The sequence below is a fragment of the Micromonospora marina genome, from assembly GCF_900091565.1.
Taxonomy (GTDB): Bacteria; Actinomycetota; Actinomycetes; order Mycobacteriales; family Micromonosporaceae; genus Micromonospora; species Micromonospora marina.
Map to the genome: position 1 here is coordinate 54,680 of NZ_FMCV01000013.1, position 56,629 is coordinate 111,308.

The following is a 56,629-nucleotide window of genomic DNA, read 5'->3' on the forward strand; positions in this document are numbered from 1 at the left end:
GTACCGTGATGACCATGCCGACCGGTCCGCCGCCCGCCCCCGTACCGCCGCCACGCGGGACCGGTCCGTGGCCGGTGGTCGCGGCGGTGGCGACCGGGGTGTGGATCGTGCAGGTCACCGTGCCGGGCCAGCTCACCGGCTGGCTGGTCGACCAGGTGGCGCTGGTCGTCGGCGCGGACCGGCCGGTGGCGGGCTGGCCCGTGGTCGCGGTGGTCACCGTGCTGCTGGCCGGCGCTCCGGCGCTGGCGTTGGCGCTCGCGCCCCGCTCCCCCGCGTTGCGGGCGAGCGGCCGGGCCTGGACCGCCGCCGTGGTCGCGCTCGGCGTGACCACGCTGCTACGGACGGTGCCGCCGGTGCACCACGAGGCGTACCTGGCCGCGCTCGCGGTGACCGCCGCGGTGCTCGCGCTCGTCGCCGTCCGTCTCGGCCGCGTCCGGCCACCGGTCGTGGCGGGCGCGGTCGCAGCGGGCCGGTTCGGGCCGGTGTCGCTGCTGGCGATCGCGGCCGGCCTGGCCGTGCTGCTGCCCTGGGTCTGGGTGGGCGCGCTGGGCGGGGCGCTGGAGACGCTGCTCGCCGGCCTGGCCGCCGCCGCGCTGGGCGCGCTCGCCGGGGCGCTGCTCGGCGCCGGTTTCTGGGCCGCGTTCGGGCCGGATCCGGCCCGGCTGGTGCTCGTCGGCGGTCTGGTCGCGGGGGTGGCGTTGACGCCGCTCGCGGCCGGCGCCGGGCAGTCGGGCGTGCAGTTGCCGGCGCTGTTCCTGCTGCCGCCGCTCGGCTTCGTGCTGGCCGCGCTGGAGGCGGCGGCCCGCCACGCGGGCCGCCCGGCCGGGCCCGCGTCGGCGCGCCTGCTGGTCGGGCTCGCCCTGCTGGGGCCGCTCGCCTTCACCGACCCGGAGGAGATCAGCCTTCTGCTGTCCGCCACCCGCGACGTGCCGTTCTGGGTCGCGGTGGGCACCGGCGTGGCGTTCGCCGTCGCGGTCCTGCTGGCTGTCGGGTACGGCGTACTGCTCGCCCGGTCCCGCGCCCGCGCGCCCCGGCGCGGTCCGGCCGCGCTGTTCGCCGTCGCGCTGCTCGCCGCCGTCGCCGTGGTGTACGTCGTACCCGGCCGTCCGGGACTGCACGGCGAGCGGCTACTCGTGGTGCTGCGCGAGCAGGCCGACCTGACCGGCCTGCCGGCCGGGACGCCGGGCCGGGCCGGGCGGGACGCCCGGGCGACGGAGGTCTACCGGCGGCTGGTGGCGACCGCCGGCCGCACGCAGGGCGACCTGCGCCGCACGCTGACCGGGATGCGGCTGAATCCGACGCCGTACTACCTGGTGAACGCCATCGAGACGGACGGCGGGCCGGCGGTGCGGGCCTGGCTGTCCCGTCGTCCCGAGGTGGCCCGGGTGCTGGTCAGCCAGCGGGTGCGCCCGCTGCCCGCGCCCGCCCCGCAGGCGCGCGGCGACGCGCCGGCGCCGGCCGGGCCGGCCTGGAACGTCTCGCTGATCGGCGCGGACCGGGTCTGGTCCGAGCTGGGCGTCACCGGGTCCGGCGTGGTGGTGGGCAGCTCCGACTCCGGGGTGGACGGCCGGCACCCGGCGCTCACGGGCGGCTTCCGGGGCGGCGAGGACTCCTGGTACGACCCGTGGGAGGGCCGCCGCGCCCCGGCCGACCGGGGTGGACACGGCACGCACACGCTGGGCAGCGCGGTGGGCCGGGACGGGATCGGCGTGGCACCGGGTGCGAGCTGGGTCGGCTGCGTCAACCTGGACCGCAACATGGGCAACCCGGCCCGCTACCTCGACTGCCTCCAGTTCATGCTGGCCCCGTTCCCCGAGGGCGGGAACCCGCTCACCGACGGCCGTCCCTCGCGCGCCCCGGACGTGCTCACCAACTCGTGGGGCTGCCCGCCGGTGGAGGGATGCGACCCGGGGGCGCTGCGGCCGGCGACCGCCGCGCTGACCGCGGCCGGCATCCTGGTGGTGGCCGCGGCCGGGAACACCGGTCCGTCGTGCGGCTCGATCGCGGACCCGCCCGCGCCGTACCCGGACGTGCTTACCGTCGGGGCGGTGGACCGGCAGCGGCGGGTCACCCGGTTCTCCAGCCGCGGCCCGGCGCCGGACGGCCGGGCCAAGCCGGACCTGGTCGCCCCGGGCGCCGCGGTGCGGTCCGCGATGCCGGGCGGCGGGTACGCCACCCTGGACGGCACCTCGATGGCGACACCGCAGGTCGCGGGCGTGGTGGCGCTGATGTGGTCGGCGAATCCGGCGCTGGTCGGGGAGCTGGAGCGGACCCGGTCGATCCTGCGTGAGACGGCGCAGCCGGTCACGCCACCCGGCGGGGCGGACGCCTGCGGTGGACCGCAGGACGTCTCCGGCGCCGGGCTGGTGGACGCGTACGCGGCGGTGCGCGCGGCCCGGGCGGCGGCGACCGGTTAACAACCCTGTCCATTGGTCCGCCGATGCCCTAGGGTCGGCGTCCATGGACGTGGAGATCATCGAGCTGGGCCGGGACCGGCTACCCGAGGTGGTCGAGCTGTGCCGGCTGTCGTTCGACCTGCCGGAGGACGCGGCCGAGGCGTCGGATGTGGTGGTCACCGTGTCGGAGCGGGCCGCAGCGGACCGTCCGGTGCTGCGCCTCGGCGCGGTACGCGACGGCGCGCTGGTGGGCGTACTCGTCGGGTCGCTGTCGGCGGCCGATCCGCGGCTCGGCCACGTCGACCTGGTCGCGGTGGCGCCGACGGAACGCCGCCAGGGCGTTGGCGGGGCGCTGCTGACCGAGGCGGAGAGCCGGCTCGGCGCGCTCGGCGCGGCCGAGGTGCTGCTCGCCGGCAACCCGCCGCACTACGCCTGGCCGGGTATCGACGTGCGCTACACCCCGGCGGTCTGCGCCGCGCAGCGGCTCGGCTACCGGCAGGACCGTACCGCCTGGAACATGACCGCCGAGCTGACCGAGGGGTCGTCGGCGCTGCGCTCCACCGGGTCCGCCGAGCAGCGGCTGGCCGGGCGGGGCGTGACGGTACGCCGGGCCGACTCCGACGACCTGCCGGCGCTCGCCGCGTTCGCCCGGTCCACGTTCGGCGGCACCTGGGACGGTGAGCTGGCCGGTTCGGTGGGGCGGCCGGACGCGGGTGTGCACCTCGCCGAGCGGGACGGCGAGATCCTCGGGTTCGCCGCGTACGGGTCGGCGCGGCCGAGCTGGTTCGGGCCGATGGGCACCGCTCCGGCGGCGGAGGGCTCCGGGATCGGTGGCGTGCTGCTGCGCCGCTGCCTGCGCGACCAGGCGGCCGCCGGGATCGCCGCGGCGCAGATCGGCTGGGTGGGGCCGGTGCCGTTCTACTCGAACGCGGCCGGCGCCCGGATCGAACGGGTGTTCTTCCTCTACCGGAAAGCCATCAAAGGGTCATAGGCGTCAATAGCGCCATTCGACCTCCTTCGCCATCGACCGGGCTCTACGGTCGATGGCGAAGGAGGCGGTGCATGACCACGAATGACGAACGGGCCGAGGATCCGGCGGCAGCCCGGCGCCCGGCCGACGAGCTTCCCGGCCAGCTCCCGTTCGACCGGCTCGACGTCGGCGACGCCGAGCAGCTCGCCGAGCTGGCCGATGGCGACGGGCCACCGGTCGAGGAGCCACGGCAGCCCGTGGACGAGCCGAGGCGGCTGCCACCGCCGTACGACCGGGCACACAAGCGGCGCAACCAGCGCCCGCTGCCCACCTGAGCCGGACACACGGAAAGGGGGCGGACCGCTGACGCGGCCCGCCCCCTTCGGCGTACTGGGTGGAGCTGGACTCAGAAGTCCATCTCCCCGCCACCCGGACCGGCCGGGGCGGCCGGGGTCTTCTCCGGCTTGTCCGCCACGACGGCCTCGGTGGTGAGGAACAGCGCGGCGATCGAGGCGGCGTTCTGCAGCGCGGAACGGGTCACCTTGGCCGGGTCGATGATGCCCGCGGCCAGCAGGTCCACGTACTCGCCGGTCGCGGCGTTGAGGCCGTGACCCGGGTCGAGGTTGCGGACCCGCTCGACGACGACGCCACCCTCCATGCCGGCGTTGACGGCGATCTGCCGCAGCGGGGCGTCCAGCGCGATCTTGACGATCTGCGCGCCGGTCGCCTCGTCGCCGGCCAGGTCCAGCTTGTCGAAGGCGGTCTTGCCGGCCTGCACCAGCGCGACGCCACCACCCGGGACGATGCCCTCCTCGACGGCGGCCTTCGCGTTGCGGACGGCGTCCTCGATGCGGTGCTTGCGCTCCTTCAGCTCGACCTCGGTGGCCGCGCCGACCTTGATCACCGCAACACCGCCGGCCAGCTTGGCCAGACGCTCCTGCAGCTTCTCCCGGTCGTAGTCGGAGTCGCTCTTGTCGATCTCGGCCCGGATCTGGTTCACCCGGCCCTGGATCTGCTCGGCGTCGCCGGCACCGTCGACGATGGTGGTCTCGTCCTTGGTCACCACGACCTTGCGGGCGCGGCCCAGCATCTCGAGGCCGGTCGCGTCCAGCTTGAGACCGACCTCCTCGCTGATGACCTGGCCACCGGTGAGGATGGCGATGTCGGTCAGCATGGCCTTGCGGCGGTCACCGAAGCCCGGAGCCTTGACGGCGACCGACTTGAAGGTGCCACGGACCTTGTTGACCACCAGGGTGGCCAGGGCCTCGCCCTCCAGGTCCTCGGCGATGATCAGCAGCGGCTTGCCCGACTGCATGACCTTCTCCAGGATCGGGAGCAGGTCCTTCACCGACGAGATCTTGCTGTTGACGATCAGGATGTACGGGTCGTCGAAGACGGCCTCCATACGCTCCGGGTCGGTCATGAAGTAGGCGGAGATGTAGCCCTTGTCGAAGCGCATGCCCTCGGTGAGCTCGAGCTCCAGACCGAAGGTGTTGCTCTCCTCGACGGTGATGACACCTTCCTTGCCCACCTTGTCCATCGCCTCGGCGATGATCTCGCCGACGCTGGGGTCGGCGGCGGAGATGGAGGCGGTGGAGGCGATCTGCTCCTTGGTCTCCACGTCCTTGGCGAGCTTGAGCAGCTCCTCCGAGACGTTGGCGACGGCGGCCTCGATGCCCCGCTTCAGGGCCATCGGGTTGGCGCCGGCGGCCACGTTGCGCAGACCCTCACGAACCAGGGCCTGGGCCAGGACGGTCGCCGTCGTCGTGCCGTCACCGGCGACGTCGTCGGTCTTCTTCGCGACCTCCTTGACCAGCTCGGCGCCGATCTTCTCGTACGGGTCCTCGAGCTCGATCTCCTTGGCGATGCTCACACCATCGTTGGTGATGGTGGGGGCACCCCACTTCTTCTCGAGCACGACGTTGCGGCCCTTGGGGCCGAGGGTCACCTTCACGGCGTCGGCGAGCTGGTTCATGCCCCGCTCGAGGCCGCGGCGCGCCTCTTCGTCGAACGCGATCATCTTGGCCATACGGCGTTGTCCTCCTGGACACTCACGGGCCACCCGGATGCCCGGATGGGCCGTCTGGTGTACGCACCTTGGGGACGTCGCCACCTGGCGACGACGACGTCTCCTCGGTCGGGCCGGACAGCCCGCGACGACCGGCCTCGTACCGCCCCGACGTCCCTTCGGACACCGGCGCGACCGTGGCCCTACCGCCCCGACCTTCTGGCACTCACCGTACGCGAGTGCCAATGACTTGTTTAGCACTCTCCCTAGCCGAGTGCAAGCACGACAGCCCCGCTCAGCCGAGTTCCGCCGCCAGCCGGGCCGCGTTCACCGGGCCTTCCTGAGCCCGCTGCTCGGCGTACGTGACGACCAGCCCGACCTGCTGCGCCAGGTAGGCCGGGGCGGCCAGCAGGGCGCCGAACACGGCGAACGCCACGGCGCCGATCGCGGTACCGACGGCCTTCATCGGCTCGACGCCGAACACCGCCCCGCTGATGCCGCCCACTACCGCGTCCAGCACCGTCGCCGCGAACAGGACCGCCATCACCAGCGCGACCCGGCCCAGCACCATGCCGAACCGGCTGTGGAACATCCGCCACGCCCGCCCGACCGGCTCCCGACGCTCGAACAGGTAGACCGGACCGAACAGGGCCAGCGCGAACGCGGCGTAGAGGCCGGGCAGCAGGCAGAAACAGGCGCCGAGCATGACCAGCAGCGAGACCAGCAGCGTCCAACCCCACAGGCCGAGGGCACGGCGCAGCCCGTACCGGAAGGCGGCGCCGAGCCCGGTCGGCTCGCCGGCCGCCTGGCGGGTGACCACCCAGGTGCCGGCGGCCCAGCCCACCGCCTGGAGCAGGCCGAAGATCAGCCCGGCGGACAGCAGCACGCCGTAGAAGGCGAACATCTGCCCCCAGAAGCCGTCCGGCAGCACCGGCGCGCCGTCCGGGGCGGTCGCCAGCTCGCCCTCGGGGCTGAAGACGAGCGTGAGGACGCCGATCACCACCCCCGGGACGACCTGCGTGAGCAGCACGATCGGCAGCAGTTGCCGCCAGCCGCGCCGCAGCGCGGCGGTGCAGCGGGCGAACCAGGGACCGATGCCCGCGTGCGGCGGGTTGACGAGCGGATCCTGCGGGTCGATGCCGGGGAACCAGCCCGCGTACGCCCCGGGCCCGGCCGGCACCGGGTAGCCCGCGCCGGGCATCGGGTAGGCCGCGCCGGGCATCGGATGGCCCGGGTACGCGGGACCGTTCCAGCCCTGCGGCGGAGTGCCGGGCGCGTCCCAACCCTGCGGCGGAGTGCCCGGCGCGCTCCAACCCTGTGAGGTGGGTCCGGGTGGCGCGTCACCCGGAGCGGTCCATCCGGGCGGGGTGGCCGGGTTCGGGGCGCCGGGCTGCGGGTTGTCGTACTCCGGAACGATCGGCACGGGGCCGGTATGACCGGCCCACGGGTCGGCGCCGGACGCGCCGGCGGCGGGCGTGACTCCTCCGGTGGTCCCCGACTGTCCCGGTGCCGGCCCGGCGGCGGGCGGCGGGGGTGCGGTCGGGTCGGCCGGAGGGCCGGACGCCGCCGGCTCGGTGGAACCCGACGGGGGCAGATCGGACATGGGCCCTCCTCAGCGACGACGGCTGGAACGGCTCATGATCTTCCATGGTGGTCGACCGCGACGCAGCCCCGGTCCGGGGTCCGGTCACGGGAGCGCCGCCCGCCGCGGATCAGGCGATGAGGCGGACCCGCTCGGCCTGCGGGCCCTTCTGCCCCTGCGCGATCTCGAACTCGACGCGCTGGCCGTCGTCGAGCGCCTTGTAGCCGTCCATCTCGATCGCGGAGAAGTGGACGAAGACGTCCTGCCCGCCGTCGACGGCGATGAAGCCGTAGCCCTTTTCGGCGTTGAACCACTTCACGGTGCCCTGTGCCACGGTGCACTTCCTCACTCTGCGCGGCGTTCCAACACCCGGGAACCGGCGGACCGGCACCGGCGGCGCACCGGTCCAGCGATCGGTGATGCTGAATTCGGTGACCGAAATCGCACGCTACACGAGGCGTGACGACGGCGCACGACCCCAAATCGGGCATATTTCGGGCCGTGGCCGGGCCTGTCGCACACCCGCGCCGGGCCGTCCGGTATGCATGCGGCATGACCAGCGTGAGCACCACGACCAACGTCCGCCGGGTCCGGCCCGAGGACGCCGCCCGGATGCGGGCGCTCCGGCTGGAGATGCTGGCCGACTCCCCGCTGGCGTTCCTGGAGACAGTGGCCGAGGCCGCCGCCCGGCCCCACACGGAGGTCGCGGCCCGGGTCGCGGCCGTCTCCCGGGGCGACCACACCGCGCAGTTCGTGGCCGATCCGGGCGGGCGCCTGGTCGGCCACGCCGGCGGCGTCGCCGCGCCGGACGAGCCGGGCCTGACGCTCGTCTACGCGGTCTACGTGACGCCGGCCCGGCGGGGCAGCGGCCTGCTGGCGGCGCTCGTCGACGAGGTGGCGGCCTGGTCGCGCGCCTGTGGACGGCCCGAGCTGATGATGGAGGTGGTGGTCGGCAACGACCGCGCCTACCGGGCCTATCAGAAGTTGGGCTTCGTGGACACCGGGGTACGGGTGCCGCACCCCCGGATCACCGGCCTGCACGAACTCCAGATGCGCCGGCCGGCCTGAGCGCGCGCGTTAACAAGGGGCCCCTCCTCTACCGGAGGCGTTAAGAAGGGGCCCCTCCTTCTCAGACGTGCCGGCGGCTCTGCACGATGCGGAACCGGTTGGCCACGTACGCGCCGTCGGTCAGCGCCGAGTTGGCCGCCGCGTTCGCGCCCGAGCCGTGGAAGTCGGAGAACGCCGCCGACTGGTTGACGAACACCCCGCCGGTCAGGTTGCAGGACAGGTGCACCCCGGCATCGATCGCCGCCGCCTCGGCCGCGTCCAGCACCGCCTCGTCGGTGGAGTAGACGCCCGCGGTCAGCGCGCCCTTCTCCCCCACCGTCTCGCGCAGGATGCGCAGGCTGTGCTCGGTGGAGTCGGTGGCGATGGCGAACGAGATCGGCCCGAACCACTCCCGCGAGTAGGTGGCGGTGTCGGAGGCGTCCAGCTTCACCACGGTCGGCGTTCGCACCACCGCGCCGGGGAAGGACGGGTGCTCGACGGTGCGCGACTCCAGCACCGGCTCGCCGACCTTGGTGACCTCCGCCAGCCGCTCCAGCACGCCGTCGTTGACGATCGCGCCGGTCAGCTCGACCCCCCGGGCCGGGTCGGCGGTCAGCTTGGCGACCGCGGCGGCGATCCCGGCCGCGACGTCGTCGAAGCTCTTGTGACCCTGGTCGGTATCGATCCCGTCGCGCGGGATAAGCAGGTTCTGCGAGGTGGTGCACATCTGGCCGCTGTACAGCGTCAGCGTGAAGCCGAGGTTGCGGCAGAGCCCGGCGAAGTCGTCGGTGGAGTCGATCACCACCGTGTTCAGGCCGGCCTTCTCGGTGTAGACGGCGGCCTGCCGGGCGTTCGCCTCCAGCCAGTCGCCGTACTCGGTGGAACCGGTGAAGTCGACGATCTTCACGGCCGGGTGCAGGGCCAGCGTGGTGGCGAGCTTCTCGCCGTCCGTCTCGGGGGCGAGCTGCACCAGGTTCGGGTCGAAGCCGGCCTCGGCGAGCACCTGGCGGGCGTACCTGACGGTGATCGCCAGCGGCAGCACGGCGCGCGGGTGCGGCTTCACGACCACCGGGTTGCCGGTGGCCAGCGAGGCGAACAGACCGGGGTACGAGTTCCAGGTCGGGAACGTGTTGCAGCCGATGACAAGCGCGACCCCGCGCGGCACCACGTGGAACGTCTTGACCATCCGCAGCGGGTCGCCCTTGCCGGCGGCCTTCTCCCAGCCGGCGGTCCCCGGGTGGCGGGTCATCTCGGCGTACGCGTAGGCGACCGCCTCCAGCGCCCGGTCCAGCGCGTGCGCGCCACCGGCCTGGAACGCCATCACGAACGCCTGGCCGCTGGTGAACTGCACCGCGTTCGCCAGCTCGAAGATGTTCTTGTGCAGCCGGTCCAGGATCTCCAGGCAGACACCGGCCCGGGCCGGTGGGCCCGCGTCGCGCCAGGCGGGCAGCGCGGCGCTCGCGGCGGACACCAGCTGGTCGGCGCCGGCGTGCGGGTAGCGCACGTCCAGCGCCACCCCGAACGGGCTGACCTCGGTGGCCACGCCGGTGCCGTCACCGGCCTGGTCGAGCGGGAAGTCCCCGCCCAGGTACGCCTCGAAGGCGGCCTTGCCGTCGGCGGCGGCGGTCTCGCCGTACACCCGGGGGCTGGGCGACTCGGGGTAGGCCGACCAGTACCCGCGCTCCGCGATGGCGGTCAGCGCCCGGTCGAGGGTCTCGCGGTGCCTGTCGTACAGGGGGTGCGGGGTCTCCGTCATGCCCGCCATCATGCAACAGAAAGGCACCAGATCAGTAGGGGCGTGTCACAACTCGGATGGTCGACTGCCAGTCGATCGAGCCGGCGGCCGGGCGGAAGCCGAGCCGTTCGTTGATCGCGATCATGTGCCGGTTCACGGCTGCGTTCCAGGTGTCGACGGCCCGCAACGCCGGTTCGTGCGCCAACGCGTACGCCAGGTTCCCGGCCTTGCAGAGCAGGCCGAGCCGGTGGCCGCGGTGGGCGGGGTCGACGAGGGTGATCTCCTGCCAGGCATGGTCGGTGCTGCTCGCGTCCAGGCCGAGCTGGGTCCATCCGACCAGCCGGCCGGTCGCCTCGTGCACCACCCCGGTGTTGTAGCGGCGTACGCCCCGGGCATCGAGCGCCCGCTCCGCGTCCCGCACCCGCGCCGCGTCCATCTGCTCCGGCTCCCAGCCCAGCTCGCCCATCGGCGCGTCGAGCAGCAGCCGGCCCTCCAGGTAGGCGACGTCCGCGACGTACTCCTCGGGCGTGTGGTCGCGCCACCGCACCGGCCGGTAGCCGGTCGCCGCGGCGCGGGCCCCGGCGAGTAACGCGGCGAGCCGGTCGCGGTCGAGCCCGGCCACGTCGAGGCGGCGGCGGACGTCGGCAAGCGCCGGCCTGGCGCCCATGGCGGCGGCGAACGCGGCACCGGGGAAGATCCGCCCCTCCTCGCCGGGCAGCGCGGCGACGGTGGCGCCGACGAGGCGTTCGCCGCCGTGCTCCCGCAGCAGCCGGACGCCGTGTTCGTGCAGCGTGCGCCCGATGCCCTGCCGCCGGTACGCCGGGTCGACAGTGAGTTCGACGCTGGCGTTCTCGGTGTTGTCGATCGTGTGCAGGTAGAGCCGGAGCCACCCGGCGGGCGTCCCGGCGAGGCGGGCCACCAGCCAGCGCGTGTCGATGCCGGGCATCGGGTGCCACAGCGGCGCCTCGAACCGCCGCCGGCAGGGGTCGGGCAGGTCCGGCTCGTCGACGGCTCGTGCCGCACAGGCGATCCGGTACACCGCGTCGAGCGTCTGCCGGTCGGCGGGATCCAGCGGCGTCACGGTGAGCGTCATGTCACCGAGGGTGCGCCGGACACAGCGAAGAGGCCAGCGGATTTCCGCTGGCCTCTTCGGACGTTGGTCGGGAGGGACGTCCGCACAACGCCTCCGGCGTTGGGTCGCAAGAACTTGAAAAGTCTCCGGCGGATGCCCTCCCGCACGAAGCATCTTGCGCCGTCCGGTTCCTGCCGTCAAGTCCTTGAGGGCGGTTTTCTGGCACTCACCGCACATCACCGGCTACCCACCGATAGCTGCGGAGTTCGTCTTGCCGACTCTTGAGCTGGCCAGCTTGACGGTCAGGTCGTTGAGGCGGATGAAGTCGATCAGCGCTTCGGCGACCCCGTCATCGAGCAGATCGGCGTCAATACGGGCCGCGCAGCATCCGGCCGGTCCGTAGCGGGCGCGGATGAAGCAGGTGTAGTAGCGGTAACGGCGAAGCTTGCCGGTGGCGGAGGTGACGACGTACTTGCAGCCGCACCTGGGGCACGTGATCGGGTCTGCTGCACCGATCCGGCGGGTCGGGTCGTAGTCGGAGGCGGCGCGTTGCGAGTGGGCCTCGCCGCGGGCTTCCAGGACCACCCTGGCATCGGGCGACAGTTCCTCGTCGACCAGGGCGGGTGGGCCTGTTCAGCGGTGACGTCGCGGAAGCCGACTTCGCCGAGGTAGAGCCGGTTGGCCAGCATCCGGCCGATGGTGTGTCCCCACATCCCCCGGGGAAGGGGGAAGGGCGTGGCTTCTGACCTCGCCTGTCAGGTCCGGTCGGATCGTGTCAGGCCATGGTGCTGCTTCAGAGCTGAAGGACGAGTACATCCATCGGTGGGACGCCGGGTGGGTAGGCGGTGGCGACGGGTTGCCAGCCCCAGTGTTGATAGATGTGGCGCGCTGGCGCGGCGGGGTTGGAGCACAGTGTCGCCAGGTGTTCCGGCCGGTCGTCGAGCAGGGTCGTCATGAGCTGTGTGCCGATTCCCTGGCCGCGATGTGGCTTGCGTACGGCGAGTTCGATGACGGCGAACTTGGTCCGTCCCTTGGTCTCGATGGGTTCGTGGTCGGTTTCTGGCCACCATTCGTCGGCGGAGAAGGCGTGCCCGTAGGCGTAGCCGACCACTTCGGTGTCGGTCTCCGCGATGACGAGGGTGAAGCCGGGCTGGGAGGACTCCTCGGCGAACCGTTGTACGTAGGCGGCGACGTGTTCGTCGGTTTCCAGGTATGGCGGTTCGGCATAGACCTCCCGGTAGAGGTCTATGAAATGCGGCCGATAGCGTGGCAGGGCGATTGCGTCGAGGCGGTGGATGTGAGGTTGGCTGGTCACGCAGGCTGCCCGGTGATCTGGAGTGCGTGGACCTGTCCAAGAAGATCACGGGCGGCTGGCGAGGTGGATGCTTGAAGCTGGTGGCAGAACTCGCGCAACCGGGCGTGTGCCCGGCCGGAGCGGACGTCTTTGAACAGTGGCAGCACTGGGGCGACGACATGGCAGGCGCGGGTCTGGTCGCCTTCGGCGAGCAGCGACAGGCCGAGGCGGATGCTGTAGTAGGCGCGGTTGCGCTGGAACTTGGCTCCCAGACCGTCGACAGCCGCCTGCATTGCGGTGGCGGCGTGGTCGGGTCGGCCGAGGTAGTCGCTGGCGGTGGCGCCGCGGGCGGCGAGTTCCGCGGTGTCGAAGAATGCGAGCCAGTGTGGGTCTTCCTCGCCGATGTCGGGGTGGAAGACGTGGTAGGCGCGGTGCATCGCGTTGCGTGAGGCGGTGGCGTCGCCGAGTTGTGCCCAGCAGACGGCCTCGCGCGCCGCAAGCAGTGCGGCCAGGCGTGGCGGTGCCCAGCCGGCGGCTCGGCGTTGCGCGAGTTGGATGAGCTGGATGGCCTCGCGGGGGCGTGCCTGGTAGCGCGACAGCGTGTTCATGCTCGCGAGGGTGAGGACTTCCAGGTTGAGGTCGTCGGCGAGTTGGGCGGCGCGAAGCGCTTCTCCGTAGTAGAACCTGGCGTCTTCGTAGCGGCCGGCGTCGAAGTGGAGCCAGCCGGCCATCTCAGCCATCTCGCCGTACGCGGATTGAAGCTCGCGGCCGGTCGGCTCGTTGTAGTCGGCCTGGTTGAGCAGGCTGTCGACCTTACTCAGGCACCACTGGGCGGCCTGGCAGACGGCCTCGCCGCCGATCTGATCGTCGAGGGTGTACAGCTCGGGCACCATGAGTCGGATCTGGCGTGCCCCGTCGGCGGTGACGTAGGTCTGGACCTCGCCGAGTACCGCCGCGAACGGCGCGGCCAACGAGGCGCTGACCAGCGTGCGGCGCTTCATCGGCTCGACCTCCTCGTCTCCCTGCGCGCCCAGATTATCCCCAGACCAAGCCGCGACGGGAGCGAGCCCGGCGAGCAGGCGCGGCGCGCCGAGACCGTCCACGATCTGGCTGATGGTGCGGATGTCGAAGCACCTACTCATGCCGCTCATCAACCGGGAGACATGCGCCTGGGACAGGCCGGTCAGCTCGGCCAACTGCGTCTGCGACGCGCCGGTCTCGTTGGCCACGGCGGTCAGCACGGTCTGCCAGTTCCACTGGCTCAACGCCCGACGCATGTCCGCGGTGAACCACACCTGCGGAGGCACCTGCATCGTCAGCGCGGGTGTCCCACGGCGGCTTGAGATGCACGGAGAGCATTGCGCTGCGGTGTTGTAGCGGCTCAGCGGCGTGCCGCAGTCCTGACAGCGGCGGTCGTGCTCGGACACGCGCATCCTCCCGTGACCATCGGCTATACGGCGACGCATAGCTGCCTCCCACATCGATGTGTAGCGCAGCGTGAGGCCGTAGACGACTGTACGCATTGTGTCGCGAACCTGGTCGATGCGCGACCGGGGACGCACACAGCGAACGTGACCTTGCCGCCGGACGCCGACAGGGCTGCGACGGTAAGCGTCGGGCGGACGCGCTGCGGCTGATGCTGCTGGCGCGTCCGCCATCCAACAACATCATGCCCCTGGCGGGGCTGCGCTCGATGGCCGGAAAGGGGCCGTGATCATGACGACTGTCGTGGACGAGCCGATCACCGTACGCACCGAGGCACGTGGCGCATTGGCTGTTCATCGCACGGCCGACGACGGTCTGTGCGTCGGCTGCCTTGATCTTGCCCGTCTGGCGATGTGGCCGTGCCCCCGCGCCGCCGACGCGGCGAGCTTTCTCGCCCGCCGGGCGCGCGGCATGGCGAAGGTCCACATCGGGCGCCGCAGCGGGCTGGAGATCCCGGACGGTCCCCGTGTGCAGCCGTCGCTGACGGTCGAGCAGCTTGAGCAGGTTCTGGTCGGGCTGCGGGAGCTGCGATGAGATCGCATCCTGCCTCACCGCAAAGCATGATCGCGGTCATCGGGCCGCCCGGCTCGGGAAAGACCACCGTTGTCACGGCGCTCGCAGCGCACGAGCGAGTGTCGGTGTTCCGGCTGCGTGAGGCGGTGCGCCGCTGTCCGGATCTGCTGGCCGGCCTGCCTCCCAGCACCGTTCCGCTTGGCTGGGTCAGCGACGAAGCCGTCGTCAAGGTGCTTCGGGGGATGTTCCTGGAACACCGCTTCCCGACGGGCGACGAGCCGATCCTGCTGGACAACTTCCCCGGCACCGCAAGCCAGCTGCGCCATCTCGCCTCCATCGCTACCTCGCTCGGCCGGCGTCTGAGCATCCTGGAGTTACGGGCCACTGCGGCCACCCTGGCCGTGCGCGTAGCGGCCAGACGGGTGTGCCGACGTTGCGGGCCGGATCGCCACGCCCCTGCTCGGCCAGCCGCTTCCGATCCGGCGCGATGCGCCCGGTGCGGCGGTGAACTGAAGCGCCGCGACACCGACAACCCTCATATCCACGCGCTTCGCCTGGCCCGCTACCAGCGCAACCGGCCGAAGATCGCCGCAGCGGCGACCCGACTGCACATCCCGCACCTGGTCCTGCACGCCGGCCACTGCGCGCCCGTGGTGTCTCGTCTGGCGAGGCACCTGGTAGCCGTCCTGACCGATCCCGCCCCGGCCTACCGAGCCGCGTCTCATCCAGGGAGCCCAAAGTGACCACTGTCCTGCCCATACCCGCCCTGCGCCGCGACCGCGCGGCGGTGACCGACGCCTACGGCAACGCCCGCCTGCCCGCCTCAGCCCTCGGCACCCACCCCAACCGGATCGACAAGATCCCCTACGGCCGATTCCGCAACGTCTACCTCTACATCACCGAGGCCTGCCAACTGCGCTGCGAGCACTGCTACATGGGTGACCGCCTGGAGCGAGCGCTGAAGATGCCCTACGAGGCGGTGATGAAGACGCTGACCACCTGGCGGCAGATGGGCGGCTCGAAGCTGACCATCCTGGGCGGCGAGCCCACCCTGCACCCGGACTACATCCCGATCATCCGCAACGCCAAGGCACTCGGCTACGAGCACGTCATCACCACCAGCAACGGCCTCGGCCCGGCCGCGAAGAAGTTCGCCCACATGGAGCCCGAGGACTTCTCGTACGTGCAGATCAGCCTCGACGGCGGTAGCTCGGAAAGCCACGACCAGGTCCGCGGCGCAGGCACGTTCGAGCAGGCCCTCGCCACGGTCGCCGAACTGTGCCGGCGCGGTTTCGACACCCGCATCATCTGCACCGTGAACAAGGCCAACCTCGGCGACTGCCTGAACCTGCTGGACATCGCCGACGAGCTGGGCGCGTCGCTGGTCAAGTACCACGTCTTCTCGGTGATCGGGTCCGGGCACGGAGCCGCCGAGTGGGGCATCCAGCCCGCCGAATGGATCGACTTCTACGAGCAGCTCGAACGGGTCGGCCCACGTCACAAGACCCGTATCTGGTACCAGCCCACCTACGCCCGCCGCGAGCGCATGCCACAGTACGCCGCCGATGGCTACCGAGGCTGCATCGGACGCACCCTCGACCGGATCTCGATCTTCCCGGACGGGCGGGCCTACGTGTGCTCGTTCCTGTTCGACACCGACCTGCACTTCGCCAACATGATCGATGGACAGGTCGTCCTCAACAAAGATGCCAACGAGTTCGACCTGTTCACCCAGGTGCTCACCAGGGCGAGCTGCGGATCGTGCAAGGTCAGCGGCTCGTGCATGGGTGGCTGCCCCGCCGAGGAACTGGTCATGGGCGCGGCCTCCTGCGCCGTCGAGCCGGACATCGTGCCTGTTTGCCGCCTCTGGAAAGCCGATGTGCCCACCGGCCCGGCAACCTGACCAGTCCATCTGCCCAGCGAAAAATGCAACCTGCGTCACCACCGTGAGGCAGCCCTCATTCACGATCGACAAGGAATCATTCATGGGCCGCTACCAGGCATGCATCGACCTGCACCTCATCCTGCGCGACGAGCACGGCCGCGTTCTGCTCGGCGAGCGCCAGAACACCGGCTGGGCAGACGGACAGTTCGGCTTGCCCTCCGGTCACCTTGAAGACGGTGAGTCCGCCCGCGAGGGCGCTGCACGGGAAGCCGAAGAAGAGATCGGCGTTCTCATCAAAGCCGACGAACTGCGGCTGGTGCACCTCATGCACCATCACACCAACTCCGGCCGTGTCGCCCTGTTCTTCGAGGTCCGCTCCTGGACCGGCGAGATCACCAACACCGAGCCGGACAAGTGCGCAGGCTGGGACTTCCACGACCTGACCGACCTGCCCGCCAACGTGGTGCCCTATGTCGCCGAAGCGCTGCGCCACGTGGCCGCCGGGCAACGGTACTCAGAGCAGGGCTGGTAGCCATGCCGCCAGCGACGGGACCAGATCTGGCGTGCTTCGGCTACCTCGCCTACGCCCAGGTCTTCAGCGTCACCGCCTACCCGGCCGCCAACAGCGGAACTTGCGTCACCCAGATCATCCCGTCGCTGGCCGGAGACGCACCCATCGCCGCGCTCACCGCACGGCAACTCGGAACCCACGTCAGTCTCGTCAGCAACCCGGTCAGCCTCGACCCCGCCGGCCTGACCGTGCTGCACACCCTCGACACGATCGGCGTGGCTCATCAAGCCGTACCCGCCGCGATGTCCGGGCCGGGCACCCCGCAGTTGACCATCGTGACCGACGAGGCTGGCACCCGCACCTGGTACGCCTGGCTCGGCACCGCCACCAACCACCTCAACACCGCCGATCCGACACCGCTGGCCACGGCACGCCTGGCCTACATCGACTGCTATCGCGTCATCGACCTCGCGGCAGCCGCCGCGATCACCGCCAGCCGGGCACCACTGCTGCTCAATCTCGGCGGCGACCCGTTATCCGAAGCCGTGGCATCAGCCGCGAGCAATCGCCGCGTCGCATTCGTGCAGACCAACCTCGACGAAGCCGACGCCGACCAAGCCGAAAGCCTTGCCACCGCGCTCCACGAGCGGATCGCCGCCGACACCATCGTCATCACGCTCACCGCTGAGCGGTTTCCCGGGCAGCCCGGCCCTTTGGTCGCACGTAAAGGGCCGGGCCCCGAGTGACCGAAGGCCCGAGCAGACCGGATGACCGCACCACACCGCAGAAGGCGGGTTCGCCGGCAGTCCTTGGCCACCGGCAGCAAAGGGGGTGTCAGGCGAGGAGGCCGGCGTCGCGGGCGGCGCGGAGGCTGGGCTTGATGCGGTGCGTGGGACCGACCTGGGCGGCCACCGCGTCGAGCGTCTTCAGACCCTCGCCGGTGTTGAACACCACCGTCTCGGCGGTCGGGTCGAGTCGACCCGACTCGATCAGCTTGCGCAGCACCGCGACCGTCACGCCGCCCGCCGTCTCGGCGAACACCCCTGTGGTACGGGCGAGCAGCCGGATGCCCGCGCGGATCTCGTCGTCGTCGGCGTAGTCCATCCAGCCGCCGGTACGCCGCACGGCCTCCAGCGCGTACAGCCCGGCCGCCGGGTCGCCGATGTTCAGCGACTTGGCGATGCCGCCCGGCTTGACCGGCACGATCGTGTCGGTGTCGCCGTGCAGCGCGGTGGCGATCGGGTTGCAGCCGGCCGACTGCGCGCCGAACACCTTCCAGCCGCCGGCCGGCGCCTCGACCAGCCCGATCTCGACCAGCTCGGCGAACGCCTTGTCGATCTTGGTGAGCAGCTCGCCGCTGGCCATCGGGATGACCACCTGGGCCGGGATCCGCCAGCCCAGTTGCTCGGCCACCTCGTAGCCGAGCGTCTTGGAGCCCTCCGCGTAGTAGGGCCGCACGTTCACGTTGACGAACGCGGTGTCCTCGAACTCGTCGGTCTCCACCAGTTCGCCGCAGAGCCGGTTCACGTCGTCGTACGAGCCGTCGATGGCGACCAGGTCGCCGCCGTAGACCGCGGTGGTGACGACCTTGCCCTGCTCCAGGTCGCCGGGGATGAAGACGACCGACGGCACGCCCGCCCGGGCCGCGTGCGCCGCGACCGAGTTGGCGAGGTTGCCGGTGGAGGCGCAGGCGTAGCGGGTGAAGCCGAGCGCGCGGGCCGCGGTGAGTGCCACCGACACGACCCGGTCCTTGAACGAGTGGGTGGGGTTCGCGCTGTCGTCCTTGACCCAGAGCGGCGCGGTGAGCCCCAGCTCGGCCGCGAGGTGCGGGGCGGCGACCAGCGGCGTCAGCCCCGGGTCGAGCGTGACCCGGGCGGCCGGGTCCTGACCGGCCGGCAGCAGCGCCGCGTACCGCCAGATGTTGCCCGGGCCGGCCTCGATCTGCTCGCGGGTGACGGTGGCCAGGGCGGCGGTGTCGTAGTCGACCTCCAGCGGCCCGAAACACTCGTGACAGGCGTGCTGCGCGGCGAGCGGGTACCGCGCCGAACAGGCACGGCAGACCAGGGCGCGGGCCGGGCTGAGGGTGGTGTCGATACCGGTGGCGACGGGAAGCGTCGACGTCATGTCGAGGAGTTTCCTCTCATCTTTCCCCGCATCGCCGGGTGCGGCGGGGACGGAATTGGCACCTGCCCGCCGTCGCTCGTCGTCGAGCGTGCGGGTGGTTGCCGGGGCGTCGTCGGGCCGTATCCCTCAGCCCCTCTGGATGAGGTATTCAGTTGTGCCGCCGAGTCTAGGCGCTGCGCACGGCCGCGCCACCCGGGGATCCCACGCTGTGGGCCGCCGCCGGCGCGACGAGGTGGGATGATCGCCGGATGCGGAGCACGGCGCGCCTGGTCGGTGCCCTCACCAGCGTGACGCTGATGGCCGCCTGCGCCCCGGCTCAGGGGCCCGGCTGCCCGACCGGCCGCTCACTGGAGTCGACCCGCTGACCACGGTTCCGCCGCGTCCGGGCGCCCCCACGGCCGAGCCGGTGCCCGCCGCCACCTGCTCCCCGGAGGGCATCGCGATCACCGAGCTGGGGGTGAGCGCCGCGATGGGGCTGCGGGCGATGGGCCTGGACCTGCTCAACTGCGGCGACCGGCCGCACGAGCTGCGCGGCTGTCCGACGGTCACGCTCCGGGACGCCGACGGCGACCCGGAGCGAGGTGCGGATCATCCCGGGCGCCCCCGTCCGGTCAGCTCAGCTCGTGACGTCCTTGCGGGTGAAGCGCCAGAAGGCAAGGCCCCAGAACAACGTGGCGTAGACGACCGCCGAGAACGCGCCCTTGACCACGTCGTCGGTCTGCATCGGCGTGGACAGCAACCCCAGCCAGGCGCTGCTGTAGTGGGTCGGCAGCAGGTTCCGCAGCCCGCCCAGCGCGGTGATCTGGTCCAGGATGCTGGACAGGATCCACAGCAGCACCGCACCGCCGACCGCACCGAGCGCGGCATCGGTGGTCACCGACAGCAGGAACGCCAGCCCGGCCACCACCAGCAGCACGACCGCCAGGTAGCCGAGCACGCCGAGCAGCCGCAGCAACCCGTCGGCCGGGGCCAGCTCGGCCGAGACCTGGCTGCTCAGCGGCTTCCAGCCGTACCGGAGCGTGCCGGCGAGCAGCGCGGTGCCGGCCAGCAACAACAGGGCCAGCCCGGAGTACGCGAGCGCGACGACCAGCTTCACCGCGAGCAGCCGGGCCCGGGGCACCGGCACGGCCAGCAGGTAACGCAGGCTGCCCCAGCTCGCCTCGCTCGCCACCGTGTCGCCGCAGAACAGCGCCACCACCACGACCAGCAGGAACGACGCCGACACCAGGATCGAGAACAGGGTGAAGTTGAGCCCGCCCGACGTGGCCAGGTCGGCCAGGCTGGAGAACTCGCCCCGCCCGCCGCCGTCGTCGTCCCCGGCGTCGAACTGGAACGCCACCAGGATGATCAGCGGCAGCAGCACCATGAACCCCAGTGCGAGCTGGGTACGCCGGCGCGACGCCTGCCGCCGGAACTCCGCGCCGAACGGGAGCGTGGCCGGGGGCCGGTAACCGGCCGCCGCGCCGCCCGCGCCCGGCGCCGCCGTACCGGACGTGCCGCCACCAGGCGACGATGCCACAGACGAACCCGCCATCACCGGTCCCCGCTTCCCCGAGAGTTCTCGCCCACCAGGGCGAGGAACGCGTCCTCCAGGCGGCGCCGGGGCACCACCCGGTCCACCCCGATGCCGGCGCGGACCAGTTCGGCCACCACCTCGCTGCGGGCGGTGCCGTTGGTGTCGACCACCAGCCCGCCGTCCACGTCGGGCAGCACCCGTACGCCGCCGAGCCGGTCGAGCACCGTACGCGCCGCCTCCGGGTCACTCACCTCGAACAGCACGCTCGGCGACTCGCCGACGATCTCCTCCACCGGGCCGGACGCCACGATCCGCCCCTTGTTCACCACCACCGCGTGCGTGCAGGTCTGCTCCACCTCGGCGAGCAGGTGGCTGGAGACCAGCACCGCACGGCCGTCGGTGGCGTAGCGCTGGAGCACCCGGCGCATCTCGGCGATCTGCGGCGGGTCCAGCCCGTCCGTCGGCTCGTCCAGCACCAGCAGCTCGGGCAGGCCGAGCATGGCCTGGGCGATGGCCAGCCGCTGCCGCATGCCGTGGCTGTACTTCCTCGTCCGCCGGTGCACCGAGTCGCCCAGCCCGGCGATCTCCAGCGCCTCGTCGAAGTGCGCGTCCTCCCACGGCCGGCCGGTGGCCCGCCAGTACGCCTTGAGGTTGTCCAGACCGGACAGGTGCGGCAGGAAGCCCGGCCCCTCGACCAGTGCGCCGATCCGGGACAGCACCGGCGAGCCCGGCACCAGCCGGTGACCGAAGACGTAGATCTCACCGGCGGTGGGCTGGGTCAGTCCCATCAGCACCCGCAGCGTGGTGGTCTTGCCCGCGCCGTTGGGCCCGAGCAGGCCGACCACCTGACCGGGGTGCACCTCGAAGTCCACGTCGGAGACCGCGACGAAGCCGTCCGCGTACTCCTTGCGCAGGTTGCGCACCGCCAGCGGGACACCTGCGTACTCCGGGTGCACGGAGTCGTCCTGGCGGCGGTGCCGGCGGCGGGTGAGCAGCACGACCACGACGAGCCCGAGCACGATCGCGGCGACCAGCCCGGCCAGCGCCCAGCGCCAGATCGTGGCGGTGGTGGGAATCGGCGTGGCGTCGACGGTGGGCAGCGTCAGCGGCCCGTCCGCGAGCGCCACTGTGTGCACGGCCGGTTCGGCCGGCGAGGCGTACGCCTGGTCCGACGTCGCCACCACGAGCCGCAGCCGGTGTCCGGCCTCGACCCGCCGGACGATCCCCGGCAGCGTCACGGTGACCGGGGTGGCCGCGTCGACGGTGGCCGGCAGGCCGGTGAGGCGCACCGGTGCGACCAGGCCGGACGGCAGCGTGGCCGCGCCCCGCGGGTCGACGTCGTAGAGCTTCACGAACAGCACCGCCTCGCCGGTCGGGGAGGCGGCCCGGATCCGCACCGTGGGGGCGCCCACCACGTCGACCGGCTCGTCCAGCGGTGCCGACTCGAAGCGCGCGTGCTGGCCCGGGATGTCACCGGCGACGCCGTCCAGCAGTGAGCCGAGCGCGCCCGCGAACGGCACCGAGGAGATCGCCGCCGGGTTGCCGTTCGGCGGTACGGCGACCGGCTGGGGCGGACCGGCGAGCGTCACCTCGCGCCGGTCCTGCCCCGCCAGCCCCGGGTAGTCGGCGGTCCGGAACCCGGTCGCCACCAGACCCCGGTCGAGCGCGTCGAACCCGGCGATCCGGGAGAACGTGAACGTGTCGCCGGGTGCCGCGCCGTCCCCCTTGACGTAGTGGTCGAGCCACTGCGCGGTCAGGAACTTCACCCGGTCGGAGTCGGAGGTGGGTCCGGAGCCGCCGTCGTGGCCGCCGGTGAACCAGGCGACCCGGACCGGCGTGCCGGCGGCGGCGATGCCGCGGGCGTTGGCGTCCGCCTCGGCCAGCGGGAACAGCGTGTCCGCCTCGCCCTGCACCAGCAGCGTCGGCGACTTGATCCGGTCGAGCACGCCGGCCGGCGACGACCGGCGCAGCAGCTCGACCGCCGCCGCGTCGGCCCGGCCCGTGGTGGCGATGCGCAGGTACGCGGCGCAGACGTCGGCCGCGAAGCGACCGCAGGACGGGTCGGCGGCACCGGCCGGCGTGCGACCGGAACCGGTGCCCGGCCCGGCGCCCGGCCGCGGGCTCGGCGGGCCGGCGGACTCGGGCGCGCCCTCCGGTGCGGCGGCGGTGGCCCCGGAGAGCCCGGCCGGGCCGCTTCCGGCGTTCCCGCCGCCGCCGAAGAAGATGCCCGCCCAGCCCTTCTTGAACACGCCGTCGGTGGGCTGCCGGCCGCTGCTCTCGGGCAGGAACGCCCGGGACAGGTCGTTCCAGGTGATCATCGGGACGATCGCGTCGACCCGCTGGTCCTGCGCGGCCAGCAGCAGGGCCAGGCCGCCGCCGTACGAGCCGCCGACCACACCGACCCGGGGGTCGCCGGCCGCGTCGAGGCGGATGTCCGGCCGCTGCGCCAGCCGGTCGAGCAGCCGCTGCGCGTCACGCACCTCGTAGTCGGGGTCGTCCAGGTGGATCTGACCGCCGCTGCGACCGAACCCGCGGGCGGTCCAGGTGAGCACCGCGTACCCGCGGGCGACCAGGTCCTCGGCGTCGGAGCGGACCGAGTCCTTGGTCCCGCCGAAGCCGTGCGCCAGCAGCACCGCCGGTACCCGGTTCGACGACGAGGCGCCCTCCGGCAGGTAGAGCGTGGTGTCCAGGTCGACCGGCTCGTCGCCGGAGGGCCCGGAACGCACTGTCACCAGCGCCGGTTCGGTCCGGAAGTCCGCGCCCTGCGGCCGGGCCACCCAGACCAGCGCGGCGGCGACGAGGACGACCACCACCACGGCGGCGACGGTGCGGCGCGGACGGCCGGCCAGTGCGCGCCGGAGCCGCGCGGCGGTTGATCTCATGCGCCACACGGTACGGGCCGACAGCTGAGCGTTCGCTGAGATCCGCCGTACGTCTGTCCGGTTGCACCGATCGTCGAGTAGCGTCCGTCATCCGCCAAAGGTCCAGAGCGTCCCAGCGGGACGTATTCGGATCATGTGAATTCACATCTACGGGCGCAAAACGTCATCGATGTCACGTCTCGGCAACACGATCACACGCTACGTACCACTCCCCTTGACGCAGAGTCACCCAGAGTGGACTGACGTGAAGCCGACTCATTGGCCGAGGTCCCACCCGCGTCCGGTTCGGCTACTTTTCCGGTCCGGTGCACGGGACTGCGTACGGCGACCCCCCGGGGCACCGATCGCCCCGCCGTCGCCGGAGGAGACACACACCATGACAGTCCCCGCGTCGCGGGTCCGTCGGCGGCCCGCCGTACCGGGCCGCACGCTCGCCCTGGTCCTGGCGCTGGCGCTGCTGGCCCCACTCGGGCTGATCTTCGTCCAGGCCGAACGCGACTTCGCCGACGACCACGACCTGGTGAGCCGGGAACGGCTCGGCGTCCGCTACCTGCGCGCCCTCGGGCCGCTCACCGACGCGGTGGTGGAGGCCCAGGCCATCGCCGTCGCCGAGGGGGCCGTCTCCCGGGCCTCGCTCGCCGCCGCCGTCGAGGGCGTCGCGGAGGTGGACAACGCCGTCGGCGACGAGCTGCGCACCCACGAACGCTGGGCCGGGCTGCGGGCCAAGCTGGAGGCGCTGCCGGACCGCGGAATCGGTGACCCCGAGGCGGCGTTCCGGGCCTACAGCGAGGCGTCCGACCTGCTCCTGGCCCTCTACCGCAAGGTGCGGGAGAGCTCCGGGCTGATCCGCGACCCGCGCTCCGACTCGTTCTTCCTCCAGGACGGCATCGGCGGGGACCTGCCCACCGCGACCGTGCTGGCCGGGCGGCTCGTCGACCTGGCCCGGCTGTCCGCCAAGCGCCCCGCCGCCGAACGCGCGCGCATCGGCGCGGAGCTGGCCGAGCTGCGCGTCTCCGCGCTCGGTCCCGCCAACGGCCTGGTCGCCGACCTGCGCTCGGCGGTCGACAGCTCGGAGAGCACCGACCTGGGCGCCAACGTGCTCACTCCGCTGGACACCTACCAGCGTTCGCTGGAGACGTTCGCGCTCTATTCGGCGCCCGGCGCCGGCCGGTCCGCGCCGAGCACCGACCAGCTCACCCGCGCCGGGATCAGCGCGCAGAACTCCGCCAAGCAGCTCCGCACGGTGATCCTCGACCAGCTCGACGCGCTGCTGCGGGAACGGCTCGACGCGCTGGAGCGGGACCGGCTGCTGGGCCGGATCGCCGCCGCCGCGGCGGCGGCGCTGATCGCCGGGATCGTCGCGCTGCACGTGGCCGCGCTGCGCCGGGACCGGTCCCGGGCCACCCCGGCACGCCGGGAACCGGCCGAGGCCGGGCCGGCGCCGGCTGTCCACCCGAACCCACCGCTCCCCGCGCCCGGGGCAGACCGTCAGCCCGTCGCGGTGGGGCACGGTGGCGACGCCGACCGGTGGAGGCCGTTCGATGCTGCTCGGTAGGTTACGCATCCGGGGCAAGCTCGCCCTGCTGGTGATCATTCCGCTGCTCAGCATGGTCGGGCTCGCCGTACCGGTCGTCATCGACCGGGTGACCGCCGCCCGGGAGGCCGCCGACACCGCCGAGACCGTCCGGGTCGCCAGCCGGGTCGGCAGCCTGGTCCAGGACCTTCAGCAGGAACGCCTGCTGTCGGTCGGGCTGCTGCTCGGGCGGGTGAGCCGTACCGAGCTGATCCAGAAGTCGGCCACCGTCGACGACCGGGTCGCCGACCTGCGCGCCGAGCCGCTGCCGGCGGCGGTCCGCGACAGCCTCGACGCGGTGCGCCGGCTGGAGGACGTCCGCAACACCACGCTCGCCGGACGGGCCACCCCGCAGCAGATCCTGACCGTGTTCGGCGAGGTCGACACCGCCCTGATCGACGCGCTGCGGCTGCCCTTCCAGGTGGACACCGACACCCCGGCCGGACGGCAGGTGCTCGCCCTGGACGCGCTGCTGCGCGTCGACGAGGCCCTCAGCTCGTGCACCACCCAGATCGTGCTGGTCAAGGCGACGGGCGATCCGCAGTTGGCCCGCTCGTTCGTGGCGTGCGTGGCGGCGCTCAACGTCGACAACCGGCGGTTCCGCAAGCTGATCACGCCCGAGCAGCTCAAGGTGGCCGAGCTGGACGACGCGGCGGTGGCCGCCCGGACCAGCCCGACGTTCCTGGCGGACAGCATCCGCGACCCGGACGGGGCGATCGCCCCGGTGCCGCTGGACGTGCTGTTCCCGTCGGCCCGGTCGATGATCACGCTGGGCCAGTTCGTGGAGAAGAAGGTCGTCGCGGACGTCATCGCGGAGACCCGCTCGCGGGAACGGGAGGCCCTGACCGCAGCCTGGCTGGTCAGCCTGGGAACGGCGGCGATCCTGCTCGTCGTGGTGCTGCTGAGCATGACGGTGGCGCGTATGGTGGCCCGGCCGCTGAGCCGGCTCACCCGCTCCGCCGAGCGCGTCGCCCGGGTCACCGAGGCCGAACTGACCCGGGTCGCCGACGACGAGTCCGAGGCCGTCCCCCCGGTACGCCTCGACCCGGTCGAGGTGAGCGCCCGGGACGAGATCGGCGACCTGGCCCGCGCGTTCGACCGGGTGCAGCACACCGCCGCCCGGCTGGTCGAGCGGCAGGTCGCCGGGCGGCGCAACGTGGCGCAGATGTTCGGCCACGTCGGCCGCCGTACGCAGAACCTCGTCGGCCGCCAGATCGCGCTCATCGACCGGCTGGAACGGCAGGAGACCGACCCGGGCCGCCTGGAGCACCTCTACCGGCTGGACCACATCTCCAGCCGGTTGCGCCGCAACGCGGGCAGCCTGGTGGTGCTCTCCGGCGCCACCGGCTCGGACGGTCACGTGGCACCGGTCCCGCTGGCTGACGTGGTCCGGCTCGCGCTCGGCGAGATCGAGGACTACACCCGCGTCGACGTGGAGGTGCCGCCCGGCGTGGCGGCGGCCCCCGCCATCGCCGGCGATCTGGTGCTGACGCTCGCCGAGCTGATGGAGAACGCCACCTCGTTCTCGCCGCCGCACACCCGCGTGGTGGTGACAGGTGAGCTGACCGACGGCGGGGCCCGGCTGGTCGTGGTCGACCACGGCATCGGCCTGACCGAGGACCGGATGACCGAGGAGAACGCCCGGTTCACCCGGCGGGAACGCCTCGACCTCGCCCCGACCGAGGTCCTCGGCCTGTTCGTGGTCGGCCGACTGGCCCGCCGGCACGGCTGGAGCGTCCGGCTGAGCCACACCCCCGGCAGCGGCGTCACCGCCGCGCTGGAGATCCCGGGCGCCTCGCTCGTGATCCGCCGCCCCGAGCCGGTCGGCGCCGGGGCCGGCCGGGCCGCGGTGCCCGGCGCCCGCGAGCCGGAGCCGCCGGCCGTCGACGCGCCGGCTGTCAACGCGCCGGCCGGCTTCGACGCCGAGATGCTGACCCGGGCCACGCGCAGCATGTCCAGCGGCGACCCGTGGAACGCCTTCGGCAGCCAGTCCGGCACCGGGGAGGCGGACGAGGCCGACGGTGGCCCGCCGTCGGCCTGGCCGCCCGGCGCCCGGCCGGCCGGACCGGCGGCGCGTCCCGGGCACGTCTCCCCGCCGACACCGGTCGTCGGCCCGGCACCGGCCGCTCCCCCGGCCGCCCGGCCGACGACCGGCCCGACCCTGGCACCGCCGACGACCGGCCCGACCCTGGCACCGCCGGCCACCCGTCCGGTCCTGGCGCCGTCCACCGGCCCGGCGCTCGCTCCGCCACCCCCGGCCGTGCCGGCACCGACCGGGCCGAACCCGGCCGGCCCACCCGCCGGGCGGCCCGGTACCCGGTCGCCGATCCGGCAGCGGGTGCCCGGCGCGAATCTGCCGGCCGCCCCGCCCGCCGGTCCGGCCGGACCGGCCACCGGCGGGCCGCTGATCGGCGTACCGGCGGATCCGTCCAGCGTCCGGGCCCTGGTCGAGGCGTTCCAGGACGGGGTACGGCGGGCCGAGGGCGACGTCGACCAGGCGCCCCCGGTGGCGGAGCGGCCCCGGCTCAGCCGCCGGGTGCCGGGCGCGAACCTGTCCGTCTCCCCGGCGCAGTCCGTACCCCCCACCAGCTCCGACCCCGGCGACCCCGTCGAGGTCCGCAACCGGATCAGCGAGTTCGAGGCGGGCGTCGCCCGTGCTCTGCGCGAAGTCAGTACCGACCGCCGCTACGAAGAGGACCCATCACGGTGACCAGCCCCTTCCTCCACGAGAACGTCGAACAGAGCACCACCGGTGACCTCAGTCCCGAGGCACGCACCTTCAACTGGCTGCTCGACTCGTTCACCTCCAGCACCGCCGGGGTGATGGAGGCGATCGCGGTCTCCTCGGACGGGCTGTTGATGGCCATGTCCGCGATCAAGGACCGGTCCAACGCGGAACGGCTCGCCGCCGTGGTCTCCGGCATGACCAGCCTCGCCGGCGGCGCGGCCAGCTGGTACGCGCTCGGCGCGCTCAACCGGGTGATCGTCGACATGGCCGAGGGATACCTGCTGATCAGCGCGATCAGCAGCGGCTCGGTGCTCGGCGTCGTCGCCGACCGCACGGCGAACCTGGGCACCGTGGCGTACGAGATGACGCTGTTCGCCGGCCGCGCCGGCGGTGCCCTGAGTCCCCGCCTGATAGCCGAACTGAAGAACGCCGTACAGCAATGATCCCAGGGGCCGCCGGCGCGGACCCGGAGCCGGAGCCCGGCGTCCGGATCCGCCCCTTCCTGAACGCGTCCGCTCCGGTGCCGGAGCCGGACGCGGGCGACGGGGAGCCGACCGGCCCACGCCCCTTCGTGCTGACCTCCGGACGGGTGGACGGCGACCCGGCAATCGGCCTGGAGACCCAGGTCACCGCTCGTCCGGGCAGCACCTCGTGGGCGGTGACCGCCCGGTTGGCCCCGGAGCTGGCGGCGATCGTCGCGATCTGCGCCGAACCCGTCTCGGTGGCCGAGATCTCCGCCCGGACCCGGATGCACTTCGGGGTGACCCGGGTGCTGGTCGGCGACCTCCGGGCCGCCGGCCATCTCGACGTGCACGTCGCGGACGTCGACGACGCCCTCGATCCCGACATCATCCTGCGAGTGATTGATGGACTTCGTGCGATCTCCTGAATGGCCGGCGGCCGCCACGGGCGGGCCGGCCGCGAACAGCGCCCCGAGCCGCTACGGCGGCCCGGCGCCGCTGATCGGCCGGGCCACGCCGCCCCCGCCCACCCCGCCGCTGCCGTACCTGCCGCCCGGTACGCCGCCGGCCGAACCGGCTCCGATCGTCAGCCGGGTGCCGGCGCCCCGGCCGCCGATCCCGGTCAAGATCCTCATCGCCGGTGGCTTCGGGGTCGGCAAGACCACCACCGTCGGCGCGATCTCCGAGATCGCGCCGCTGACCACCGAGGCGGAGATGACCACCGCCGGCATCGGCATCGACGACCTGGGCGGGGTCGCCGGGAAGACCACCACCACCGTGGCCATGGACTTCGGTTGCGTGACCATCGACCGCAGCCTGAAGCTCTACCTCTTCGGTACGCCCGGCCAGGCGCGCTTCGGGTTCATGTGGGACGACCTGGCCCGGGGCGCGCTCGGCGCGCTCGTGGTGGTGGACAGCGCCCGGCTCGACGACTGCTACCCGGCGGTCGACTTCTTCGAGCGGTCCGGGCTGCCGTTCGCGGTGGGCGTCAACGCCTTCGACGGCCGGCTGGCCCTGGACCTGCCGTCGATCCGCTGGGCGCTGGCGATCGCCGAGCACGTGCCGCTGGTGCAGTTCGACGCCCGGGACCGCCTCTCGGTACGGGACGCCCTGCTCATCGTCCTGGACCGCGCGCTGGACCGGGCCACCCGATCCCGGGCAGGCTGAGAACCGGCAGTCGTTTCGATCCGTTGTCTGGCGAAGGGGTGGACGCCATGAGAGGTGATCTGGACGAGACACTGGCCCGGATGGCGCGTCGCGAGGAGGCGCTGCGCCGCCGGGCGCCGATGCCCGGCGAGCCGGCCGGCCGGGACGCAGCCGCGGAGGCGGCGGACGAGCCGGGCGACGGGCGGGCGGGGCACGGCGCGTACCGGCTGCGCGGCGGCGAGGCACCGGTGCGGCGCGACCCGGTCGAGGAGGTCGCCGAGGCGGTCCGGCGGGTGGTGGCCGAGCACCCCGGGCTCGCCGTGACGCTTCGGGTGGAACTGGGCGAGCAGGCGTACCCGCTGCGGGTCTCCTGGTCCGGCCCGGCGGTGACGGTGGACCCGGCGACGCCGCCCGCGCCGCCGCCGGCGTGGCCCATGTCGGTGAAGACGGTGCCCGCGCCCGGCCACGACCCGCTGGAGTCCGACCCGGCGGCCCGGCTGGCCGAGATGATCCGGCGCGACCCCTCGCTGCTGGACGACCCGGGCCCGCGCTGACCCGGCACCCGATGATCGGGACGGCTACTGTCGGCGGGTGGCCGAACCCGACCTGACCCTGACCGCGACGCTGCGGCCGGCCGCGCTCGACGCCCGCCGCGGCGTGGTGCGCCTGCATCCCGAGGTGCTCACCGCGCTGGCGCTGCGCCCCGGCGACCCGGTGCGCCTGACCGGTCGCCGGGTCACCGCCGGGATCGCGGCCGCCGCCGAGCCGAGCACCAGCGGCGCCCTGCTGCACGCCGACGACCTGCTGCTGGGCAATCTCGGCATGCGAGCCGGCGGCCAGGTCACGGTGAGTCCGCTGCCGGCGACCCCGGCGCGCCGGCTCACGCTCTCCGGTCCGGCCGCGGTGGTCGCCGCGGTCCCGCCGGAGATGCTGCGGCTGGCACTGCTGGGCAAGGTGGTCACCGCCGGGGACGACGTCTCGCTGCTGCCGCAGGACGTGCTGCCGGACGCCGCCGTGCGCGGCCTGATCGAGGCCGCGCGGCGCAGTCTGGCCAGTTCCGTCGGGTACGCCTGGACGAGCACGCTGCTCACCGTCGTGTCGGCCGAACCGGCGGTCGGTGCGCTCGTCACCATGGACACGGTGGTGGGCTGGGAGCACGGCGCCGCCACTCGGGGCTCCGGCCCGGCGTCCTCGGCCTCCACCGCCAGGGTCTCCGCCCCCACCGCCCCGGCCGGACCGGAAGCCGACGGGGACCTGCTCGGTCCGGAGGACGCACCCGACGTGGACGAACTACCCGGCCTGCGCGCCCAGGCCGAGGAGCTGACCGAACTGCTGGACCTGGGCTTCCACCACCGTGAGGTGCTGGGCCGGCTCGGTACCACCGTCTCGCTCGGTGTGCTGGTGGAGGGCCCGGCAGGCTCGGGCAAGTCCGCGCTGGTGCGTGCCGTCGCCGCCCGGGTCGGCGCGGGTGTCCGGCCGCTCTGGGCTCCGGAGCTGGCCGCACTCGGCAACGACGCGGCAGCCCGCCGGCTGCGCGAGGCGGCCTCGGCGGTCCGCGCCGGTGCTCCCGCCGTGCTGCTTGTCACCGACGTGGAGTCGATCGCCCCGGCCGACGAGCCGGGCCCGCTGGCCACCGTGTTCCGGCAGGTGGTGGCCGAGACGCTGCGGGCCGGCGCCGCGGTGGTGTGCACCAGCGGACGCCCCGAGGCAGTCGATCCGGCACTGCGCGGCCCGGACCTGCTCGCGCTGCGGATCACCGTGCCGCTGCCCGACGCGGCGCTGCGCCGGGAGCAGTTGACGGTGCTGACCCGTGAGGTGCCGCTCGCAGGTGACGTCCGGCTGGACGAGGTGGCCGCCCGTACCCCCGGGTTCGTCGCGGCGGACCTGGCGGCGCTGGTACGCGAGGCCGGGGTACGCGCGGCGCTGCGCCAGAAGACGGCGCAGACGCCGACGGTGGCGATGGCCGACTTCACCGCCGCGCTGGAGGTGGTCCGGCCGACCACGATGTCCGCCTCCACGCTGGAGCTGGCGTCGGTGACGCTGGACGACGTGGGCGGGCTGCACGAGGTCAAGCAGACACTCACCGAGTCGGTGCTCTGGCCGCTCACCTATCCGGACACGTTCGCCCGGCTGGGCGTGACGCCGCCGCGCGGCGTGCTGCTCTACGGCCCGCCCGGCTGCGGCAAGACCTACCTGGTGACGGCGCTGGCCGGTTCCGGGCGGGCGAACGTGCTGTCGGTGAAGGGCGCGGAGCTGCTCTCGAAGTGGGTGGGTGAGAGCGAGCGGGCGGTCCGGGAGCTGTTCCGCCGCGCCCGCCAGGCCGCGCCCACGCTGGTTTTCCTGGACGAGGTGGACGCGCTGGCCCCGGTACGCGGGCAGGCCACCGACGGCGGTACGACCGACCGGGTGGTGGCGGCGCTGCTCACCGAGCTGGACGGCGTGGAGGCGCTGCGCAACGTGGTGGTGGTCGGCGCGACCAACCGGCCGGAGCTGGTCGACCCGGCGCTGCTGCGTCCCGGCCGGCTGGAACGCCTCGTGTACGTGCCGCCACCGGACGGCCCGGCCCGCACGGAGATCCTCCGCGCGTCCGCCCGGGACGTCCCGCTCGCCCCGGACGTGGACCTCGACGCGCTCGGCACCGAGCTGGACGGCTTCTCCGCCGCCGACTGCGCCGCGCTGATCCGGGAGGCGGCGCTGGCCGCCATGCGGGAGTCGCTGGAGGCGAGCACGGTGACCGCCGCGCATGTCGAGGCGGCCCGGGACCGCGTCCGGCCCTCGCTGGACCCGGTACAGCTCGCGCACCTGGAGTCGTACGCCGCCGGCCGGTCCTGACCGCTCGCGCGGCAGCCGGGCGGCTCGCGCCGCGCCCCGGTCAGCTCTCGTCGCGGTGGCGGGCGGCCGGACGGCGGCAGCGACCGCCGCGGCGAGTGTCAGCGCGGTACGCGTCTCCTGCCAGCGGAACCACCCACCAAGGTGGCGTTGAGCAGGGAGAACTCAGGCAGCGGGGAAGAGGGCTCAGCGGATCGGCAGGGCAGCATCCAGGCAGATACGCGCGTGCAGTACGCCGTCTTCCTCGCGCAGTTCCGCGCCGCATCTGCGCAGCACCGAGATCGCGCCCGCATTGTCCGGCGTGGTGTTCGCGACCACCGTTTGCATTCCGGCCGCGGCGGCGACGTGCAGCAACTGCCGCAGTGCCGCAGCGCCCAGGCCACGGCCCCGCGCCGACCGGCCGAGCCACATGCCGGTCTCCACGGTTCCCGGCTCGTCCCGGCGGGTCATCCGCACCATGCCGACCACCTCGCCGCCGGAGACGATCGCATACATGGCCGTGCCGGTCGGGCCGTTCAGCCCACCGAGGCTGGCGCGGTGGAACTCGCGGAACGCGTCGCGGCGGGCCAGCGACCAGCCCGCCGGGGCGTCTACCGGAGGCATGACGTCCTCCGGCTCCGCCTCAGCCGCCGCTACGGAGAGCAACGGCTCCAGGTTCCGCTCGTCCACCGGCTCCAGCCGTACCGCACCCGTCACGTCGCGCAGTCTGCCGCGCGTGGTCCGGGTCGTCCACCCCTTTGGGGAGGGATTGCCGCTATGGCCGACCGCCTCGTCCGGTCGTACCCCCAGGGGGTTACGCCTCACGCTGCGTTGCCATCCGACCGGTCGTTCCGACGTGAGCGTGCTCACGCCGGCGGGTCGAACTCGCAGAGCACGGCCGAGGCGTCGTCGGTGCGCTTACGTCGCCGCAGCCGGTCCGGGTGGTCCCGCTCGGCCACCCGGACCCGGTCGATCAGCCCTTCCGGGCCCTCCACGGTCAGCACCTCCAGCAGCCCGCCCCAGTCGAACAGGCCGAACTGGTCGACCGCGCAGGAGGTGCCGTCGCTGAGCAGCGCGGCCCGGCGCAGCGCACCCGGACCGCGCAGCGGAAGCGTCCCGGTCAGCGCGTGGTACGCCGCGTCCGGGTCGCTCGCCGCCGCCCAGTAGCCGTGGGTGCGGTTCATCCGGGTCCGCTGCACTGTCGTCGCGCGGCGGAACCGGATCACCGGGTCGGTCTCGCCGTCCGGCAGCGCCGCGGCACTGCGGCGAAGGTCCGCCACCGCGTGGGCCAGCCGGTCGTCGGTGACCACCTCGATCCCGCGGCCGGTGTCGAGCACCAGCGGGCTGTCGCAGAGCACGAGGTAGTCGACCCGGTCGCCGCTTTCCCGCAGCAGGCACACGGTGGACGACGGCGTGCCCGGATGGTCCAGGTCGCACGTCCCGCCGTGGTCGGCCCGCACCGCGAGGATCGCCGCGGCGAGACTGCTCATCAGCGTGGCGGCGGGGCGGGCCGCGATCGCCAGGCCGATCCGGGCGGCCAGGTGGCGGACGTACCAGGCGGGGCCGTGCGCGCAGCCGGTGTCGAAGCCCTCGGGCACCGTCGCGCCGTCGAGGACGCCGACGAGCGGGCCGAACCGGAAGACCACGTCCTCGTTCTCCGGCCGGCCGGGTGCCGGGTCGGAGGCGGAACGCACCCGCATCACCGGCGCCTCAGCGGTCGGGCGGACCGGCCTGCTGCCGATCGCGTACCGGCGGTCTGGTGCCCCCATCGTCGGCCTCCGTTCGTCGTCGCCGGCCGCCTACCCGGACCGCGCCCGGTCATCCGCCGCCCGACCCGATCGCGGCAACCCTGCGTCATCTTCACCGTACTTTAGGTAGCGTCGGCCGTGACCGGGTCGGTCCCGGCGTCAGGGGGTTTCGAGATGTTGGAGCGGTTGCACGAGAGCGGCTTCCGGGCGGAGCACGCCTACCTCGCCGGATTCGTCAGCATCGGCCTCTCGATGACCAGTTGGTTCCTCTCCAAGCACATGGAGCGCGCCGGGGTGGCGCGGGCGGACCGCTGGGGCATCTTCATCGGCGAGTGGGCGCCCACGTTCTTCGCCATCGGCAACGGGCTGCGCACGTACGAGAAATGACGTTCGTCAGCGGCGCCGGTTACGGGCCCGCGACGAGCGCAGCCGGCGCAGCCGGCCGATCAGCACCGGCTCGGCGGCGAGCGCGGCCGGCTGGTCGAGCAGTGCGTTGAGCAGCTGGTAGTAGCGGGTCGCGGAGAGCCCGAACGTGTCCCTGATGGCCTGCTCCTTGGCACCGGCGTGCTTCCACCACTGCGCCTCGAACGCGAGGATCCGCCGCTCCCGCTCGGTGAGGCCGTCGCCCCCGTCGGCGGGCGCGGACCGGTCCGGCGGGGTGGACTCGACCGGGGGCGCGGTGCGAGGCGGCGGAACAGCACCCGCGTGGCGCGTACCCGCTGTCGGCCCCGACGGGTCGGGCCGGTCGACGGCGGCCCGCTGCGAGGCGTCGGCGGACATGGCGCTCCTCTCCGACGGCGGGTGACCGGCGCGCGGAACGCGCCGGCCCAGGGAGCCCAGCGTAACCAGGGCCGCCCCCGGCCGCATCGGACGCGGGGTCCGCGCCGCCGGAGGAGCCGGCGGCGCGGACGAGGTCAGGAGATGTCCCGCCGCCGCATCGTCCAGAACGCGGCCGCGACCGCGCCCACCAGGGCCACGCCGAACACGACTGCCGACTGCTGCCAGGTGACCATGTACGTGGCCGGTTCGCAGGCGCCCTGGGAGAACTGGCAGGTGTGGTAGTCGAACAGCTCCGCCTGCTTCAGGAACCACGACTGGGCGTACGTGGACAGCACGTACCGGTCCCCGAACTGGACGCCGAGCACGGCGACCGCGATCCGGATGCCGATCTCACTCACCGCGAAGATCCCCACCGCCGCGCCCAGGGCCATCGCCGTGTGCCGGCCGAGCGAGGCCAGCGCGAACCCGATCGCCGCCACGAGGAGCGTCATGGCCAGCGCGCGCAGGCCGTCCAGTCCGATCGACCGCCACACTCCGGCGGTCATCTTCGCGGTGCTGCCGCGCTGACTGGCGATCAGCCAGAACGCCGCCGTCCAGAGGGCGCCGAGCACCACGGTCAGGCCGAGCACGGTGGTGAGCAGGGCGGCCAGTTTCGTGCCCAGCACGGTGAGCCGCTTCGGCCGCCAGAGCAGCAGGTTCATCATCCCGCCGGTGTTCCACTCGGCGCCCACGAAGGAGGCGCCGACGATGAAGCCGAACAGCGCCACGGAAGCGGCGAACACGGCGATGAACATCGGGAACTCGGCCCGGAAGTCGAACTGGTACGGCAGGTACCAGTTCGCCTCGAACATGTCTGGCTGCGGCTGGTAGTCCTTGCCGCAGTTCGGGCCGTACCGTTCCTCGGTATTATCGCCCCGGGCCGCGGCGGCCTCGCACTCGGAGACGCTGCGCTGCCACTCCTTGACCGAGTTCTGGTAGTTGTTGTTCGCCTTGGCCTCGGCCGCGGCCACAGTGGCGGGCGAGAGCTTCTCGCTGGAGAAGCTGAACGCGGTGGCCACGGTGGCCAGGCCGACGACCAGCAGCACGAGCATCAGCCGGGTCACCCGGCGTTTGCCGAGCCGGCGCAGCTCGGTGACGAACAGGCTCATGCGCCCCAACCTCCTGTGGTGCCGGCCTGGTCGACCTTGGCGGACTGATCGACCTGACGGTGCTGGCCGGGGACCGGCGCGGTGGCGGTCAGTTCGAGGAAGACGCTCTCCAGGTCGACCGCGACCGGGGTGAGCTCGCTGACGTAGAGGCCCTGCTCGGCGAGGAGCCGGCTGACGGTGGCCGGCTTGTCCACGCCGGACAGCAACAGGTGGTCGGGCTCGGTGGTGACGCGGACCCCGGCACGGGTGAGCGCGTCGGCGGCCTGGGGCAGGTCGCCGACCGCTTCCAGGCGTACCCGCACGGAGCCCTGGGAGTGGGCCGCGAGCACCTGCTCGACCGGCCCGAACGCGACCCGGCGGCCGAGCGAGATGATCGTGACCGAGTCGCAGATGAGCTGGATCTCGCCCAGGATGTGGCTGGAGAGCACCACTGTCATGCCGTTCTCGGACAGCTCCCGCATCAGCCCGCGCATCTCCCGGATGCCGCCCGGGTCGAGGCCGTTCGCCGGCTCGTCGAGGATCAGCAGCTTGGGGTTCTTGAGCAGCGCGGAGGCGACCGCGAGGCGCTGCTTCATGCCGAGCGAGTAGGTCTTCACCCGCTCGCCCGCCCGGTCGCGCAGCCCGACCAGCTCCAGCACCTCGTCCACGCGCTGCTTGGGCAGCTCACCGGCCTGCGCGAGCAGGCCCAGCGTGTCGCGGGCGGAGAAGTGCGGGAAGAACTGCGGGCTCTCCACGATGGCGCCGACCTGCCCGGCGACCGCCGGCAGCGCGTGCGGCAGCTCCTGGCCGAGGATGGCCATCCGGCCGCTGTTGGGCCGGATCAGGCCGAGCAGCGTACGCAGTGTGGTGGTCTTGCCCGAGCCGTTCGGGCCGAGGAAGCCGTGCACCTGGCCGGCCTCGACTCGCATGTCGAAGCCGTCGAGCGCGCGGCGGACCCCGCGTTTCCGGCTCCGGTACGTCTTGCGGAGACCTTCGATCTCCAGGACAGCCGACACAGCTGACCTCCCCCGATAAGTAGGCATCAGGGACACCATATGCGGTATGCAATCGAAGGCAATACCCGGTATGCATTATCGGCGTGTCGGGTGCGGTCAGGCGCAGACGACGTGCACGCCCGCCTCGCGGAACGCCTGCACCACGTCGGGGGACGCGCCGGAGTCGGTCACCAGCGTCTCAACCCGGTCCACCGGGCAGATCCGGGCGAACGCGTGCCCGCCGAGTTTCGAGGAGTCCGCTATCACGACGACCCGCTTGGCCCGGGCCACCATCAGGCTGTTCATGGCCGCCTCGCCCTCGTGGTGCGCGGCGGCGCCGAGCTGCGGGTCGATCGCGTCCACCCCGAGCAGCGCGACATCCAGCGTGACCTCGCGCAGCAGCGCCCCGCCGAGCGGGCCGACCAGCTCGAAGGACTTCGGCCGGACCACGCCGCCGGCCACCACCACCTTCATCCGTGAGCGCACGAGCAGCTCGTTGGCGATGTTCAGCGCGTTCGTCACCACGGTGAGCTGGGCACCCTCCGCACTGGTGTTGAGATCGGGGCGGACGGCGAGCGCCCGCGCCACCTCGGTGCTCGTGGTGCCGCCGTTGAGGCCGACGACGGTGCCCGGCGACACGAGCGCCGCGGCGGCGGTGCCGATCCGCTGCTTCTCGGCTGAGTGCTTGGCGGTCTTGTAGCGCAGCGGCAGGTCGTAGGAGACGCCGTTGGCGACCGCGCCACCCCGGGTACGGGTGATCATCTGCTGCTGGGCGAGCTGGTCGAAGTCGCGCCGGATGGTGGCCTGGGAGACGTCCAGCCGCTCGGCCGCCTCCTCGACGCTGACCCGGCCGCTGTCGGTCAGCATCTCCAGCAGCGCGTTCCAGCGCGCGTAGCGGTCCACCGCGGGGCCCTCCCCAGACTGTGCGTGAACGGTGATCGGTTGCGTGCACACTAGTGCGCGAAACGCGGTCCGCGCAAAACCCTGTGCTGCGCGAACTGAGAGACGGTTGCCACGACCACCCCGCTTCGCGCAGAATGACGCGCGAAAGGCGGCCGTATCGCGCCGTATTGCGCAAAGTCTCTCCTGGCGAGGAGTTGTCATGGCGTTCGTGCACGCGGAGATCGCGAGCCAGCCCGACTGCTGGCGGGAGGCGGCGCGACTCACCCCGACCGTCGCCGCGCACCTGCCGCGCCCCGGCGAGCGGGTCGCCGTGGTCGGTTGCGGCACGTCGTGGTTCATGGCCATGGCGTACGCCGGGCTGCGTGAAGCCGCCGGCCAGGGCGAGACCGACGCCTTCCAGGCCAGCGAGTTCCCGGCCGGCCGGCACTACGACCGGCTCATCGCGATCACCCGCTCCGGCACCACCACCGAGGTACTCGACCTGCTCTCCGCGCTGCGCGGACGGATCCCCGCCACGGTCCTGGTCGGCGACCCGGACTCGGCCGCCGTGGCGCTCGCCGACGCCAGTGTCGCGCTGCCCTTCGCCGACGAGCGGTCGGTGGTGCAGACCCGCTTCGCCACCACCGCGCTCGCGCTGCTGCGCGCCCACCTCGGCGAGGACCTGGGCCGCCTGGCCGCCGACGCCGAGGTCGCCGTGCGCGCCCCGCTGCCGATCGACCCGGCCGGCATCGGGCAGGTCACCTTCCTCGGGCGCGGCTGGACCGTCGGGCTGGCCCAGGAGGCCGCGCTGAAGTGCCGCGAGGCGGCCACGTTCTGGGCCGAGGCGTACCCGGCCATGGACTACCGGCACGGCCCGATCTCGGTCGCCGCGCCCGGCCGGCTGGTGTGGGCGCTCGGCGAGATCCCGGACGGCCTGCCCGAGGACGTGGCCGCCACCGGCGCCGCGTTCGTGCACAGCCGCACCCACGGCTGCCGCACGGTGCTGACGAGCTGGGCCGCCGGGCGTAACCCGGTCGACCCGATGGCCGACCTGATCCTGGCCCAGCGTTTCGCGGTCGCGCTCGCCACCAGCCGCGACCTCGACCCGGACGCGCCCCGCCATCTGACCCGGTCCGTGGTCCTGGCATGAGCGAACGCACCGAGCGCAGCGAGGGCCGTGAGCGCATGCGCGGCTGGCAGACGGCATGAGCGAACGCGACGAGGTCGTCGTCGCGCTGGACGTGGGCGGCACCGGGATGAAGTGCGCCCTGGTCCGGCCGGACGGCTCGACGGTGCACACCGAACGGCACGCCACCGGCGCCCAGCGCGGCCCGGAGGCGGTGGCCGGCACGATCCTCGACGTGGCCGAAGGGCTGGCCGGCAAGGCCCGCGCCGACGGCCGTACGCCGGTGGCCTGCGGCATCGTCGTACCCGGGGTGGTCGACGAGGCGCGTGGCGTGGCGGTCTGGTCGGCGAACGTGGGCTTCCGGGACGTACCGCTGCGGGAGCTGGCGGGCACGCGGCTGGGACTGCCCGCGGCGCTCGGCCACGACGTGCGGGCGGGCGGCCTGGCCGAGGCCCGGCTCGGCGCCGGACGGGAGGCGGACCAGGTCCTGTTCGTCGCGATCGGCACCGGCATCGCCGCCGCCCACGTGGTCGGCGGGTCGGCCGCCACCGGCGCGCACGGCGCCGCCGGGGAGATCGGCCACATCCTGGTACGCCCCGGCGGCCCGCGCTGCGGATGCGGGCGGACCGGCTGCCTGGAGGCGGTGTCGTCCGCCTCGGCGATCGGGCGCCGGTACGCCGAGCTGTCCGGCGCACCCACCACCGCCGCCGAGGTGGCCGACCGGGCGGCGGCCGGTGATCCGCTCGCCGTCGAGGTGTGGCGGGAGGCGGTCGAGGCGCTCGCCGACGGACTCGCCACGGGGCAGGCCCTCTACGATGTGTCGACAGTGGTGCTGGGCGGCGGGCTGGCCCAGGCCGGTCCCCGGCTGTTCGGCCCGCTGCGGACGGCGTTGCGCGAGCGGCTGACGTTCCACCGCGAGCCACGCCTGGTCGCGGCCGACCTCGGTGACGAGGCCGGCTGCCTGGGCGCCGCCCTGCTGGCCCTGGACACCCTGGCGAAGGAGAGTCGATGACCCGGCGCGTGACCGGCAAGGTGGTGACCCCGACCGGTGTCATCCGGCAGGGTTGCGTGGAGATCGCGGACGGGCGGATCACCGCTGTCGCCGAGTATCCGTCGGTGCGCGACGGCCACTGGATCGTGCCGGGCTTCGTGGACATGCACACCCACGGCGGCGGCGGGCACACGTTCACCACCGGCGACCCGGAGTCGGCCCGGCAGGCCGCCGCGTTCCACCGCGGGCACGGCACCACCACACTGCTGGCCAGCCTGGTCAGTTCCCCCTTCGAGCTGATGCGCGACGCCACCGCCGCCTACCGGCCGCTGGTCGAGTCCGGTGTGCTCGCCGGCATCCACTTCGAGGGTCCGTACCTGTCCGCCGACCGCTGCGGCGCGCAGAACCCGGAGTTCCTGCGCGACCCGTCCACCGCCGAGCTGAGCGAGCTGGTCGAGCTGGGCGGCGGCGCCGTACGCATGGTCACGATCGCTCCCGAGCGGGACGGCGCCACCAAGGCGATCGAGCTGCTGGTGTCGCACGGTGTGGTCGCGGCGGTCGGGCACACCGACGCCACCTGGGAGCAGACGCGGGCGGCGGTGGCGGCGGGCGCGAGCGTCGGCACCCACCTGTTCAACGGGATGCGCCCGGTGCACCACCGCGAGCCCGGCCCGGTGGTGGCCCTGCTGGAGGCCCCGAACGTGGTGTGCGAGCTGGTCGCCGACGGCGTGCACCTGCACGACGGCATGCTCGGTTTCGCCACCTCGGTGGCCGGCCCGGAGCGGGCCGCGCTGATCACCGACGCGATGGCCGCCGCCGGGATGCCCGACGGCGAGTACGAGCTGGGCGGCCAGGCGGTCACCGTGTCCGGCGGTGTGGCCCGGCTGAGCCGCGACGGCGCGATCGCCGGCAGCACGCTCACCATGGACGCGGCGCTACGGCACGCGGTCGGCGCGGGTGTGGCCCTGCCGGACGCCTGCCGGATGGTCGCCACCACCCCGGCCCGCGCGATCGGCCTGGGCGACCGGGTGGGCGCGCTGGTCACCGGGCTGCGCGCCGACCTCGTGGTGCTGAACGAGGACCTCAACGTGGTACGGGTGATGCGCGGCGGCGACTGGGTGGAGTGACCCGCAGGCGTCAGGTGGTGGGCATCTCGACGCCGAGCACCGCCTGCTCGTCCGGGCGGTGCACCAGCACGTCGGCCAGGTACGACTGCACCGCCTGGCGCATCCCGACGTCCCGCCCGGCCTGCTCGGAGAGCAGCCACTTGTGCTCGATGATCTGGGCGAACAGTTCCTGCGGCTCCAGCTTGTTGCGCAGGTGCCCCGGGACGGCCCGGACCACCGGCTCGAAGACCTCGGTCAGCCAGCGGTGCGCCGCCTGCTGCTCGTCGGTCAGGTCGCTCTCCAGCCGGTAGGCGTCCAGGTCGTTGAGGAGCTTGCGGGCCTGGTTCTCCTCGGCGTCCAGGCCGGTCAGGCGCAGCAGCCGCCGGGTGTGGTAGCCCGCGTCGACCACCTTCGGCCGGACCAGGTAGCGCCCGTCGTCGACTGTGGACATGGCCACCTCGGCCACGTCGAAGCCCAGCTCGTTGAGGCGGCGGATGCGGCGTTCGATGTCGTGCCGGGCGGCACGCTCGACCTGCTGCTCGTAGGTGATCTCGTGCCAGAGCCGCTCGTAGCGCCGCACTACCTCCTCGCAGACCACCTCCGGGTCGATGGACTCGTGCAGCAGGCCGGCGGCCTGGAGGTCGAGTGCCTCGCCGAAGATGTTGACCCGGGCGATCTCCAGGTCCTCGCCGCGCTGGCCGTTCGACAGCGACGGGTGCAGCGCGCCGGTCTCGGCGTCGACCAGGTACGCGGCGAAGGCGCCCGCGTCCCGCCGGAACAGCGTGTTCGACAGCGAGCAGTCGCCCCAGAAGAAGCCGGTCAGGTGCATCCGGACGATGAGCGCGGCCAGCGCGTCGAGCAGCCGGTTCATCGTCTCCGGTCGCAGCGTGTTGGAGAACAGCGCCCGGTAGGGCAGCGAGAACTGGAGGTGCCGGGTGATCAGCACCGGGTCCAGGGGCTCGCCGTCGTCGGTCTGCCGGTCGGCGACGATCGCGATGGCCTCGACCGACGGGAAGTCGATCCGCTCCAGCGCCCGCAGCAGGTCGTACTCCCGTTCGGCGACCCGCTCGCCGGTCTCCTTCACCGCGTAGACGTACCCGCCGAGCCGGACGAACCGCACGACGTGCCGGGAGATGCCCTGCGGCAGCGCCACCAGGTGTTCGGCAGGCCACTGCTCCAACGGGGTCGACCAGGGGAGGTCGAGCAGCGACGGGTCGACGAGAGCCGAGGTGATCCGCACGGCAACCAGTGTGACCGCTGACCCCGCGCCGCGCCTCCCTTCGTGGCTGGGCACACAGCGGCCGATGCCCGCGCCGGTCGGCCGCCGCCGGCGGCCGGTAGCGTGGTCGCGTGCGTCAGACCTCGGGGGTACGCGGTGACCTGCGGTTGCGGCCGGTCCGGCCGGCCGGGTGGTGGTTCGACGGGCTGCTGCTCGCAGCGGTGGTGGCGCTGACCGTCGCGCTCGCCTCGGGTCACCTGTTCGGCCTGGACCGGGCGGTCGCCGACTGGTCCGAGGAGAACCGCCCGACCGCCGCCCGCTGGGTCGCCATGACGCTGAACCTGCTCGGCCAGGGCACCCCGTTGACGCTGCTCGCGGCCGGGCTGGGCGTGCTGCTGGCGCTGCGGTTGCGCTCGGTGCGGCCCCTGCTGCCACCGGTGGCCGGGTTCGTGCTCACGTTCTTCACGATCGGCCCGCTGAAGGTGTGGACGGCCCGCCCGGCGCCGAGCGCCTCGGTCAAGGAGCCGTTCCTGTCGCCGGAGCAGACGCTGCCGCTGTTCCAGCACGACCTGCCGGTCCGTTTCGCGCAGTCGTACCCGTCCGGGCACGTCGCCAACGCGATCGTCTGGTACGGCGTACTGGCCCTGCTGCTGGCCCCGCTCGTGCGCACGGTCGGCCGTACCGTGCCGCCCCGGCTGGTCACAGTCGTCCGGGTGGTGCCCCCGGCGGTGGTCTTCTGCACCACCGTCTACCTGGGCTGGCACTGGCTGACCGACTCGGTCGCCGGGCTGTTGCTCGGCCTGCTGCTGGACCGCCTGTTGCGCCGGGTGCCCTGGAACAGTCTGCCGCTGCCGGCGCGGCTGGGCGGCTGGGCCCGCCCGGCGGAGGGGCTCGGCTAGAAAATCCGCCTCTTGTCTCGGCGTATCGACGCCGGTATACATTTAGCAATCTTAACAGTTAAGTTTGTTAAATGTAGGAGGTGCTCGTGCTGACGAGACGAATCAGCCACTGGCTGTCGACCGGCGCCGCCGGTCTGCTGACCGCGACGATGGCGGTGGTCGTGGCCGCCCCGGACGCAAGGTCGGCCGCCGCCGACGACGAGGCGTGCCGGCCCGACGGGCTCTACCGCACGCCCGGAGTCTCGGTGCCCTACTGCACCGTCTACGACACCGCGGGCCGGGAGAAGATGGGCGCGGACCACACCCGCCGGATCATCGGCTACTTCACCAGCTGGCGGACCGGCCGCAACGGCGCCCCGGCCTACCTGGTGAACCAGATCCCCTGGCAGAAGGTCACCCACATCAACTACGCGTTCGCCCACGTCGACGGCGGCAACCGCATCTCCGTGGGCAACCCCGGCGCCGCGGACAACCCGGCGACGAACATGACCTGGCCCGGCGTCGCCGGTGCCGAGATGGACCCGGCCCTGCCGTACACCGGGCACTTCAACCTGCTCAACAAGTACAAGAAGCAGAACCCCGGCGTCCGTACGCTGATCAGCGTCGGCGGCTGGGCCGAGACCGGCGGCTTCATCGACGACAGCGGCAACCGCGTCGACTCCGGCGGCTTCTACCGGATGACCACCACCGGCACCAACACGGTGAACACCGCCGGCATCAACACGTTCGCCGACTCGGTGGTGACGTTCCTGCGCACGTACGGCTTCGACGGGGTCGACATCGACTACGAGTACCCCACCTCCAACAACAAGGCCGGCAACCCGCTCGACTTCGCCCAGGCCGACGCCAAGCGGGCCGGTCTCAACGCCTCGTACCAGGTGCTGATGCGCACGTTGCGAGAGAAGCTCGACCGTGCCGCCGCCACCGACGGCAAGCACTACCTGCTCACCGTGGCCGCGCCCGCGTCCGGTTGGCTGCTGCGCGGGATGGAGTCCTACCAGGCGTTGCAGTACCTCGACTACGTCAACGCGATGTCCTACGACCTGCACGGCGCGTGGAACCACTTCGTCGGGCCGAACGCGGCGCTCTACGACAACGGCGACGACGCCGAACTGGCCGCCGGCGGCGTGTACGGCGCGTACTCCGGCATCGGCTACCTGAACACCGACTGGGCGTACCACTACTTCCGGGGCGCGCTGCCCAGCGGCCGGGTGAACATCGGCGTGCCCTACTACACCCGGGGCTGGCAGGGCGTCACCGGCGGCACCAACGGCCTGTGGGGGCGGGCGGCGCTGCCCGACCAGACCAAGTGCCCGGCCGGCACCGGCAGCTCGATCGGCTCCACCACCCCCTGCGGCAACGGCGCGGTCGGCATCGACAACCTCTGGCACGACCTCGACACCGCCGGCAACGAGGTGCCTGGCGGTGCCAACCCGATGTGGCACGCGAAGAACCTCCAGGCCGGCGTCACCGGCGACTACCTGACCGGATACGGCCTCACCCCGGCCACCGACCCGGCCGACCGGATCAGCGGCAGCTACACCCGGAACTACTCGGCAGCGCTGGTCGCGCCCTGGCTGTGGAACGCGGAGAAGAAGGTCTTCCTCTCCACCGAGGACGACCAGTCACTCGCCGCCAAGGCCGACTACGTCACGGCCAAGGGCCTCGGCGGCGTGATGATCTGGGAACTCGCCGGCGACTACGCCTACGACTCCGCCAAGGGCCAGTACGGCATGGGCGACACGCTGACCACGCTGCTCTACGACCGGCTGAAGGCCGCACCGGCGTACGGCGCCCGCAAGGCGGGCATCACCATGCCCACCCGGACGCTCGACGTGGCGGTCGGCATGGGCGGCTTCGCGCTCGGCGACAACAACTACCCGATCAACCCCGAGCTGCGGCTGACCAACAACACCGGTGCACCGATCCCGGCCGGCGCGCAGCTCGAGTTCGACTATCCCACCACCACCCCGGCCACACTCAGCCAGCAGTCCGGCTGGGCGCTCACCACCGTCACCACCGGCCACACCGGCAGCAACGTCGGCGGACTGAAGGGCGACCACAACCGGGTACGCCTCACCGTGCCGGCCGCGATCGCGCCCGGCTCGTACGCCGAGGTGACGCTCAACTACCAGCTCCCGATCTCCGGCCCGGCCAACTTCACGCTCGCCTTCGGCGGCCAGACGTACGCGCTGACCGGGGACTGGGCACGTGGTGGCGAGGTGGTCACGCCGTCGCCCAGCCCGAGCGGTTCCGTCCCGCCCGGCGGGAGCACCTGCACCGCGCCGGCCTGGTCGGCGGCCACCGCGTACTCCGGCGGGGCAACCGTCTCGCACGCCGGACGGACCTGGAACGCGAAGTGGTGGACCCAGGGCGAGACGCCGGGCAGCGCCACGGTCTGGGCCGACCAGGGCGCCTGCACGGGCTCCCCGGCACCGACCACCTCCCCGACGCCCACCGGCTCGCCGTCACCCACAGGTGGTTCGTGTGCCGCGCCGGCCTGGGCCGCGGGAACCGCCTACCCCGGAGGTGCTGTGGTGTCCCACGGCGGACACCGGTGGACCGCGCGGTGGTGGACCCAGCAAGACGTGCCCGGGACCAACAGCCAGGGCGTGTGGACCGACAACGGGCCCTGCTGAACCCGCTCCCGGTGCCGCCGGCGGAATCCCGCCGGCGGCACCTGCCGTTCACCCGAGCGCCCTGGCTAGGCTGCCGGAGTGGAACGGCTGGCACGGCGACTCGGCGTACGCGATGCGGTGGTCATCGGTCTGGGCTCGATGCTCGGCGCGGGCGTGTTCGTCGTCTTCGCCCCGGCCGCCGCGGCGGCCGGCGGCACCGGACTGCTCGTCGCACTGGCGGTCGCCGGCTTCGTCGCCTACTGCAACGCGACCAGCTCGGCCCGGCTCGCCGCCCGCTACCCCGAGTCCGGCGGCACCTACGTCTACGGCCGGGAACGGCTGCACCCGTTCGCCGGCTTCCTCGCCGGCTGGGGATTCGTGGTGGGCAAGACCGCGAGCTGCGCGGCGATGGCGCTGACCGTCGGGACGTACCTGTGGCCGGGGCAGGCGCGGCTCGTCGCGGTCCTCGCCGTGGCGGCGGTGACAGCGGTGAACCTGCGCGGCATCGGCAAGACCGCCACCGCCACCCGGGTGCTCGCCGTGGTGGTGCTGACGGTGCTCGCCGTCGCCGTGACCGGCGCGCCGCAGGTGACCGCCGACCGGCTCACCGACCCGGCCGGCATCGGCGCGGGTGGCGTACTGACCGCCGCCGGGCTGCTGTTCTTCGCCTTCGCCGGGTACGCACGGATCGCCACGCTGGGCGAGGAGGTACGCGACCCGGAACGCACCATCCCCCGGGCGGTGCCGGTCGCGCTCGGCGCGGTGCTGGCGATCTACCTGACGCTGGCGGTGGTCGCACTCGGCGTACTCGGTGCCGACCGGCTGGCGTCCACCGACGCTCCGCTGGTCGAGGTGGTGACCGCCGCCGGACACCCGGGGCTGGCCTGGCTGGTCCGGGCCGGCGCGACAGTCGCCGTGACCGGGGTGCTGCTGTCCCTGCTGCCGGGCGTCGGCCGGACCACGCTGGCGATGGCCCGCCGACGGGACCTGCCCGGCGCGCTCGCGGCGGTCCATCCGCGCCACCGGGTGCCGCACCGCGCCGAACTCGCGGTGGCCGCCGTGGTCGCCGTCGTGGTGGCCGTCGGCGACATCCGGGGCGCGATCGGCTTCTCCAGCTGCACCGTGCTGGTCTACTACGCGATCACCAACGCGTCGGCGCTGACGCTCGGCGCCGACCCGGACCGGCGCGTCCCGGTACGGCTGCTCGCCGCGCTGGGGCTGGCCGGCTGCCTGGTGCTGGCGGTCAACCTGCCGCTGCCGAGCGTGCTCGCCGGGTTCGGCGTGCTCGCCCTCGGCGCGCTCGGGTACGCCGTCCGCCGCCGTCACCAGGCCTGAGGCGGCCCGGCCGCGCTCGACACGCGTCCCCCGGTCGCCCCGGTCCCGTCACTCCTGCGGGCGGCGCGGGGCGGGCGGGCCGCCCGCAGGAGCCTGCGGCGGCGCGGGTGTGGTCTCCCGGAGCAGGGCGGTCAGCCCGGCCCGCCGGGCCACCACAGTCAGCCGGTCACCGGCCTGGACCACCATCCGCGGGTCGGCCGACCAGTCCGCCTTCTGGTTCGGCCGGGCGTGCGCGAGCAGGCGTACCTCGCCGGGCCGCGCCACCGCACCGAGCGGACGCCCGTCCAGCGGGGAACCGGCCACCACCGGCACCTCGGTGACCAGCAGCGCGTGCCGGTCGACCGGGATGGTGGCGACCACCGCGCGATCCAGCAGGGCCGCCGCGAAGGCCGGTGCGGCCAGATAGGACACGCTGCGCGAGATGCCGATGCCGAACGCCTGCTGGATCCGCTCGGCGAAGTCGCCGTCGAACAGCCGCAGCACCACGCGCAGATCCGGGTCGAGAGACCGGGCGATCAGCGCGGCCCGCAGGTTCGTCCCGTCGTCGGTGGAAACCACCACGAGAGCCTGGCAGGTGTCCACCGAGGCGTACCGGAGCGTCTCCTCCCGGCCCGCGTCCCCCACGATCAGCGGCACCCCCAGCCGGTGCGCCAGCGCGGCACCGCGCGCGTCCGGGTTCCTGTCGATCGCCACCACCTCGACGCCGAAGTCGTGCAACTGCGCCATCACCCGGGTGCCGATGTTGCCCAGCCCGACCATCACCACGTGCCCCGAGCGGTTCGGCTGGACCCGGCCCGCGTGCAGCGCCAGCCGGGCGTTGACGACGCCGTCGACCACCGCGGCCGTGATCAGCGGGATCAGCGCCAGCCCGGCCAGGTTGAGCACCACCTGCATCACCTGGGCCGCGACCGGCTTGTTGACGTCCGGATCCTGGCCGGTGAGCGTGGTGACCAGGGTCAGGTAGACCGCCTCGCTCCAGCTCACGTCAGCGGCCCGCGCGTTGAGCCAGCCCAACGCCGCAATCACCCCGAGCAGCACCAGCACCGCGATACCGATCTTCCGGGTGGCGAAGTGGCGGACCGCGCGCAGCAGGACAGCGACCGGCTGCCGGCGACGCCGCGCCCGTACCAGCCGCCGCGCGGCGACCTCGGTGCCCGCCGGCCGACCGGTCGCCTCGGCCAGCACCACGTCGGCCGCCGCCTCGTCCGCGGGCAGCACCCGGACCAGGTCCGGATCGGTGGTGACGGCCAGCCCGCAGACCACGTCCTGCGGGCGCACGTCGTCACGGCGGGCCACGTACAGCGTGCGCCCGCCGTGCCGGAAGTGGGTCGGCGCCACCTCGCCCAGCGCGGCGGCGACGAAGGCCGGGGCGGCGATCGAGGCGTCGGAGAGCACCGCCGAGTCGGGGAAGAGCTGCCGCAGCCCGTCCGCCAGGTTGGTGTTGAACATCCGCACCACCAGGCGCAGCCGCGACTCGACCTCCTGGGCGCAGAGCGCGGCGTGCATGTTGCCCACGTCGTCCTGGTGCAGCAGGGCCAGCCCGGCCGCGCCGGCCAGCCCGGCCCGGCGGAACGCGGCCTCGTCGAGGCGCTCCGCCGTGACCACGCGTACCCCGGGCACGTCCCGCCCGTCTGGGCCCTCGGACCGGCGGCGGCCCGGCACCACGAGCGTGACCCGCACCTGGCCGTCGGCGCTGTCGGTGGCGAGCAGCGACCGGACCACCCAGTAGGCGAGCGGGTCGGAGCCGCAGACCACGTAGTGGGGACGTTCGTCACCGTTCATCCGGAGCCGCCAGCCGGTCGCGCGGCGCGCGCGGTCGCGCAGTGGCTCGGCCATGCCCGGATCGTAGTCAGCCGCTCGCGACGTGCGCAGCCCCGGCGATCATGAACGCATGGTGGGGCCGGGTCCGGGTAGAGCACCGGTATGCAGACGTTCCTGCCGTATCCGGACTTCCTGGCCAGCGCGCGCACGCTGGACCAGAAGCGGCTGGGCAAGCAGCGAGTGGAGGCGATCCAGGTGCTGCGTGGGCTGACCTGGCCCGGCTACGGCTGGCGCAACCACCCCGCGGTGAAGATGTGGGCCGGGTACGAGGAGGCGCTGACCCGGTACGGGCTGGACATGTGCGCGGTGTGGTGCGAGCCGGGCCGGGCCGACACCTGCGCCGGCACGCTCGCCACCGACCTCGCCACCGCCTGCGGCATCTCGGTGATCCGCAGCCAGGAGGAGCTGGCCGCCGCCGGTGAGCTGCCGCCCTGGCTGGGCCGCGACGACCTGCACCGCAGCCACCGGTCGTCGCTGCTGCGCAAGGATCCGGTCCACTACGCACGGCTGTTCACCGACGTCTCCCCCGACCTGGAGTACGTCTGGCCCCCGTCCGACCGCCCCCGCCGCTGCCTGCCGTGAAGGAAGGGCCCCCTATTAACGCCTCCGGTAGAGGAAGGGCCCCTTGTTAACACCTGACCCACCCGCGCCCCGTGGCGCACGCAGCGCGGGCCGCCCCGGCGTTAAGAAGGGGCCCCGCACATCCGTATGCGTTAAAAGGGGCCCCTTCCTTGCACCTCGGGCAGACTGGGGGGACCGCCGACTGGAGGATGTCCCCGTGAGTCTGTCGCAAGTGGTAGGCCGCCTGATCGGCGTACGCGAGCACGTCGTGGACCCGGGCGGCGGTGGCACCGACCGCGTGCCGCGACCGGTCCCGGCGCTCGTGGTCGGCGGCGGCATTGCGGGCATGTCGGCGGCGGTGGTGCTGGCCGAGCGCGGGGTGGCGGTGACGGTGCTGGAGGCGGCGCCGCACCTCGGCGGACGGCTCGGCGCCTGGCCGGAGGAGTTGTCCGACGGCGTCCAGCGCAACGAGCACGGCTTCCACGCGTTCTTCCGGCAGTACTGGAACTGGCGGTCGATCCTGCGCCGGGTCGACCCGGCGCTGGGCTTCCTCAAGCCGATCCCGGGCTACCCGATCCTGTCCGAGCAGTGGCCGACCGAGGAGTTCGGCAAGCTTCCGCCCGCGCCGCCGGCGAACCTGCTGGCGCTGCTGCTGCGCAGCCCCAGCCTGCGCCTGGCCGATTTGCGCACGATGGACCGGGACGCGGCGCTGCCGCTACTCACCTACGACCCGGTACGAACGTACGAGGAGTTCGACGAGCGTACCGCGGACGAGCTGCTCACCTCGCTGCGGCTGCCGGACCGGGCGCGGGCCATGCTGTTCGAGGTCTTCTCGCACTCGTTCTTCAACCACGAGGCGGAGATGTCGGCCGCGGAGATGATCGCGCAGTTCCACTTCTATCTGCTCGGCAACCCGGAAGGGCTGGCCTTCGACTGCCCGGACCGGGACTACGGCACGGCGATCTGGGAGCCGCTGACCGGGTACGTGGAGAAGCACGGCGGCCGGGTGCTGACCGGCGCGGCGGCGGCCCGGATGGACCGTACCCCGGCGGGGTGGCGGGTGACCGGCACCGACGGCGACGTCTGGGAGGCGCCGCACGTGGTGCTCGCGGTGGACCCGCCGGCGCTCGCCGCGCTCGTCGACGCCTCCCCCGGCCTGGCCGCGGCGGTGCCCGAGCTGGCGGCGCGGATGCCCGCGTTCGGTACGCCCGGCCCGCCGTACGCGGTGGCGCGCTACTGGATGGACGGGGACGTCCGGGCGGATCGTGCGGTGTTCAGCGGCGTCTCCCGGCAGCCGACGCTGGACTCGGTGACGCTTTACCACCGGCTGGAGGACGAACCCCGCCGCTGGGCCGAGCGGACCGGCGGCTCGGTGATGGAGCTGCACGCGTACGCCTGCGAGCCGGACGTGCCGGCCGACGAGCTGGCGGCGCGCATGCTGGGGGAGTTGACCGCGCTCTGGCCGGAGGTCGCCGAGCTGCGGGTTCGCGAGCTGCGGGCCCGCGTCGAGGCGCAGGCCCCGGCGTTCACGCCGGGCAGCCACGCCTGGCGTCCGGGGGTACGTACCGACGCGCCGGGCCTTTACCTGGCCGGGGACGGCATCCGCACCGAGTTCCCGAGCGCCCTGATGGAACGGTCGGCGGCCACCGGCATCATCGCCGCGAACCACATCCTGCGGGCCGAGGGTGCGGCGGCCGAGCCGGTCCGGTCGATCCGGCCGCGCGGCCTACTGGCGGGCACTGTCGGCGCGAAAAGGTCATAGGCGCCCAAAAACCGCTTTACGCTCGACTGATCCGGTGACACGGGAGGTCGGGCGGTGAGCACCGCGACGCGGGATCGGCGCGACGAGGAGCACGGAACGCCACGGGACGAACGGACCGCGGTGGTCACCGCGCTGCGGCTCGGCTGGTCCATGGCGGACGCCTACCACCACGCGCAGACCGCCGACCTGACCGGGGACGGGCACCGGCAGTCGCCCGCGCCGCCGAAGCTGTCGAACCTGACCGAGCTGGCCGGGCGCCACCGGCTCGGCATGTACCTCGACGGCGTGGACGTCGCGCTGGCCCAGATCGCGCCGCTCACCACGGACGGCCGTACCGTGCCGTCCACCGCCGCCGCCCGGGGCGCCACCGGGTCCGGCCGGGAACCGCTGCTGCGCGCGCTCGACGACCTCAACATCGACGTGCTGCGCTGGACGATGGCCACGAACCACCGGGTGGGGGTGGCGTACCGGCTCGGGCGCTCCCTCGCCGACACCGTGCGACGCGGCGACGCCGACCAGCTCGCCGCGCGCTTCGGCGGCCGGCACCTCCAGATCAGCAGGTGGCTGGACGAGCTGGCGAGCGTGCTGCCGCCGTACTCGGCCGCCGTGGTGCGCCGTTCGCTCGCCGCCTGGGCCGCGGCGGTCGGTCGCGCCACGGTGGGCGACCCGGGCGAGGCCGGGCCCGCCGAGCTTGCCCGCGAGCTGCGCAACCAGGGCGACCTGTGGCAGGACGTGCTGACCGGCGGCCTGCACCCGCGCGACCTGCTGGACGAGGAGAACTGGGCGGTGATCGCCCGCAACGTCGTCATCCGGGACCGGAAGCTGGTGGCACAGGCGGCCCGGGGCATCTTCTGGCCGGTGCTGGCGCCCCTGCTGGTGGTGCTGCTGGCGGTGGTCGGGGTCAGCGCCGCCGCCGCGGCCGGCTCGCCCACCACCCGGGCGGCGGTGGCGCTCGTCGGCCTCGGCGCCGGGCTCACCGCGATCTGGCGGTCGATCTCCACGCCCACGCTGACGGTGGCGGCCGAGGTGAACCGCCCGCTGCTGGACAGCGAGCTGGTGGTGCAGATGACCGCCCGGATCGACCGGCCGCTCGCCGCCGCGCGGCGGGCCGGCCGCGCCGGACGGCAACGGCGGCCCGCCGACCACGGATCGAAATACGTTGCAGGCGATTCCCGCATCGATCTACCGTGAGCGCGCAAGGTCAACCACCGCTCCGGGAGCCGTCGATGTCGCTGCGATCCGCCACCACGATGCCGTCGTGGCTGCTCGGCGACGGCTGCCGGGAACACGGTCCCTGGCCCGGGGGGCACGACTGACGCGCATCGCGCGTACCCGTCGTCGCCGCCCGGTCCCGTGGACCGGGCGGCTTTTTCGTCGCCGTACCGCCGATCGTGGAGGGAGAGCCCGGTGGACGCCGTCCTCGTCATCAACGCCGACCTCGGCCCGCTGCACCGGGTCACCGTCAAACACGCGATCCGGATGCTCTGCCGCCGGGTCGCCGAGATCCACGAGGCCGAGCCCGACCGGGTGATCGGCGTCTTCCCGCTGCCGCGGGTGGTCCGCCTCGTCCGGTACGTGGTGACCCGCTGGCGGTTCAGCGCCGGCCCGGCCTGGTCCCGGGCCGGGGTGCTGGCGCGGGACCGGCGGCGGTGCACCTACTGCGACGGTGCGGCGAGCACGATCGACCACATCCTGCCCCGCTCGCGCGGTGGCCGGAACACCTGGGGGAACACCACCGCCGCCTGCTACGCGTGCAACCAGCGCAAGGGCGACCGGACCCCGGCCGAGGCGGGCATGCCGCTGCGGCGGGAGCCGGTGACGCCGAGCTGGGCCGCACTGGCGCGGTGACGGACGGCCGGCGGGCACAGGGGGCGGTGTCGGGAGTACGTCCCGGCGCCGCGCCCGCCGGTCCCACCCCCACCTATCCAGACCTTGGAAGGGGACGGCCCTCATCAGGCCGAAGTCCTCCAAGATCTCGGACGGCGCCGTGTTACCCGACGGTCTCTCTCAGACCGCAGTCGGCTCGGACGCGCGGTGCCGGAGGAACGCCTCCGCCCGGCGGGCGTCCCGGTGGACCCGCCAGCCCGTCAACGCGAACAGCGCCGCCGCCAGACCGAAGATCGCCAGCGCCACGCCGGAGGTGAACCATGCGAGCACCTGACCGAGGTTGAACACCACGAGCCCGGCCGCGAGAACAGCCCACCAGCCGCCGTCCACCATCTGGCGGGCGACGACCGTGAGCGTCGGCAGGTCGGCGTCGGGCGCGGTCTCGCCGCGCCGCACCTGCTTCACCAGCCGGGACCGCTTCCGCATGCTCATCGCCCAGAGCGGGGACCGTCGACTGGACCGGAGCCGCCCTCGCCGGGCGGCCCACACGAGGGCGCCCAACTCGACCAGTACGCCGACCACGATGAGCACGATCCCGGTGATTCTTGCCCACTCCGGCGACTGCCCCGCCGACCGGGTCGCCCAGCCCTCGTCGGCCACCTGGCCGACGATCAACGCACCGATCACCCCGCCCAGCAACGGCGCCCCGAGAGCCAGCGCCAGAAACCGGCGACGCCCTCGCCGGATCATGTGTTCCTGATCGTCCATCCCAGACCCCCGTCTCCGCGGGCATCGACATACCCGATGGGGGAGGCGGTCAAACGGCGGTCCGCGCTAGGCGGGCGGGGTCCAGCCGAAGCGCGGCGGCCGGCGCTCGTTGATCGCCGCCACCCCTTCGCGGGCCTCGCCGCTGTCCCGCACCTGGGCGTGCCACCAGGCGAGCCGGTCAGCGTCGGCACGCCCGTCAACGATCTCCTTGGCGGCGGTCACCGTGAGCCGGGACCGCTCGGCGATGGCGGCGGTCAGCGCCGCCACCCGCCCGGCCAGTTCCCCGTCCGGCAGCACCTCGTCCACCAGGCCGATCCGCAGCGCCCGCTCGGCGTCGACCAGCTCGCTGGTGAACAGCAGGTGCTTGGCCGCGGACGGCCCGACCAGCGCGGCCAGCCGCCGCGTGGTCGGCGCCGGGTAGACCAGGCCGAGCCGGGCCGGGGGTACGCCGAATCGGGCTTCCGTCGAGGCCAGGCGCAGGTCGCAGGCGACGGCGAGCTGGCAGCCGCCGCCCACGCAGGCGCCCTCGATCGCGGCGACGGTGGGGCGGCCGAACGCGGCGAGCCGTTCCTCGGCGGCCACCGCGATGCTGCCGTCACCGGCGGCCAGCAGCTCGTCCAGGTCGCCCAGGTCGGCGCCCGCGCAGAACGTGCCGCCCGCGCCGGTGAGCACCAGGACCCGGACCGCCGGGTCGGTTTCCAGGCCGTCGAGCAGCACGGGAAGCTGCCGCCACATGGCCGGGGTCATGGCGTTGCGCCGGGCCGGGTTGTGGATGACGACAGTGGCCACCGGGCCGTCCAGGGTGACGGTCAGTTCCGCGTCGGACATGGGTCCGACCGTAACGGGCGGGGCCCGGCGACCACCCGCGTGGGGTGGCCGCCGGGCCCCGGGACCGGGCCGTCAGGTCAGGAGACGTTGACAGCGGTGTCGTCGAGCACGAACGAGGTCTGCAGCGAGCTGTCCTCGGTGCCGGTGAACTTCAGCGTGACGGTCTGCCCGGCGTACGCCGCCAGGGAGAACGACTTCTGGCTGTAGCCGCTGGCCTTGTTCAGGTTCGAGTAGGTCGCCAGCGTGGCGAGCACTGAGCCGGACGCGTTGAGCACCTGCACGTTCAGCTTGTCGTACTGGATGCTGCTGGTGGTCTCGGCCGAGTCGATGTGCAGCCAGAACGAGAAGGTGTACGCGGAGCAGCCGCTCGGCAGGCTCACCGACTGCGACAGCGTGTCGGTGCGGGTGGTGCCGTAGCCGTTGAGCCACGCGTTCCACGTGCCGGTGCGGGTCGGCTGGCCCTGCGAGCCGTACTGGCCGATCACGCCGGAGGTGGAGGCCCAGACGGTGTTGCCGGACTCGAAGCCGGGGTTGCCCAGCTTCTGGCCCGCGCCGGTGCAGCCGCCGCCGGTGCCGGTCACCGTCAGCGAGTACGTGGCGGTCTTCGTACCCGACGCCGCGCTGCCGGTGACGGTCACCGAGTAGGTGCCGGCCGGCGTGCCGGAGCTGGTGGAGATGGTGAGCGTGGACGAGCCGCCCGAGGTCACCGAGGCGGGGCTGAACGACGCGGTGGCGCCGGTCGGCAGGCCGGACGCGGAGAACGTCACGGTCTGCGCGGTGCCGCTGGTGGTGGCCGCGGCGACGGTGGTGGTGACCGAACCGCCGGCGGTCACCGACCCGGCGGTCGGGGAGAGCGAGACGGAGAAGTTGTTGCCGGTCGAGCTGCACGGCGCGTCGTTGCCGGCGACGTTCACCGCGGTCCACGCGGCCTGCACGTTCTTGTACTCGGTGGAGCAGTTCCCGTACAGGTCGGTCGCGGCCCGCAGGGTGTACGCGCGGGCGGTGTTGGCCGGGTTGCTGGTGCTGACGTACTGGGTGTTCGAGGTGAAGTACACGTCGAGCGCCCGGTACCAGATCTTCTCCGCCTTGACGCGGCCGATGCCGGTCACCGCCGGGGCCGAGCCGCAGACCGGCGAGGTGCCGTACGCGGTGGCGCCGGTGCCCTCGGCGAGGTTGAAGAAGAAGTGGTTGCCGACGCCGGAGGAGTAGTGCACGTCCTTGTTCTTCGTGCTGGTGGACCAGCAGGAGTCGGACGAGCCGTCCAGCGACGGGTTGTACATGTAGCGCAGCGGCGTACCGTTGCCGTTGATGTTGATCTTCTCGCCGACCTGGTAGTCGCCTGGGTCGCTCGGCGCGGCGGCGTAGAACTCCACCATGTTGCCGAAGATGTCGCTGGTGGCCTCGTTGAGGCCGCCGGACTCACCGGAGTAGACCAGCCCGGCCAGCGCCTCGGTGACGCCGTGGCTCATCTCGTGTCCGGCGACGTCCAGCGAGACCAGCGGGCGGGAGTTGCCCGAGCCGTCGCCGTAGGTCATCTGGGAACCGTCCCAGAAGGCGTTGACGTAGTTGTTGCCGTAGTGCACCCGGCTCGGCACGCCCTGGCCGTCGCCGAAGATGCCGTTGCGGCCGTGCACGTTCTTGAAGTAGTCGAACGTCTTGGCGGCGCCGAAGTGGGCGTCCACGGCGGCCGACTGCCGGTTCGAGGTCGCGCCGTTGCCCCAGGTGTTGTCCGCGTCGGTGAACGTGGTGCAGGTGGAGGTCCCGTTGTTCATGTCGCAGGTACGGCCGTTGCCGCGCACCGGGTCGATCATCTGGTACAAGCTGCCGGACTGCGTCGTGTCGATGGTGACCGAGCCGGTGTAGACGCCCTGGCCGGTGCCGGCCACCGTCTCGATCTCGTCGTACGAGCCGATCACCTTGCCGGTGGTGGCGTCGGTGAGGACGTGCAGCTTGGACGGCGTCTGCTTGTCCGCCTTCCAGCCCGTCGCGACGGTCTCCCAGGCGAGCCGGCCCTTGCCGCTGCTGGCGTCGACGAACAGCTCCGGCGCGCCGACCGAGGTGAGGGAGCCGGAGAACGTCTTGCGGGCGCTGGCCTTGGCCGCGTCCGCGCCGACCTTGGCGGTGGTGCTCAGGGTCAGCGGGGCGTGGAGGCTGACCGACGCGGCGGTCATGGTGCCGTTCGGGGCGGTGTGGATGACGAAGTCACCGCCGTACACCCGGAGGCCCTGGTAGGTCCGGCTGTACCGGGTGTGCGCCGCCCCGGAGGGGTCGACCTTGGTGCGGACGGCCTGGTAGGCCTCGCCGTTGGCGCCCTGGACGGCGCCGGGGTTGGCCCGCAGCAGGCTCGCGGCTCGGGCTGCGGCCGAGGCCTCGGGGCTGGGGGCGCTTGGTGCTGCCGCTTGCGCCGAGGTGGTGACGCAGGCCAGCACGCCGCTGGTGAGCAGCGCTGCGCTGACGGCGGCGACGGATCTTTTCACGGGCCCTCCTCCGAAGGCGAAGT

The 56,629-nt window shown here is 73.1% G+C and carries 49 protein-coding genes, 1 pseudogene and 1 riboswitch; of the genes and pseudogenes, 28 read left to right on the forward strand and 22 right to left on the reverse strand.

Annotation, left to right across the window (positions count from 1 at the left end):
- The first annotated feature begins 8 nt into the window (after positions 1-8).
- The 3 genes from GA0070215_RS16665 (at position 9) to GA0070215_RS16675 (ending at position 3,701) form a co-directional block, all read left to right on the forward strand.
- Entirely contained in the window at positions 9-2,417 is a 2,409-nt protein-coding gene (locus tag GA0070215_RS16665) for a S8 family serine peptidase (protein WP_091047118.1), read from the forward strand.
- A 43-nt stretch (positions 2,418-2,460) separates the two neighbouring features.
- Entirely contained in the window at positions 2,461-3,387 is a 927-nt protein-coding gene (locus tag GA0070215_RS16670; protein ID WP_091047122.1) for a GNAT family N-acetyltransferase, read from the forward strand.
- A 71-nt stretch (positions 3,388-3,458) separates the two neighbouring features.
- Complete coding sequence (locus GA0070215_RS16675) at positions 3,459-3,701, forward strand: hypothetical protein (RefSeq protein ID WP_018787969.1); 243 nt, start codon at positions 3,459-3,461, stop codon at positions 3,699-3,701.
- A gap of 71 nt (positions 3,702-3,772) precedes the next feature.
- Here the strand turns inward: GA0070215_RS16675 and groL are convergent, their stop codons facing one another.
- From groL to GA0070215_RS16690, 3 genes are all read right to left on the reverse strand, one after another.
- Positions 3,773-5,395, reverse strand: coding sequence for a chaperonin GroEL (gene groL, locus GA0070215_RS16680; protein WP_018787968.1), 1,623 nt, complete (start codon positions 5,393-5,395; stop codon positions 3,773-3,775).
- Positions 5,396-5,669: 274 nt separating this feature from the next.
- On the reverse strand, positions 5,670-6,977 hold the full coding sequence (locus tag GA0070215_RS16685; RefSeq protein WP_091047126.1) for a hypothetical protein: 1,308 nt from the start codon (positions 6,975-6,977) through the stop codon (positions 5,670-5,672).
- A 109-nt stretch (positions 6,978-7,086) separates the two neighbouring features.
- Positions 7,087-7,290, reverse strand: coding sequence for a cold-shock protein (locus GA0070215_RS16690; protein WP_018787966.1), 204 nt, complete (start codon positions 7,288-7,290; stop codon positions 7,087-7,089).
- Between the two features lie 218 nt (positions 7,291-7,508).
- Here GA0070215_RS16690 and GA0070215_RS16695 point away from each other — a divergent pair, with 218 nt between their 5' ends.
- Complete coding sequence (locus tag GA0070215_RS16695) at positions 7,509-8,024, forward strand: GNAT family N-acetyltransferase (protein ID WP_091047130.1); 516 nt, start codon at positions 7,509-7,511, stop codon at positions 8,022-8,024.
- Positions 8,025-8,085: 61 nt separating this feature from the next.
- On the opposite strand, the gene paaN is transcribed toward GA0070215_RS16695, so the two are convergent.
- The 5 genes from paaN to GA0070215_RS16720 form a co-directional block, all read right to left on the reverse strand.
- Positions 8,086-9,759: a phenylacetic acid degradation protein PaaN gene (paaN, locus tag GA0070215_RS16700; RefSeq protein WP_208600361.1), complete on the reverse strand. Its 1,674-nt coding sequence runs from the start codon at positions 9,757-9,759 to the stop codon at positions 8,086-8,088.
- 31 nt (positions 9,760-9,790) lie between these two features.
- A complete protein-coding gene (locus tag GA0070215_RS16705; protein ID WP_091047140.1) occupies positions 9,791-10,831 on the reverse strand; it encodes a GNAT family N-acetyltransferase in 1,041 nt (346 codons plus the stop codon).
- A gap of 222 nt (positions 10,832-11,053) precedes the next feature.
- The gene (locus tag GA0070215_RS16710) at positions 11,054-11,395 is read right to left on the reverse strand and encodes a recombinase zinc ribbon domain-containing protein (protein WP_244167024.1); all 342 of its coding nucleotides are present in this window, start codon (positions 11,393-11,395) and stop codon (positions 11,054-11,056) included.
- Positions 11,396-11,603: 208 nt separating this feature from the next.
- Positions 11,604-12,125, reverse strand: a complete 522-nt coding sequence (locus GA0070215_RS16715; RefSeq protein ID WP_091047143.1) for a GNAT family N-acetyltransferase — start codon at positions 12,123-12,125, stop codon at positions 11,604-11,606.
- Positions 12,122-13,531 (reverse strand): helix-turn-helix domain-containing protein, encoded by a 1,410-nt coding sequence (locus GA0070215_RS16720; RefSeq protein WP_167361524.1) that lies wholly within the window; start codon positions 13,529-13,531, stop codon positions 12,122-12,124. Before GA0070215_RS16720 ends, GA0070215_RS16715 begins: the two co-directional genes overlap by 4 nt.
- A gap of 301 nt (positions 13,532-13,832) precedes the next feature.
- Here GA0070215_RS16720 and GA0070215_RS16725 point away from each other — a divergent pair, with 301 nt between their 5' ends.
- The 5 genes from GA0070215_RS16725 to GA0070215_RS16745 all read left to right on the forward strand — a co-directional run bounded on the left by GA0070215_RS16725 (position 13,833) and on the right by GA0070215_RS16745 (position 17,244).
- Complete coding sequence (locus GA0070215_RS16725; protein WP_141708209.1) at positions 13,833-14,123, forward strand: hypothetical protein; 291 nt, start codon at positions 13,833-13,835, stop codon at positions 14,121-14,123.
- Positions 14,124-14,149: 26 nt separating this feature from the next.
- On the forward strand, positions 14,150-14,845 hold the full coding sequence (locus GA0070215_RS16730) for an AAA family ATPase (RefSeq protein ID WP_091047154.1): 696 nt from the start codon (positions 14,150-14,152) through the stop codon (positions 14,843-14,845).
- Positions 14,842-16,005: a radical SAM/SPASM domain-containing protein gene (locus GA0070215_RS16735; RefSeq protein WP_091047160.1), complete on the forward strand. Its 1,164-nt coding sequence runs from the start codon at positions 14,842-14,844 to the stop codon at positions 16,003-16,005. The genes GA0070215_RS16730 and GA0070215_RS16735 overlap by 4 nt, the downstream gene beginning before the upstream one ends.
- An 82-nt stretch (positions 16,006-16,087) precedes the next feature.
- Positions 16,088-16,519 carry an NUDIX hydrolase gene (locus GA0070215_RS16740; protein ID WP_091047163.1) on the forward strand — a complete coding sequence of 144 codons (432 nt, stop codon included), beginning with the start codon at positions 16,088-16,090 and terminating at the stop codon, positions 16,517-16,519.
- 2 nt (positions 16,520-16,521) lie between these two features.
- On the forward strand, positions 16,522-17,244 hold the full coding sequence (locus GA0070215_RS16745) for a carbohydrate kinase family protein (RefSeq protein WP_091047166.1): 723 nt from the start codon (positions 16,522-16,524) through the stop codon (positions 17,242-17,244).
- An 88-nt stretch (positions 17,245-17,332) separates the two neighbouring features.
- Here GA0070215_RS16745 and thrC read toward each other — a convergent pair whose 3' ends face one another.
- Positions 17,333-18,622 (reverse strand): threonine synthase, encoded by a 1,290-nt coding sequence (thrC, locus tag GA0070215_RS16750; protein WP_091047170.1) that lies wholly within the window; start codon positions 18,620-18,622, stop codon positions 17,333-17,335.
- A gap of 13 nt (positions 18,623-18,635) precedes the next feature.
- Positions 18,636-18,768, reverse strand: a riboswitch (SAM riboswitch).
- Between the two features lie 323 nt (positions 18,769-19,091).
- Here thrC and GA0070215_RS29135 point away from each other — a divergent pair.
- Positions 19,092-19,166, forward strand: a pseudogene (locus GA0070215_RS29135) (DUF4232 domain-containing protein); the annotation flags it as partial.
- A gap of 72 nt (positions 19,167-19,238) precedes the next feature.
- Here the strand turns inward: GA0070215_RS29135 and GA0070215_RS16760 are convergent.
- Positions 19,239-20,156, reverse strand: coding sequence for an ABC transporter permease subunit (locus tag GA0070215_RS16760; RefSeq protein WP_036346572.1), 918 nt, complete (start codon positions 20,154-20,156; stop codon positions 19,239-19,241).
- Positions 20,156-23,020, reverse strand: a complete 2,865-nt coding sequence (locus GA0070215_RS16765) for an alpha/beta fold hydrolase (protein ID WP_091047174.1) — start codon at positions 23,018-23,020, stop codon at positions 20,156-20,158. Before GA0070215_RS16765 ends, GA0070215_RS16760 begins: the two co-directional genes overlap by 1 nt.
- 376 nt (positions 23,021-23,396) lie before the next feature.
- Here GA0070215_RS16765 and GA0070215_RS16770 point away from each other — a divergent pair, with 376 nt between their 5' ends.
- Genes GA0070215_RS16770 through GA0070215_RS16800 form a run of 7 tightly spaced genes read left to right on the forward strand, consistent with a single transcriptional unit; the run spans position 23,397 to position 31,760 of the window.
- A complete protein-coding gene (locus tag GA0070215_RS16770) occupies positions 23,397-24,575 on the forward strand; it encodes a hypothetical protein (protein ID WP_091047177.1) in 1,179 nt (392 codons plus the stop codon).
- Positions 24,562-27,303, forward strand: coding sequence for a sensor histidine kinase (locus GA0070215_RS16775; protein ID WP_091047180.1), 2,742 nt, complete (start codon positions 24,562-24,564; stop codon positions 27,301-27,303). Before GA0070215_RS16770 ends, GA0070215_RS16775 begins: the two co-directional genes overlap by 14 nt.
- Positions 27,300-27,764, forward strand: coding sequence for a roadblock/LC7 domain-containing protein (locus tag GA0070215_RS16780; protein WP_013288866.1), 465 nt, complete (start codon positions 27,300-27,302; stop codon positions 27,762-27,764). Before GA0070215_RS16775 ends, GA0070215_RS16780 begins: the two co-directional genes overlap by 4 nt.
- Positions 27,761-28,210, forward strand: coding sequence for a DUF742 domain-containing protein (locus GA0070215_RS16785; protein WP_018787957.1), 450 nt, complete (start codon positions 27,761-27,763; stop codon positions 28,208-28,210). Before GA0070215_RS16780 ends, GA0070215_RS16785 begins: the two co-directional genes overlap by 4 nt.
- Positions 28,188-28,949, forward strand: a complete 762-nt coding sequence (locus GA0070215_RS16790) for a GTP-binding protein (protein WP_208600362.1) — start codon at positions 28,188-28,190, stop codon at positions 28,947-28,949. Before GA0070215_RS16785 ends, GA0070215_RS16790 begins: the two co-directional genes overlap by 23 nt.
- 47 nt (positions 28,950-28,996) lie before the next feature.
- The gene (locus GA0070215_RS16795; RefSeq protein ID WP_026268497.1) at positions 28,997-29,482 is read left to right on the forward strand and encodes a hypothetical protein; all 486 of its coding nucleotides are present in this window, start codon (positions 28,997-28,999) and stop codon (positions 29,480-29,482) included.
- Positions 29,483-29,519: 37 nt separating this feature from the next.
- Positions 29,520-31,760, forward strand: a complete 2,241-nt coding sequence (locus GA0070215_RS16800) for an AAA family ATPase (protein ID WP_091047184.1) — start codon at positions 29,520-29,522, stop codon at positions 31,758-31,760.
- A 183-nt stretch (positions 31,761-31,943) separates the two neighbouring features.
- On the opposite strand, the gene GA0070215_RS16805 is transcribed toward GA0070215_RS16800, so the two are convergent.
- Both GA0070215_RS16805 and GA0070215_RS16810 read right to left on the reverse strand, forming a co-directional pair.
- Positions 31,944-32,453: a GNAT family N-acetyltransferase gene (locus GA0070215_RS16805; RefSeq protein WP_018787953.1), complete on the reverse strand. Its 510-nt coding sequence runs from the start codon at positions 32,451-32,453 to the stop codon at positions 31,944-31,946.
- A 149-nt stretch (positions 32,454-32,602) separates the two neighbouring features.
- Positions 32,603-33,505: a hypothetical protein gene (locus GA0070215_RS16810; protein ID WP_091047188.1), complete on the reverse strand. Its 903-nt coding sequence runs from the start codon at positions 33,503-33,505 to the stop codon at positions 32,603-32,605.
- A gap of 153 nt (positions 33,506-33,658) precedes the next feature.
- Between GA0070215_RS16810 and GA0070215_RS16815 the strand changes: the two genes are divergently transcribed.
- A complete protein-coding gene (locus GA0070215_RS16815) occupies positions 33,659-33,871 on the forward strand; it encodes a hypothetical protein (RefSeq protein WP_026268495.1) in 213 nt (70 codons plus the stop codon).
- Between the two features lie 6 nt (positions 33,872-33,877).
- Here GA0070215_RS16815 and GA0070215_RS16820 read toward each other — a convergent pair whose 3' ends face one another.
- From GA0070215_RS16820 to GA0070215_RS16835, 4 genes are all read right to left on the reverse strand, one after another.
- Entirely contained in the window at positions 33,878-34,264 is a 387-nt protein-coding gene (locus GA0070215_RS16820) for a DUF3263 domain-containing protein (RefSeq protein ID WP_091047190.1), read from the reverse strand.
- Between the two features lie 134 nt (positions 34,265-34,398).
- Positions 34,399-35,412, reverse strand: a complete 1,014-nt coding sequence (locus tag GA0070215_RS16825; protein WP_091047194.1) for an ABC transporter permease subunit — start codon at positions 35,410-35,412, stop codon at positions 34,399-34,401.
- Positions 35,409-36,407 (reverse strand): ATP-binding cassette domain-containing protein, encoded by a 999-nt coding sequence (locus GA0070215_RS16830; RefSeq protein ID WP_091047197.1) that lies wholly within the window; start codon positions 36,405-36,407, stop codon positions 35,409-35,411. Before GA0070215_RS16830 ends, GA0070215_RS16825 begins: the two co-directional genes overlap by 4 nt.
- Before the next feature lie 96 nt (positions 36,408-36,503).
- Positions 36,504-37,289 carry a DeoR/GlpR family DNA-binding transcription regulator gene (locus GA0070215_RS16835; RefSeq protein ID WP_018787947.1) on the reverse strand — a complete coding sequence of 262 codons (786 nt, stop codon included), beginning with the start codon at positions 37,287-37,289 and terminating at the stop codon, positions 36,504-36,506.
- A gap of 199 nt (positions 37,290-37,488) precedes the next feature.
- Here GA0070215_RS16835 and GA0070215_RS16840 point away from each other — a divergent pair, with 199 nt between their 5' ends.
- Genes GA0070215_RS16840 through nagA form a run of 3 tightly spaced genes read left to right on the forward strand, consistent with a single transcriptional unit; the run spans position 37,489 to position 40,512 of the window.
- On the forward strand, positions 37,489-38,418 hold the full coding sequence (locus tag GA0070215_RS16840; RefSeq protein ID WP_018787946.1) for an SIS domain-containing protein: 930 nt from the start codon (positions 37,489-37,491) through the stop codon (positions 38,416-38,418).
- Positions 38,419-38,473: 55 nt separating this feature from the next.
- Positions 38,474-39,406, forward strand: coding sequence for an ROK family protein (locus tag GA0070215_RS16845; protein ID WP_091047201.1), 933 nt, complete (start codon positions 38,474-38,476; stop codon positions 39,404-39,406).
- Entirely contained in the window at positions 39,403-40,512 is a 1,110-nt protein-coding gene (gene nagA, locus GA0070215_RS16850; protein WP_091047205.1) for an N-acetylglucosamine-6-phosphate deacetylase, read from the forward strand. The genes GA0070215_RS16845 and nagA overlap by 4 nt, the downstream gene beginning before the upstream one ends.
- A gap of 10 nt (positions 40,513-40,522) precedes the next feature.
- Here the strand turns inward: nagA and GA0070215_RS16855 are convergent, their stop codons facing one another.
- Positions 40,523-41,785 carry a DUF4032 domain-containing protein gene (locus tag GA0070215_RS16855; RefSeq protein WP_026268491.1) on the reverse strand — a complete coding sequence of 421 codons (1,263 nt, stop codon included), beginning with the start codon at positions 41,783-41,785 and terminating at the stop codon, positions 40,523-40,525.
- A gap of 86 nt (positions 41,786-41,871) precedes the next feature.
- On the opposite strand from GA0070215_RS16855, the gene GA0070215_RS16860 reads away from it, so the two are divergent.
- From GA0070215_RS16860 to GA0070215_RS16870, 3 genes are all read left to right on the forward strand, one after another.
- On the forward strand, positions 41,872-42,609 hold the full coding sequence (locus GA0070215_RS16860) for a phosphatase PAP2 family protein (RefSeq protein ID WP_026268490.1): 738 nt from the start codon (positions 41,872-41,874) through the stop codon (positions 42,607-42,609).
- Positions 42,610-42,695: 86 nt separating this feature from the next.
- The gene (locus tag GA0070215_RS16865) at positions 42,696-45,248 is read left to right on the forward strand and encodes a glycosyl hydrolase family 18 protein (protein WP_091047316.1); all 2,553 of its coding nucleotides are present in this window, start codon (positions 42,696-42,698) and stop codon (positions 45,246-45,248) included.
- A gap of 78 nt (positions 45,249-45,326) precedes the next feature.
- Positions 45,327-46,562: an APC family permease gene (locus tag GA0070215_RS16870; RefSeq protein WP_091047209.1), complete on the forward strand. Its 1,236-nt coding sequence runs from the start codon at positions 45,327-45,329 to the stop codon at positions 46,560-46,562.
- A 48-nt stretch (positions 46,563-46,610) separates the two neighbouring features.
- On the opposite strand, the gene GA0070215_RS16875 is transcribed toward GA0070215_RS16870, so the two are convergent.
- Complete coding sequence (locus GA0070215_RS16875; protein WP_377468276.1) at positions 46,611-48,398, reverse strand: potassium channel family protein; 1,788 nt, start codon at positions 48,396-48,398, stop codon at positions 46,611-46,613.
- An 87-nt stretch (positions 48,399-48,485) separates the two neighbouring features.
- On the opposite strand from GA0070215_RS16875, the gene GA0070215_RS16880 reads away from it, so the two are divergent.
- The 4 genes from GA0070215_RS16880 (at position 48,486) to GA0070215_RS16895 (ending at position 52,554) form a co-directional block, all read left to right on the forward strand.
- On the forward strand, positions 48,486-48,965 hold the full coding sequence (locus GA0070215_RS16880; protein ID WP_018787937.1) for an MSMEG_6728 family protein: 480 nt from the start codon (positions 48,486-48,488) through the stop codon (positions 48,963-48,965).
- A gap of 196 nt (positions 48,966-49,161) precedes the next feature.
- Positions 49,162-50,706 carry an FAD-dependent oxidoreductase gene (locus tag GA0070215_RS16885; protein ID WP_091047213.1) on the forward strand — a complete coding sequence of 515 codons (1,545 nt, stop codon included), beginning with the start codon at positions 49,162-49,164 and terminating at the stop codon, positions 50,704-50,706.
- 54 nt (positions 50,707-50,760) lie between these two features.
- Positions 50,761-51,897 (forward strand): hypothetical protein, encoded by a 1,137-nt coding sequence (locus GA0070215_RS16890; RefSeq protein WP_018788652.1) that lies wholly within the window; start codon positions 50,761-50,763, stop codon positions 51,895-51,897.
- Between the two features lie 216 nt (positions 51,898-52,113).
- On the forward strand, positions 52,114-52,554 hold the full coding sequence (locus GA0070215_RS16895) for an HNH endonuclease (protein ID WP_018788653.1): 441 nt from the start codon (positions 52,114-52,116) through the stop codon (positions 52,552-52,554).
- Between the two features lie 159 nt (positions 52,555-52,713).
- Here the strand turns inward: GA0070215_RS16895 and GA0070215_RS16900 are convergent, their stop codons facing one another.
- The 3 genes from GA0070215_RS16900 to GA0070215_RS16910 all read right to left on the reverse strand — a co-directional run bounded on the left by GA0070215_RS16900 (position 52,714) and on the right by GA0070215_RS16910 (position 56,606).
- On the reverse strand, positions 52,714-53,301 hold the full coding sequence (locus GA0070215_RS16900; protein WP_091047217.1) for a hypothetical protein: 588 nt from the start codon (positions 53,299-53,301) through the stop codon (positions 52,714-52,716).
- 66 nt (positions 53,302-53,367) lie between these two features.
- A complete protein-coding gene (locus tag GA0070215_RS16905) occupies positions 53,368-54,129 on the reverse strand; it encodes an enoyl-CoA hydratase/isomerase family protein (protein ID WP_018788655.1) in 762 nt (253 codons plus the stop codon).
- A 77-nt stretch (positions 54,130-54,206) separates the two neighbouring features.
- Complete coding sequence (locus GA0070215_RS16910; protein WP_091047220.1) at positions 54,207-56,606, reverse strand: M4 family metallopeptidase; 2,400 nt, start codon at positions 56,604-56,606, stop codon at positions 54,207-54,209.
- Positions 56,607-56,629: the final 23 nt, after the last annotated feature.

What these genes read in the sequence shown, in the direction of transcription:
- GA0070215_RS16665 (WP_091047118.1), top strand. Translation starts at nt 9, where the DNA reads ATGACCATGCCGACCGGTCCGCCGCCCGCCCCCGTACCGCCGCCACGC.
- GA0070215_RS16670 (WP_091047122.1), top strand. Translation starts at nt 2,461, where the DNA reads ATGGACGTGGAGATCATCGAGCTGGGCCGGGACCGGCTACCCGAGGTG.
- GA0070215_RS16675 (WP_018787969.1), top strand. Translation starts at nt 3,459, where the DNA reads ATGACCACGAATGACGAACGGGCCGAGGATCCGGCGGCAGCCCGGCGC.
- groL (WP_018787968.1), bottom strand. Translation starts at nt 5,395, where the DNA reads ATGGCCAAGATGATCGCGTTCGACGAAGAGGCGCGCCGCGGCCTCGAG.
- GA0070215_RS16685 (WP_091047126.1), bottom strand. Translation starts at nt 6,977, where the DNA reads ATGTCCGATCTGCCCCCGTCGGGTTCCACCGAGCCGGCGGCGTCCGGC.
- GA0070215_RS16695 (WP_091047130.1), top strand. Translation starts at nt 7,509, where the DNA reads ATGACCAGCGTGAGCACCACGACCAACGTCCGCCGGGTCCGGCCCGAG.
- paaN (WP_208600361.1), bottom strand. Translation starts at nt 9,759, where the DNA reads ATGACGGAGACCCCGCACCCCCTGTACGACAGGCACCGCGAGACCCTC.
- GA0070215_RS16705 (WP_091047140.1), bottom strand. Translation starts at nt 10,831, where the DNA reads ATGACGCTCACCGTGACGCCGCTGGATCCCGCCGACCGGCAGACGCTC.
- GA0070215_RS16730 (WP_091047154.1), top strand. Translation starts at nt 14,150, where the DNA reads ATGATCGCGGTCATCGGGCCGCCCGGCTCGGGAAAGACCACCGTTGTC.
- GA0070215_RS16740 (WP_091047163.1), top strand. Translation starts at nt 16,088, where the DNA reads ATGGGCCGCTACCAGGCATGCATCGACCTGCACCTCATCCTGCGCGAC.
- GA0070215_RS16745 (WP_091047166.1), top strand. Translation starts at nt 16,522, where the DNA reads ATGCCGCCAGCGACGGGACCAGATCTGGCGTGCTTCGGCTACCTCGCC.
- thrC (WP_091047170.1), bottom strand. Translation starts at nt 18,622, where the DNA reads ATGACGTCGACGCTTCCCGTCGCCACCGGTATCGACACCACCCTCAGC.
- GA0070215_RS16760 (WP_036346572.1), bottom strand. Translation starts at nt 20,156, where the DNA reads ATGGCGGGTTCGTCTGTGGCATCGTCGCCTGGTGGCGGCACGTCCGGT.
- GA0070215_RS16765 (WP_091047174.1), bottom strand. Translation starts at nt 23,020, where the DNA reads ATGAGATCAACCGCCGCGCGGCTCCGGCGCGCACTGGCCGGCCGTCCG.
- GA0070215_RS16770 (WP_091047177.1), top strand. Translation starts at nt 23,397, where the DNA reads ATGACAGTCCCCGCGTCGCGGGTCCGTCGGCGGCCCGCCGTACCGGGC.
- GA0070215_RS16775 (WP_091047180.1), top strand. Translation starts at nt 24,562, where the DNA reads ATGCTGCTCGGTAGGTTACGCATCCGGGGCAAGCTCGCCCTGCTGGTG.
- GA0070215_RS16785 (WP_018787957.1), top strand. Translation starts at nt 27,761, where the DNA reads ATGATCCCAGGGGCCGCCGGCGCGGACCCGGAGCCGGAGCCCGGCGTC.
- GA0070215_RS16790 (WP_208600362.1), top strand. Translation starts at nt 28,188, where the DNA reads ATGGACTTCGTGCGATCTCCTGAATGGCCGGCGGCCGCCACGGGCGGG.
- GA0070215_RS16795 (WP_026268497.1), top strand. Translation starts at nt 28,997, where the DNA reads ATGAGAGGTGATCTGGACGAGACACTGGCCCGGATGGCGCGTCGCGAG.
- GA0070215_RS16810 (WP_091047188.1), bottom strand. Translation starts at nt 33,505, where the DNA reads ATGGGGGCACCAGACCGCCGGTACGCGATCGGCAGCAGGCCGGTCCGC.
- GA0070215_RS16815 (WP_026268495.1), top strand. Translation starts at nt 33,659, where the DNA reads ATGTTGGAGCGGTTGCACGAGAGCGGCTTCCGGGCGGAGCACGCCTAC.
- GA0070215_RS16820 (WP_091047190.1), bottom strand. Translation starts at nt 34,264, where the DNA reads ATGTCCGCCGACGCCTCGCAGCGGGCCGCCGTCGACCGGCCCGACCCG.
- GA0070215_RS16825 (WP_091047194.1), bottom strand. Translation starts at nt 35,412, where the DNA reads ATGAGCCTGTTCGTCACCGAGCTGCGCCGGCTCGGCAAACGCCGGGTG.
- GA0070215_RS16840 (WP_018787946.1), top strand. Translation starts at nt 37,489, where the DNA reads ATGGCGTTCGTGCACGCGGAGATCGCGAGCCAGCCCGACTGCTGGCGG.
- GA0070215_RS16845 (WP_091047201.1), top strand. Translation starts at nt 38,474, where the DNA reads ATGAGCGAACGCGACGAGGTCGTCGTCGCGCTGGACGTGGGCGGCACC.
- nagA (WP_091047205.1), top strand. Translation starts at nt 39,403, where the DNA reads ATGACCCGGCGCGTGACCGGCAAGGTGGTGACCCCGACCGGTGTCATC.
- GA0070215_RS16875 (WP_377468276.1), bottom strand. Translation starts at nt 48,398, where the DNA reads ATGGCCGAGCCACTGCGCGACCGCGCGCGCCGCGCGACCGGCTGGCGG.
- GA0070215_RS16880 (WP_018787937.1), top strand. Translation starts at nt 48,486, where the DNA reads ATGCAGACGTTCCTGCCGTATCCGGACTTCCTGGCCAGCGCGCGCACG.
- GA0070215_RS16900 (WP_091047217.1), bottom strand. Translation starts at nt 53,301, where the DNA reads ATGGACGATCAGGAACACATGATCCGGCGAGGGCGTCGCCGGTTTCTG.
- GA0070215_RS16905 (WP_018788655.1), bottom strand. Translation starts at nt 54,129, where the DNA reads ATGTCCGACGCGGAACTGACCGTCACCCTGGACGGCCCGGTGGCCACT.